Here is a 51,659-nt window from a genome sequence, read left to right as displayed (position 1 = left end):
CGGCTCGATCGTGGATGCGCCCACCCCGCGCGCGTGGCACAGGATGTCGGTCACCGCGTCGACCTGGTCGCCGTTGTAGCGCGGGTTGTTCCCGGCGGCCGCGTGCGGGCCGCCGGGGAAGAAGAGGTTGGGGAACCCGTGGGTCTGCAGGCCGAGGAAGGTGGTGGGGCCGTCCTTCCAGTGGTCCGCCAGCGCCAGGCCGCCGCGCCCCACGATGCCCATCCGCAGCATGGCGCCGGTGCCGAAGTCGAAGCCGGTGGCCCACACGATGATGTCGAAGTCCCGCGTGCGGTCGGTGGTCTCGATGCCGGTCGGGGTCACGCGCACGATCGGGGTCTCGCGCAGGTCGACCAGCTCGACCTCGGGATCGTTGAACGCCTCGAAGTAGCCCTGGACGAACGGCGGTCGCTTGGCGCCGAAAGGATGGTCCTTGGGCACCAGGCGCTCGGCGACGGCCGGGTCGCGCACCGTGCCGCGGATCTTGGCGGCGATGAAGTCGCACCACTCGGCGTTCGCCGCGTCGTTGAACAACATGTCGGCGTAGTTGCTCGTGAGCTTCATGAAGCCCGGGCTGTTCCACAGCTGCTCGTAGACCGCTCGGCGCTCCGCCGCGCTGTCGTCGAACGCCATCCGTTCGTTGACGGGGTGCGCAAAGCCGCTGATCGACGTGTTGAGCACGCGGCACAGCTCGTCGAACCCGGCGCGCAGCTCTGCTTGTTCCGCGGCGGTGATCGGGCGGTTGTTGAGCGGGGTGCACCAGTTGGCGCTGCGCTGGAAGACCGAGAGCTGGGCGACGTCGCCGGCGATCGACGACACGACTTGCACGCCGCTCGAGGACGTGCCGACCACGGCGACCCGCTTGCCGGCGAAGTCGACCGGTTCGCCCGGCCAGCGGCCGGTGTGGTGGGCCACGCCACCGAACGACTCCCGCCCCGGGATGTCGGGCACGTACGGCACCGACAAGACGCCGGTCGCGGCGATGACGAAACGGGCCCGGATGGTGTCACCGCCACCGAGCGTGACCAGCCACGTGCCGGACCGCACGTCGTAGTGGGCCGAGGTCACCGGCACGTCGAACCGCATGTGGCGGCGGAGGTCGAAGCGGTCGACGACGTGGTTGAAGTAGCGCTCGGTCTCGGGCTGCGCCGCGAAGTGCTCCTGCCACTCCCACTCGTCGAACAGGTCACGCGAGAACAAGTAGCCGTACGTGTAGCTCTCGGAGTCGAAGCGGGCGCCGGGGTAGCGGTTCCAGTACCAGGTACCACCCACCCCGCTGCCGGCTTCGACGAGTTGGACGGAGAAGCCCGCTTCGCGAGCTCGGTAGAGCGCGTAGATGCCCGTGACGCCTGCCCCGACGACCAGCACCTCGACGTCGACGGCGCCGGTCGAAGCGTTCGAGTTGGGCATCGCACCTCTGGTCGCGTCGCGTGGCTGCGCCCGCCGCGGGCGTCGCCGGAGCTCGGTGTACCGACCGGTTAGTATACAGTCCCCCTCGTGGACGGATCGCCCCCGGGTCCTCGTGTCCCGCACGCCATGCAAGTGCCCGACCGCGTCCCCAAAGGTCGCTACTACGACCCCGAGTACTTCCAGCTCGAAGTCGACCAGCTCTGGTCGCGCGTGTGGCAGATGGCCTGCCGCCTCGAGGAGATCCCCGAGCCGCACGACTACGTCGAGTACCGCCTGCTCGACCAGTCGGTGATCATGGTGCGCGACGCCGACGGTGGCGTCCGCGCGCTGCGCAACACCTGCCGCCACCGCGGCGTCCGGTTGGTCGAGGGAACGGGCAGCTGCCGCTCGTTCGTCTGCCCGTTCCACGGCTGGTGCTACGGCCTCGACGGGGTCAACACGTTCGTCCCCCGAGCGCGAACGTTCTCGCCGGAGAACCTCGAAGCGGGCGACATCGACCTGACCCCGGTCCGCTGCGAGACCTGGGGCGGATGTGCGTGGATCAACTTCGACGCCGACGCACCGCCGCTGCGCGAGTGCATCGAACCGTTCGCCACCGTGCAAGACGCGTGGGACGTCGATGCGTACCGCGTCGAGTGGTGGCGGGCGATCCGCCTCCCCGTGAACTGGAAGCTGGCCGAGGCTGCGTTCGTCGAGCAGTACCACGTGCTGCAGAGCCACCCGCAGCTGCGGATCCCGGGTCGGATGCCCCCTCGCGACGAGACCGCGTTCGACCCGCAGGAGTTCCTCGACGCGGAGCTGCACTACTTGCGCACGATGAACGAGGGCATGGCCGGCATGGTCCACGCCTCGGACCTCCAAGTTGCCGAGCGGCTGCGCGACGAGGTCGAGCTGCCCGCCGACTACCCGCTCGCGTACGCCACTTGGAACCGCACGCTCAACGACGAAGTCGTGCGCTGGCACCGCGACCAAGGTCACCGCATGCCCGATCTCAACGAGCTCGAGGCCTCCGGGCTCAACCAGCCGATGGGCTACTGCTTCCCGCACTACTTCTTGTTGCCCATGTACAGCAGCGCGTCGTCCTACCGCTTCCGGCCGCTGGGTCCCGAGTCGACGTTGATGGAGATCTGGTCGCTCACCCGCTACCCCGAAAGCGAAGCCCGCCCCCGGCCCGAGCCGCCGGAAGTGTGGGAAGTCGACGACCCACGAGTGCCGCCGATCCCCACCCAGGACTTCTCGAACCTCCCCAAGCAACAGCAAGGTCTGCACAACGGCGGCTTCGACTACTTGCGACTGTCGGCGGGGATCGAGGGCGGCGTCGGCAACTTCGAACAGACCGTCGACGGGTTCCTGGCCGGCCTGCCGTACAAGTCGCTGCTGCCCGCGCTCCACACGATCAACGTCAACCCGCTCGACACCCCCACCGTCGACTTGGGCCTGACGGAGTGACCGACCTGACGTACGCCGACGTGGTCGAAGGGGTCCGGGCGGCCATCAGCCGCTACACGTTGGCCCTCGACGACGGCCGCACCGGCGACGTCGTCGCCACGTTCTGCGCAGACGGCACATGCACGATCCCGGGCCTCGGCACCCACACCGGCCGCGACGCGCTGCACGCCGCGTTCACGAGCTGGGAACCGCGCGGGCCGCAACGCCACTTGGTGCTGAACACCTTGGTGACCGACTGGAGCTCGACCGAAGCGCGCGCCACCAGCGACGTGATCTTCATCTCGCTGGGCAGGTCGGGGTGGGCGATCCGCCTCGTCGGACGCTACGACGACGTGTTGCGCCGCGAAGGAGACGAGTGGCGTTTCCACCGGCGCGCCGCCACGTTCGTCGAACCACCCGCGTGACCCGCGTGCGATGACCCGCTCGGCGCGGCCCGGCTTCGTGGAACCGATGCTGGCCACGCTCGCCGAGCTGCCGCTCGAGGGCGACGACTGGACCTACGAGCGCAAGTTCGACGGCATCCGGATCCTCGCCGTGCGCGACGGTGACACCGTGCGCTTGTGGACCCGCAACCACCTCGATCGCAGCCGCTCGTATCCGGCGCTGGTCGAGGCGCTGCTCGACCAACCCGTCGACCGGTTCGTGCTCGACGGCGAAGTGGTCGGCGCCGACGGCGACATCGGCAGCTTCGCCGCGTTGCAGCAGCGTTCCGGCGCCGTCGTCTACGAGGTCTTCGACGCGCTCCACCTGGCGGGCGTCGACATCACCGACCAGTCGCTCCGCGACCGCCGCGAGCTGCTCGCCGCAGCGCTCGACGTCACCGACCCCGTGCGGCGCTCCGAACCGCTGCCCGGTGACCCCGCCGAGTTGCTGGAGAAGGCCTGCGTCGCGGGGTGGGAGGGGCTCGTGGCCAAACGGTCGTCGAGCACGTACCGGAGCGGCCGCAGCCGTGATTGGCTGAAGCTCAAGTGCGTCGCCGACCAGGAGCTCGTGATCGGAGGTTGGACCGACCCCCACGGCAGCCGCGTCGGTCTCGGGGCGTTGCTCGTCGGCTACTACGACGGCAACCGGCTGCGCTACGCCGGGAAGGTCGGCACCGGGTTCGACGCGGCGACCCTGGCTGATCTGGCTCGCCGGCTCGGTGTGCTCGAACGCGCGACCAGCCCGTTCGACGGCGCCGACCCGATCCGCAAAGGTGCGCACTGGGCGGAACCCCGCCTGGTCTGCCAAGTGGGGTTCGCCGAGTGGACGGGCGCAGGCCGCTTGCGCCACCCCCGGTTCCTCGGCCTGCGCGAGGACAAGGACCCCCGATCGGTGGTCCGCGAGCGCCCCGGCTGACCGTCGAGGCCGGGCCCTCGCTACCCTCTCTGCCGGCCATCGCTACGGCAGGGGGAGACATGGTGATCGGCGGATCCAAGTTGGCCCGGCTCGCACTTGCGACGTTCCTGTTGTGTTGCGCGGTGGGGGCCGCCCCTGCCCTGGCCGCGCCGGTCCGGTCGAACACGACGGCCCGGCCTGAGGCCGCCCGTTCGACCACGGCCGCACCGACCGGCGTGACGAAGTCGGGCTACATCACCATGACCGACGGCGTGAAGCTCCGTTACACGGTGGTGTTGCCCAAGGCGCGGGGCCGCTTCCCCGTGGCGCTCAAGTACGACGGCTACTGCGAGGGCACGTCGCCCATGACGTGCAACGAGGGCCACGACGCCGAGGCGTTGCTCGCCGCCGGCTACGCGGTGCTCGGCGTCAACTTGCGCGGCACGGGCTGCTCGCAGGGCACGTTCGACTTTCGCAGCCCACAAGAGACCACCGACGGGGTGGCCGTGGTGGGGTGGGCCGCGCAGCAGCCGTGGTCGACAGGACACGTCGGGATGTTCGGCGACTCCTTTCCCGGTCTGACCCAGCCCGCCATCGCGGCTCGGCACCCCAAGGGCCTCGACGCGATCGCGCCGTGGCAGATCGTCGACGACTTGTACCGCGACGTCGCCTACCCGGGCGGCATCCCGAACGGCGAGTTCGCGATCTTGTGGGCGTTGGCCGACCAGCCCCCTGCCGCTACCAGCAGCGCGATGAGCGGCATCCAGGCCCGTGACCTCCAATGTGCCACGAGCCTCGCCGGCCAAGTGCCGGTCAACCCCACCGACAACATCATGGTGTCCGGCCTGCTGCACTCGTACATGAGCGGGTTCTGGACGTCGAAGGCAGTGGGAGCATCCGCGAGCAACATCACCGTGCCGGCGTTCGGGTGTGAATCGTGGCAGGACGACGAAGTCGGGAGCCGCAGCTTGTGGACCCTCTTCCCGCGCTTGCGTGCCGACCGCACCTGGATGCTCGTCACGAACGGCTTCCACGGCATGTGCACGTACTCGACGCCGATCACGAACGAGCTGGTGCGCTTCTTCGACCGCTTCGTGAAGGGCCGACACAACGGCTTCGAGTCGACCCCGCACGTCCAGCTGTGGCACGAGACCACGAACGCGACCAACCCGAAGCCGCGGTGGGTCACGACGGCTCGGAGCTGGCCGCCGGCGACAACCACCGAGCACCTCTTCCTCGGGCGCGGCGGCGCGCTGACCACCTCTGCGCCATCGGGTACGCAACCCGCCGACAGCTATCTCTCGCCGACCGTGTCGCCTGGGACGGAGGACGGGATCATCTTCGGGCAGCAGAACCTGTTCTGGAAGCTGCCGGGCGAGCCGGCGGGCGCGGTCGCGTACACCACCCCGAAACTCGGCCGCGACACCGAACTGCTCGGCCCGATCAGCGTCGACCTCTGGCTGAGATCGACCGCGACCGACACTGACCTGCAGGCCACGATCACCGAAGTGCGACCCGACGGGCAGGAGCTGTACGTCGGTCGCGGCTGGTTGCGTGCCTCGATGCGCAAGCTCGACGCCAAGGCGAGCACGCCCACCATGCCGGTGTACACCGACCTGGCCTCCGACGTGCAGCCCCTGGTCCTGGGCAGAGCGACGGCGGTGCGGATCGCGGTGCTCCCCTTGGACCATGTGTTCCGGGCCGGTTCCCGCATCCGGGTGGTGATCGACACCGCCAGCCAGACAGGAGGCTGGAACTTCGAACCGCTGGTGAACGCAGGGCTCGTCTCGGTGCTGCACGACACGGCCCACCCGTCCCAGGTCGTGTTCGGGACGGTCCGAGGCGCGAGCGCGCCTCGGTCCTATCCGGCGTGCGACACGTTGCTCAACCAGCCCTGCCGCCCCGACGCCTTCCCCTCCTCGAGGCCCTCCGGTCGTCTCGGCTGAACGTCGTGCACACCAAGATGGGTCGAAAGACCCTGCCCGCCGTCGGGCTGGGGGTCGACCATGGCAGGCGTGGCCGCCATGCAACGAACCCGCCGCACGCCTCGCCGTTGGTCGATCCCGGTGCTGCGCGTGGGCGGGATCACCGTCAGGCTGCACGTCACCTTCATCGCGCTGGTCGCCCTCGTCGCGTTCGCGGCCGCTTCCGCTGGTGAGTCCGCGGTCGGCGCCGTGGGTTGGCTCGCGGCGCTGTTCGCCTGCGTGATCGTCCACGAGCTCGCGCACAGCCTGGTCGCTCGGCGCAAGGGGGTCGCGGTCCACGAGATCGACCTCTTGCCGATCGGCGGTGTGTCCCGCCTCGAACGGATACCGGAGAACTGGCGCGACGAGACGGTGATCGCCGCTGCAGGCCCGGCTGCCAGCGTCGTCGTGGCACTGGTGGCCTTCGGGGCGGCCGCCCTCGCCGGGACGGCGCTTTGGCCACCGACGGTCTTCGGTCGGTCGGTGCTGGTCCGACTCGGTTGGGTCAACCTGCTGCTGGCGGCCTTCAACCTCGTGCCGGCCTTTCCGCTCGACGGCGGGCGGGTGTTCCGCGCGCTCCTGGAGCGCGGGCGGTCGAGAGGGGAGGCCACGAGGATCGCCGCCCGGATCAGCCGGGCCTTCGCCGTCGCGATGATCGCGATCGGGTTCCTCTACAACCTCTGGCTCATCGTGATCGGGTTGTTCGTCATCGTGGCGGGTCGAGCCGAGGAGGCAGCGGTGCTGGTCCACGAAGCGATCGCACCGCTACCCGCGGAAGTCGCCGCGCTCCCCTGCCTGGTGAAACTCCCCGTCGGGGCGTCGGCACAGGAGGCGCGCCGGGTCGCCGAGACCCACCCTCAACCCGCGTATGCGGTCGTCGACGGTGACGGCCACGTCGTCGGATCCGTCGCGATCGCCACCGTCTACGGCCTGTCACCGGAACGGCCCCTCGAGGCGGTCATGTCCACCTCATCGGTGGAGTGCGGGACCTCGCTGGAAGACGTCCTGCCGCTGGTCTCTGACGGCCCTGTGATCGTGCAGCGTGGCGCCGAAGTCGTCGGCATCATCACCGCTGCCACGCTCGACGCGCAGTTGCAGGACCGACTGCGCGCCGTCACCAACTGAGGTCGGCACGCCGCGAGCACCAGGCAGGGCGTCCGTCGGTGCAGAACTCGGGACCAACGGCCCTGTTTGGTGGGTCGGCAGTGCACGACACTCATCTCGAAAGGCCATCGCCACCCGCAGGACAGGCGGCGACAAGGTGAGGAGCACTCATGGAGATTCTCGTTGCATTCGGCTCCAAACGAGGCGGTACGGAAGGGCTCGCCGGCATGATCGCCGACGGTCTGAACGCCGAGGGCTTGACGGCCGTGGCACGCGATGCGGCCGGCGTGCAGTCGATCGAGGGGTACGACGCGGCGGTGGTGGCGGGCGCGCTGTACGCCAACCGCTGGTATCGCGACGCTCGCCGGTTCGTGCGTTCGCACACCGCGGAGCTGCGGTCGATGCCCGTGTGGTTCGTGAGCAGCGGCCCGCTCGGCGACCAGGCCGCCGAAGGCGACAAACCGCCCACCGCGGGCGTCCGGAAGCTCATGGAGAGGGTCGGCGCACGCGGCCACATCACGTTCGGCGGCTGCCTGGACCCGCACGCCAGCGGGTTCGTGGCGTCCCTCATGGCCAGGAGCCTCGCCGGCGACTGGCGTGATCCCGCCCAGGTCCGGGCCTGGGCGGCGTCCATCGCCGCGGAGCTCCGGGCCACGGAGGCGGCCACGGAGATCACGGGCGGGACAGGGGCCGAGCCGCCGGTCTCGCACCACGAGGTCAAGGCGTCATGAGCCAAGTGGTCGGACGTGTCCTCGACACGGCCGGCGGCATCGAGATGATCGGGTGCCTCGTCGAGCACGCGCAGCGCTTGGCGCGTCACCCCGCGGAAATGGATCAGGGGATCGGGATCCTCGTGGCCGAAGCCGCGAATGACCCGGAGCTGCTGTACGCGGCGCACCAGCAGCTCATCGACGACCTCCTCGCCGGGCGTGGCACGAGCCAGGCAAAGATCGGTGCCTTCTTGTTGCGGGTCGCCGCGCTGCGAGCCTCCATGCCGCCACTGCGACCCTGAGCGGAGACAGGGACCGGAGGTCGTGAGCCCAAGCGTGGGTCGCCCCGTTGCGAGCCTCGATTCCGCCGCGGCGACCGTGAGCCGACACTGCGAGCTGCGACCGTGCGCCTGCTCGGGCCTCGACCAGCCGTCGCGGGTGCACCCACCTCGTCGACGCGTCGAACTTCACCGATGTGAGAACGTCGACCAAGCAGTGATGGCCGCCGATGCGGGTCAGCGGAGGTGCCGGGTGGCGTCCAGCTCCGTCGGCGGATCGGCAAGGCGGATGCGTGCGTCGACCACCCACAACCGGTGCTGCCCGACGAGCACGGGGTTGAGGTCGAGCTCGGCGATCTCCGGGGCGTCGACGACCAGCTGACCGACCTGGACCAGCAGGTCGCGCAGCTGCGGGACGTCGAGCGGCGCGGCGCCTCGCCAACCCGCCAGCACCTGGTGCACTCGGGTGGCGGCGATCATGTCGGCGGCGTCGTCGGCGCTCAGGGGCGCCAAGCGGAAGGCCTGGTCGGCGAGGAGTTCGGTTCGCGTCCCCCCTGCGCCGAACAACACCAGCACACCGAAGGCCGGATCCCTCACCGCGCCGATGATCACTTCCTCGCCCGGGCCCGCCATGGGCTGCACCAGCGCAGCCTCCATCGTCGGCCCGAGGCGCTCCACGAGCTGTTGGTAGCCACGGGCTGCCTCGAGCGGCGTCTCCGCACCGAGCACGACGCCTCCAGCATCGGTCTTGTGGAGGAGGCCGGGCGCGATCGCCTTCACCGCAACCGGCACGGCGAGCCGTGCGGCGGCTTCATGGGCCTCGGCGCCCGACGTCACGACCTCGCCGAGGTCGTACTCCACACCGCCGGCGGCCAGCAGCGCGGCGCAGTCCACCGGCGCCAGCCAACCCGGCCCGCTGCGGTCGAACAGTCGAGCGGAAGTCGTCGCCACCGAGACGCCGTCCGAGTCCGGCTGGCGGTCCGCGACGTGTCGGGGAACGTCGCGCCACTGGCGGTAGGACCAGGCTCGCGACAACGCCTTCGCGGCGCGCTCGACGGTTCCGATACGAGCGATCCGCGGCGCGTCGTGCGCCGCCACCGCCGAGCCGGCCAGGAACACGCCGACGACCGGTTTGGTCGGTTGTTCGATCGTGGTCCCGATCGCCCGCTCCAACGCCGAGGCCACGTCGCCGGAGACGGCGAGCGCGGTGGGCACGAACGCCACGATCAGGGCGTCGACCCGGTCGTCGTCCACCAAGGTGGCCACTGCTTGCTCGAAGGCCGTCGCATCCGCGTCGCCGCGGAGATCGACGGGGTTCGCCCGTCCGATGTCCGCGACGGCGAGCCCTGCGTCGGCAAGCGCGTCGGCGGCGAGGATCCCCGCGCCACCCGAGTTGGTCACGACCGCCACCCTCGGCCCCGCGGGGAGGGGCTGGGTGCTGAGCAACCCCAGCGTGTCGAACAGCTCCTCGAAGCTCGGGACCCGGATCACGCCGGTGTCGCCGAACAAGGCATCGACCATGCGATCGTTGCTCGCAACGGCAGCCGTGTGCGACGCGGCGGCGCGCGACCCGGCCGGGCTACGCCCGGCCTTGAGGGCCACGATCGGTTTGCGCGCCGACAGGCGCCGCGCGAGGCGGCGGAACTTGATCGGGTTGCCGAACGACTCGAGGTAGAGGCCGACGACCCGGGTGGCCGCATCGTCCTCCCACCACTGCAGCAGGTCGTTGCCGCTCACATCGGCCTTGTTGCCGACGGACACGAACGACGAGAGGCCGAGGCCACCCGACTCGGCCGCCGCGAGCGCTTCGATGCCCACCGCGCCGGACTGCGTGTAGAAGCCGATCTGACCCGGTGGTGGGTGGATCCCGGCGAAGGTCGCGTGGAGGCGCACCCCAGGGTCGTTGTTGATGATGCCAAGGCAGTTCGGCCCCACGATCCTCATGCCCCACGATCTGGCGACATCGAGCATCTGGCGTTCCCGCTGCGCACCGTCCGGGCCGGTCTCGGCGAACCCGGCGGAGAGCACGACGACGCCCGCCGCGCCGATCTCGCCGGCCGCGTCGACCACCTCGATCACTTCCTCGGCGGGTACGGCCACGACCACCAGGTCCACCGGCCCTTTCACGTCGCGGAGGTCGGGGGTGGCCCGCAGGCCCAGCACCACGCCACCGTCGCGGTTCACCGCGTGCACGTCGCCGGTGAAGCCGCGCTCGAGCAGCGCTCGCAGGACCTCGTGGCCGACTTTGCCCGACTGGGCGCTGGCACCGACGACGGCGACGCCTCGCGGTCGCAGGACCCGCGCCAGCGAGGAGACCTCGGCCCGGTGCTCGCGCCGTGCCATCGCCTCGACCGCTCCCGCCGTGGTCGCCAGCGGGAGCCGGACATCGACGATGCCCTCATCGAGGCGGGTTTCGGAGTCGAACCCCGCGTCGTGGAACACACGCAACATCTTGGAGTTGTCGGGGGCGACGACCGCGACGAACCGTTTGATGCCGGCATGGCGTGCCCGGTCCGCGAGGTGCTCGAGGAGCAACGTCCCCACGCCCCTGCCCTGGAAACGGTCCGCGACCGTCACGGCCACTTCCGCGTCGGCCGCGTCGCCAACCCGGTCGCAGCGCGCCACACCCACCAACTCGCCGCCTGATGTCGCGACGAGCGCGAGGCGATCGTGGCCGTCGACGTGGGTGAAGAGCTCGATCTCCGCGGGAGTCAGATGTGGATGCATCGCCAGGAAGCGGAAGCGCTGCGACTCCGGCGACAGGCCCTCGTGGAACCGCACCAGCTCCGACGCGTCGGCAGGGGTGATGGGTCGCAGTCGCACTGCCGTGCCGTCGGCCAACAGCGCGTCGACACGGCCGTCGGCGGGAACCGAGGTCGGCCTCATGAGGCCATGGGAGCACTTCGGTTCGTCGGTGCACAGGGCCGAAGGTCCCGAGCCAGGCGCACGCGCCGAGGTGGCCTGCTCCTGGTCAGCCGTAGGGCCAGGCCCAGCGAGCGATGTCAGGGGGATCCTCGCCGAACGTCGTGGCGTGGACACGACAGCGGAGTCGTTCGTCGATCATGCGCTGGCGAAGCTCGGCGGCACGCGAGCCCAGACGGGCGACACGATCGATGACGTCGATGACCAGATGGAAGCGGTCGAGATCGTTGCGCATGACCATGTCGAACGGAGTGGTGGTGGTCCCCTCCTCCTTGTAGCCACGGACATGAAGGTGGTCGTGGTTCGGCCGTCGATACGCGAGACGGTGGATCAGCCACGGGTAGGCATGGAACGCGAAGATCGTCGGGCAGTCCGGCGGGAAGAGGCTGTCGTACTCCAGGTTGTCGAGGCCGTGCGGGTGCTCGGTCGGTGGCTCCAGCCGCATGAGGTCGACGACGTTGACGACCCGAACCCGCAAGTCGGGCAGCTCGCGGCGCAGGAGGTCGACCGCCGCGAGGATCTCGAGGGTCGGCACGTCGCCGGCGCACGCGAGCACGACCTCGGGCTCGCCGCCGTCGTTGGAGGCCCACTCCCACTCCCCCAACCCGCGCGCGCAGTGGGCGACCGCCTCGTCAGGACCAAGCCACACCGGTGCCTCCTGCTTGCCGGCCACGATCACGTTCACGTGATCGACGCTCCGCAGGCAATGGTCGGCGACGCTGAGCAGGGAGTTCGCGTCGGGGGGCAGGTACACGCGGACCACGCTCGCCTTCTTGTTGGCGACGACGTCGAGGAAGCCCGGGTCCTGGTGGCTGAACCCGTTGTGGTCCTGGCGCCACACATGGCTCGTCAGCAGGTAGTTGAGCGAGCTGACGGGCGCCCGCCAGGGGACTTCCGCGCTCATCTTCAACCACTTGGCGTGCTGGTTGAACATCGAATCGACGATGTGCACGAACGCCTCGTAGCAGTTGAACAGCCCGTGCCGACCCGTCAGCAGGTATCCCTCGAGCCAGCCTTGGCACTGGTGCTCGGACAACACCTCCATGACCCGACCGTCTCGAGCCAGGTGATCGTCGGTGTCTTGCCGGCCCGCCACCCAGGTCCGGTCGGTCACGTCGAACAGCGCGGTGAGGCGGTTCGACGCGGTCTCGTCAGGGCCGAAGACACGGAAGTCGGCGTCGCCCTCGTTCGCGCGCATGACGTCGGCGAGCCAGCGGCCGAGCACCCCGGTTGCGCTGGTCTCGCCTGCCCCGTGCGTCTCGACGGCGACGGCGCGGTCGGTGATCGGGGGCAGGCGCAGGTCGTGTCGCAGCACGCCACCGTTGGAGTGCGGCGTCGCGCTCATCCGGCGGTCGCCTTGCGGCGCGTTGGAGCGGACGAGCTCGACCGGCGCGCCGACGGCGTCGAACAGCGCGTCGGGTGCGTAGCTCTGCAACCAGTTCTCGAGCTGGGCGAGGTGGTCGGGTCGCTCGCGCACTTGGGCCAAGGGCACCTGGTGGGCGCGCCACGTCCCGGCGACCGGCAGACCGTCGACCACTTTGGGTCCCGTCCAACCCTTCGGGGTGCGCAACACGATCATCGGCCAGCCCGGACGCGCGGTCGACGCGGTGGTACGGGCGGCGCCGGCGCGGGCGTCGGCCCAGATGGCCGCGATGCGATCGAAGGCGGCGTCGAGCGCGGCGGCGAGCGCCTGGTGGACCTCGACCGGATCGTCGCCCGCCACCACCACGGGATCCCAGCCGTAGCCGCGCAGCAGCGACAACAGTTCCGGTTCGGGGATGCGCGCCAACACGGTCGGCCCCGCGATCTTGTAGCCGTTGAGGTGCAGGACGGGAAGGACCGCACCGTCGCGCTCGGGATCGAGGAACTTGTTGCCGTGCCAACCCGTGGCGGCGGGGCCGGTCTCGGCTTCCCCGTCGCCGACCACGCAGCACACCACCAGTTCGGGGTTGTCGAACGCCGCGCCGAACGCGTGGGCCAGGGAGTAACCGAGCTCACCGCCCTCGTGGATCGAGCCCGGCGTCTGGGGCGCGGCGTGGCTCGGTACGCCGCCAGGGAACGAGAACTGCCGGAACAGCTCGGCCAGACCTCGTTCGTCGACGCTGACGTGCGAATGGCGCTCGGAGTACGTGCCTTCGAGCCAGGCGTTCGCGAGCATCGCGGGTCCGCCGTGACCCGGGCCGCACACGTACAGCACGGCTTGATCGCGTGCCCGGATGACCCGGTTGAGGTGGGCCCACAACAAGTTGAGGCCCGGCACGGTGCCGAAGTGGCCGAGCAGCCGGGGTTTGATGTGTTCGACCCGCAGTGGCTCGCGCAGCAGCGGGTTCGCCATGAGGTACACCTGACCGACCGACAGGTAGTTGGCGGCCACCCACCACGCGTGGACCGGCGCCAGCTCGTCGGGGAGCCCGTCCGGCACGACAGCGGGCCGTCCTGCGGGCCCGGAACGCTCGACCGAGTTCGAAGCGGGGCGATCACCCACAAGAGAACCCTACGGCGTCAGGGCGACAGCACCTCGTCGCGCAGCGCCCGCTTGAGGACCTTGCCGGCCGGGTTGCGAGGAAGGTCGTCGTGGCGGAACCAGATGTGCGCGGGCACCTTGAACGCAGCCAACCGCTCGGCAACGTGCGACCGGATCTCGTCGCTCGTGACGACCCGCCCGGGCTTTGGTTGGATGACCGCGCCCACTTCCTCGCCGAGCACCTGGTCGGGCACGCCGATCACCGAAGCGTCGAGAACGGCGGGATGCTCGAAGATCGCGGCTTCGACCTCCGAGCAGTACACGTTCTCGCCGCCGCGGATGATCATGTCCTTGGCTCGGTCGACGATGTAGACAAAGCCCTCGTCGTCGACGCGGGCGACGTCGCCGGTGTGCAGCCAGCCGTCGGTGAACGTGGCCGCGGTCGCGTCGGGCTTGCCCCAGTAGCCGCGCACCACGTTCGGACCTTTGATCCACAGTTCGCCCGTCTCACGTTCGGGCAGGTCGTTGCCGACTTCGTCGACGACCTTCACGTCGCAGACGGCCACTGGCGCGCCGACGCTGTCGGGCTTGGCCAGGTAGTCGGCGCCACCGTTGCCGGTGGTCATGCTCGACGTCTCGGTGAGGCCGTAGCCGTTCGACGGCGTGCGACCCGGGAACATCTCGTCGATCTTGTGGACCAGCTCGGGAGGCGCGGGCGCGCCGCCGTAGCCAATGCTCTGCACGCTGGATATGTCGCGCTGGTCGAACTCGGGCGACTGGAGCACTTGCCACACCATCGACGGCACCCCGCCGAACGTCGTGATGCGCTCGCGCTCGATGAGCTCCAGCGCACGTTCGGGGTTCCACTTGTGCATCAACACGAGCTTCGCTCCCGACACGATCGCGCCTTGGAGGATCGAGTGGCAGCCCGTGGCGTGGAAGAACGGCACCGACAGCAGGCTGGCGGACTGGTTCGGCGCGCTGGGCACCGCACGCTCGGCCGATGGCTTCGGGGCGGCGGCGCTGCGCATCGCCGTGCGGGCGCCCGAGTACGCCAGCGACATGAGGTTGGTGGTGAAGTTGCGGTGGGTGCCGAGCGCGCCTTTCGGGTGCCCTGTGGTGCCGGAGGTGTAAAAGATCGTGGCGTCGTCGTCCGGCTCGATGTCGACGGCGGGCAGTTCGGGCGGCCTCGCGGCGTCGGGCTCCCCCACCACGTCGGTCCATGCCACGCACCCGTCGGGTACGTCGCCGCGCACGACGATCGTCGACAGGCCGGGCAAGGTGGGCAAGTCGACGGCGAGGCGCTCCATCCGCTCGCCGTCGGCGATCAACACCTTCGTGCCGGAGTCGGCGAGGCCGTACCCGAGCTCGGCGCCCGTCCACCACGCGTTCAGGGGCACCACGATCGCCCCGGCCGCGGCAGCGCCGAAGAACGCCGCCGACCACTCCGGGAAGTTCCGCATGGCGATCGCCACCCGGTCGCCCTTGCCGACACCGAAGTCCGACACCAGCGCGGCCGCGAACGCAGCGGCTTGCGCGTAGTGCTCGGCGAACGTGGTTCGCTCGTCCTCGTAGACGATGAACGACGCGTCACCGTGCGCCCGGCTCGCCTCGAGCACCGTGCGGATCGAGGCCATGGCGTTCTTCCACGTCTTGGTGGGCCGACCGTCGACGTCGACCACCTCCACCTCGAACGGCGCCCCCGGCGCCGTGAGCTGCGCGTGCACGTCGGACATCGAGATGGGCGCGGGGCCCGAGGATCCACTGCTCATGGCGGGGACCATATGCCGCAGCCGACGAGATCGCGTGGGCGGCGCACCGCGGCGGGCCCTGGGCGGCGGGGACTCCAACCATGTCGGAAGTGATCCACCCCGGCCGCTCATCTTCAACCCGTTCAGCATGGCGATCCGGTGGCTGTTAGCGTCCGCGCACATGGCGGAGCGCAGCGTCGCGCAAGCGCTCTGGACGTTCCACAACGACCCCGAGGCTGCGCACTTCCTCACCGAGTTCATCGCGCTCGCCAACCACCGCAAGTCGATCCGCACCGAGCTCGCCAACCATGCCGAGCGGTGCCGGGCCATCGAGATCGAAGCCATCGAGCGGGCAGACGCACAGGGACGCATCGACTTGCGCGGCGTGTCGCCGGCCGCCGTCCACGTGTTGTCGGCCATCTGTTCGCGGGGCCTCGTGAACGAGGCGACGATAGGCATGCACACTGGTCACGAGGAGTTCGCCGACTTGGTCGACCAACTCCTCACGTACGCCGAGGAGGCCCCGAGCTCATGAGCGATGACGAGAAGGTCAAGCTGCTGGCCGCACGCGGCATCGTCGACGTGGACACCGGCGACGTCGTCGAGCACGGCTACCTGCGGGTGGAAGGCAACCAGATCGCCGCGATCGGGACCGACCGCAGCGTCGGGTCAGATGCCGACGAGACGATCGAACTGCCCGACCTCACGCTCATCCCCGGGATGATGGACATGGAGGTCGACCTCGTCCTCGGCGGCCCCGGCGCGGGCCTCACCGACCCGGTCGTCACCGACCCGGTGAAGATGGCGCTGCGCGCCACCGCGAACGCCGCCCGCACGCTCCGGGCCGGCTTCACGACCGTGCGAAACCTCGGACTGTTCGTGAAGACCGGCGGCTACCTGCTCGACGTGGCCCTGAGCGAGGCCATCGAAGCCGGGTGGGCCGTCGGCCCCCGCGTCGTGCCGGCTGGTCACGCCATTTGCCCGACCGGCGGGCACCTCGACCCCAGCGCGCAGAGCGGCCTCGCACCGCACCTGATGCCCCTGTCGGTCGAGGAAGGCATCGCCGACGGCGTCCCCGAGGTCCGCAAGGCCGTGCGCTACCAGATCAAGCATGGCGCGCAGCTCATCAAGTGCTGCGCCTCGGGCGGCGTCATCTCGTCGCTCGGCCCGCCCGGTGCCCAGCAGTACTCCGACGAGGAGCTCGCCGCCATCGCCGACGAGGCCCATCGCCGCGGTCTGCGCGTCGCGGCACACTGCCATGGCGACACGGCCGTCAACGCATGCATCGACGCGGGCATCGACTGCATCGAGCACGGGTTCATGATCACCGACGACACCGTCCAACGGCTCGTCGACACGGGCACGTTCCTCGTCTCCACCAACGCGCTCACGGAGAACTGGGACGTCTCCCGCCACCCACCGGCCATGCAGGCCAAGGCCGCCCGGGTGTTCCCTGAGGCCCGGGCATCGCTCTCGCGGGCCATCGAGGCGGGCGTGAAGATCGCCACGGGCAGCGACGCACCCGCCGTGTGGCACGGCCGCAACGCCGAAGAGCTCGTGGTCCTCGTGCAGCGAGGCATGACACCCCTCGGCGCCATCCGCGCCGCCACAGTCGTGGGCGCGGACCTCATCGAGCGCCCCGACCTCGGTCGGCTTGCGCCGGGCATGCTGGCCGACGTCGTCGGCGTGCGGGGCAACCCCCTCGACGACATCACTGCGGTCCAGCGCGTGGCCTTTGTGATGAAAGACGGCATCGTCCACAAGGCATCCAGCGCCACCTAGTGGTGCGTCCGGCAAGTGGCGGGGCGGTCCTCCTCACCCACCAGACACACCACTGGTGGCGCCACGATCGGGACGCCTCAGCCCGGCTGACCGCCCGACTGCGGCCCGTCGCTGTCGATGACCTCGCTTGCTGCTCGGTGGATGTCCTTGCGCTCGCTGCGCGCGCGATCACGCAGCGACTCGAAAGCTGCATCGACGCCAACACCGAGGCGTTCGGACAGCACGCCTTTCGCCTGCTCGATCACGACTCTGCTGTCCAGCGCGTGGTTGAGCTGTTCGATCCGTTCCCGTTCGGTCCGCACGGTTCGAGCGCTCTCCAAGCTGAGGCTTGTGACGTCGGCCATGGCCTGCGCCAGCTCGAGCACTCCCTGGTCGAGCTTCGCGGGCCCTTCACCGTCGAACGACACGAACAGGCAGAGCGCGCCGAGCACGTGCGACGGGACCTGCATCGGGAGGACGTGCAAGCCTTCAGACCCAGCCGCCGGGCGCTGCGTGGCGATGCACTCCCGGATCGGACCGTCACCAGCACGGACGTCCCTGACCACTCGGGCGCGCACGGCCTCGTCGGACGCGACGATCGCAGCCCGTTGCCGTTGCGACGGTGCGAGCGCGACCGCTGTCCCGATGACCTCCGGCAGCGCCGAGCAATGCGCGATGAGCTTGCGCACGTGCGGTTCCGGCTCGGTGGTCGGCACTTGTGCCAAGTCGACCAATGCCTGAAATGACCACAAAGGTCGGAAATGCCCCAGCCCACTCATGTTCGTCATCCTCGGTAGCGATGTAACTAGCTTTGGACGAGCCGGGTGGGCTTTGCCTCGCCATGAATTACCGCCCTACAAGCAGGAGAGTCTTCCACGGCTCGACGCGGAAGAAAAGCCTCCTATGCGCTACGTCACGTTGTGCAAACGGGACGAATGAGCGTCAGTTGCTCAACCCGCGTCGGTGTCGCAGCGCGTCACTCCGCAGTGAGGCCCGCGCCGGGTGGCGCCGGGGTCGGCGGCTGACCGGCTCGATCAGTCGACGCGCGCAGCAAGCCTTGGCGACTCGCAGCGATGACGGCCTCGAGCTGGCTGTGAGCGCCGAGCTTCTCGAGGATCGTCTGGATGTGCCCACGGGTCGTGTACAGCGAGATGCCAAGGAGGCGGGCGATCGCCTTGGGCTCCGTCGCCTCGCCGAGCAGGGCGAGCACTTCGGCTTCACGCGGGGTCAGATGCGCGCCGTCGCGTGGCACGGCATCGGGATCGGGAGCCACCGCGTCGATCACCGCGCGCAGCGTCTCGGCATCGACGAACACGGATCTCTCGTCTCCTCGCGCGGCAGCCAACACCTCGGCGAGGCTGGCGGACTTCAGCACGAACCCGGCGGCACCCCTGCGGGCTGCCTCGGTGAGGAGGGTCAGGTCGACCTGGCCGGTCAGCACGATCACCCGCACTCCCGGCGCCGCGTTTCGGAACGCCCCGATCGCGCCGACGCCTTGTGCCCCGGGCAGGTTCTGGTCGAGCAACACGACGTCTGGTGAGGTTGCGGCGGCCATGTGCAGGCCGGCATCGACGTTGCTGGCGATGCCAACCGAGACCAAGTCGTCCTGCGCGGCGATCGCGATGCTCAACGTCTCAGCGAATGAGGTGTGGTCGTCGACGACGAGCACCGACCGGCGGCCATTCACGGGGGGGGGGGCGGGCTCACGGGAGGCATTCACGAGGGCGCAGCCGCTGCGTCGCCCGATGACCCCTCGCCGGTCCAGACGGGCAACACGACGTGGAACGACGCGCCCCCGCCGGCACGGTCCTCCACCCGCACGTGCCCTCCCTGCAGTTCCGTGAACCGCCGGACGAGGGCAAGTCCGACCCCCAGCCCGCTCGGTTGCCCGACGCTCCTCCCGCGGAAGAACAGGTCGAACGCATGCGTCTTGTCCTCGTCGGACATGCCCGGCCCGTCGTCTTCGACCACGACGAGCACGCCGTCGGGCTCGGTGCGGCAACGCAGCCAGACCGTCGTCGCCTCCGGCGTGTGGCTCACCACGTTCTTGATGAGGTTCGTGAGCACTCGCCGCAGGAGTCCTGGATCGGCGAGCGCCACGGCATCGTCCACATCGACGTCGACTTCACGGCCATCGAGGTCGACCTCCGCGAGCGCGGCCTCGACGAGCTTCGCAATCGGCACCTCGGACGCCTGCACCACGACACCACCTTGTGCCAGGCGCTGGATGTCGAGCAGGTCGTTCAGCACGTCGGTCAGTTCGGTGGCGCTCGAACGGATGTGACGCAGGGCCCGCTGCGCCTCGCCGGTGTCGAGGTGGCCACCTCGTTCGATCAACACGTCGGCCAGACCGGCGACCGCAGCGATCGGCGCGCGCAGGTCGTGCGAAACCGCGAGCAAGAACGCCGTGCGGGTCGCGTCGAGCTCGGCGTACTGCGCGGCGACCTCCTCCTGGCGGGCTATCGCACGATTCGCCTGCTCCTCCAAGCGAACGCTGGAGGAGATGTCCTCGATCGCCCAAGCGATGGTTTCTTCGATCGCTTGGGCCCGGAGCAGGCCGTAGAAGGTCGTTCCACCCCGAGCGCGCAGCTGCAGGCGGGTCGTGGTGCGTGAGCGCCCGCCCTCGAGCTCGCGCAGCACCCGATCGAAAACGATGCGGTCGCGGGGCTCGACGTGAAGGAGAAGCGTGCGGCCCACCCTGGTGCTCCCGGTGTCGGAGGCCAGGAGCTCGATGGCACGGCGATTCGCCTCGCGGATCACACCAGCCCGGTCGGTGATCACGAGGGCCACGGGCGCCAGGTGAAATCGGGCCGCGTCGATGCTGTGGCGTGCTTGGCGACGCCGCTGCTCGTCGTGCGCGGCGCGGAGTTGGGCCTGCAGCCGCTCGATGGCCCGAACGGCCCCGTCGAGCGTGCCGAGCACCGTACCCGTCCCCTCCAGGCGACCCTCTCCGCCTTCGAGCACCGCTTTGCGCAAAGCAAGGAGTCGGTCGACCGGCTCGACGGCGTCGACGTCCTCCGGCTCGGTCATCGATCGAGCACGTCCATCAACAGCACCACACCGACCTCGCGCCCGCCGAGCGGCGACACGGTCACCCGGCAACGAACGGCGTGGCCGCGACGGTCGGTGGCGGCCATCTCCGTGATGGTGCGGTCGCTCGACCCGTCGAGGCACGCCCGCACCGGGTCGCGCAGCTGGCTGATCGGCGCGAGGAGGTCGAGGCCGAAGAACGGCCGACCCTCCACCTCATTGAAGCTCCTGCCCCACAGGTCGGCAGCCGCTGGGTTCCACGCTCGAACATCGAGGCGGGAATCGAGCACGACCACCGCGACGTGGAGGCCGGTGAGGACACCACCGAGGAAGCTGTTGGTCTCGTCGAGCTCCGCAGTGCGCACGCGTAGCTCCTCGTTCATCGTCTCGAGCTCCTCGTTGCTCGACTGCAGCTCCTCGTTGGTGGTCTCGAGCTCCTCGTTGGTCGACTGCAGCTCCTCGTTGGTGGTCTCGAGCTCCTCGTTGCTCGACTGCAGCTCCTCGTTGGTGGTCTCGAGCTCCTCGTTGGTCGACTGCAGCTCCTCGTTCGCGGTCTCGAGCTCGCCGTGGACGCGCCGTACCTCACGCTGCAAGCCGATGAACGCGCTGACGTCGGTGAAGGTGATGCCGGTGCCGATCAACATGCCGTCGTCACCGATCACGGGCGACACCTGCACGTCGAGGTATTGCGCCTCGTCCGCGTTGAAGCGACGTTCGATGCCGTTCGCGCGGACCGGCCGGCGTTCCGACAGCGCCTGCTCGACCAACGACCGCAGCTCGATCGGCCGATAAGAGACCTCATGGTCGCGCAAGGGCCTGCCGATGTCGCGCGAGTGGATGGCGAACATGGCCCGCGCCTGGTTGTTGGCCATCACCAGGTTGCCGTCGAGATCGATGGCGATCTGTGCGGTCGGGCCACCTTCGAGGACCATCTCCCGCAACTGGCGTCCCTTCGCCAGGTCACCGATCGGGTGCGCGTGCGGCAAGGGCACCGTGTCACGTGGGAGATACGTCGGGCCGGGTGCACGCACGAACAGCCGATGCGGCATGCTGAGCGCGACGAAGCGGTCACCGTCGGAGAGCAGCATCTCGGCCTTCCCCAGAAACAGGTATCCACCTTCCCGCAGTGCGAAGTGGAAGCGCGAGAGAATGTGGCCCTGCGCCTCGGCGTTGAAGTACATCAGCGTGTTGCGGCAGGCGAGCAGGTCGAGCCGGGAGATCGGCGCATCCTGGGTGATGTCATGCCGTCCGAAGATCACCCGCCGCCGCAGGTCGGTGCGAAACTGGAAGTCGTTGCCACTGGGCTCGAAGTAGCGACCGCGCCACTCGTCGTTGACACCATCGAGCTTCTTCGGGGTGTAGATCCCGAGCCGCGCCGCATGCAGCGCGCCCTCATCGACATCGGTCGCATAGATCTTCACGCGGTCGCGAAAGCCGTCCTCGCCCAGCACCTCACAGAACACGATCGCTAGCGAGTACGCCTCCTCGCCGGACGAGCAGCCGGCGCTCCACACGCGGATCTCCCCACCGTCGGCTCGCTCCTCGACGAGGCTGCTCACCACCTCGCGCTGCAGGTAGCGCCACGTGTCGACGTCGCGGAAGAACTTGGTGACGTTGATGAGGATGGTGTCGAAGAGGATGCCGAACTCGTCGACGTGCACCTCGAGGTAGTCGCGGTACTCGGCAAAGCTGTCGATCCCGACGTCGCCCATCCGCTTGCGGATCCGGCGTTCGAGCGACGAGCGCTTGTAACCCGTGAAGTCGAAACCGCGCCGGTCGCGCATGTCTTGGACCAGGCCTTCGAAATCCGGATCGGGCGACGCGCTCACGCAACACCTCCTGAGGTGACGAGCGCATGCAAGGCGCTCGGGATCTCCTCGAGCCCGAGCACGAAGTCAACAGCACCGGTGGCGAGCGCGGCTTGGGGCATCCCGCTGAACTCCGCCGACTCAGGGTCTTGCACGATGACGGTCCCACCTCGCTCTTTCACGGCTTCCACGCCCATGGCCCCGTCCGTCCCGCTCCCCGTGAGGATGACGCCCACCACACGCTCGGCGTAGGCCGCGGCGACCGACTCGAACAACAAGTCGACCGACGGGCGAACGAAGTGCACCATCTCGGCGTCCGACAACATCAGCGTACGGTTTGCGCCCACGAGCAGGTGGCGGTTGGGTGGCGCGATGTACACCGTGCCGGGTGAGGTCGTCTCGCCCTCGGCGGCCAACTGCACGTGGAGCGAGGTGCGTTTGGCGAGGATCTCCGCGATCACGGTCTCGTGACGGGGGTCGAGGTGTTGGACCACGAGGATCGGCGCCGGAAAGGTCGCCGGCAGATCCTTCACCACGCGGGTGAGCGCGACGACCCCACCGGCCGAGCTGCCGATGGCAACGACCTCGAAGGACGATGAGTGCCCTGGTGGCGCGGGATCCACCCTGACACGCTATTCACCGGCGCATGCCGCGTCGACCAATGCGCCGGGCGACTCGGGTGTGAAGTCATCGGGCGAGCGAGGGGTTAGTCGGACACCACGATGGGGCGCAGCGAGCGTCGACGAACGAACGCGATCGACTCGTCGAGCAGCGCCAGGTTCTCCGCAAGGATCGCCGACAGGCTGCGGTCGTCGTTGGCGGCGGCGACGCGCTGCAACCTGAACGCGATCGCGAAGAGCCGGTTGACGACCGCGTCGGCGAAGTCATGTGCTTCGCTCGGCGCGGCCGCCACCGGTCCGCCGTCCGCTGCAACACCCAGCCCGCGCGGCTTGGCCCCACCCGAGACCGACCGCGATGAGTTGTCCATAGATGGCCACCTCAGTTGAGTGCAGTAGCGTTCCTTGCGATAGAAGCAAACCGGCGAGGGCGCACACCACCCCCAATCTTGGGGAGGTGGACCGGCACTCGAGCCGTCGTCTGCGCGGTGACGGGACGGGTCATGACCGATCCGTTCGGTCGCCTCCGCACGGCGACATGCCTCAGCCCGGCTCGCCGGGTCGACCGGTCCCGATGCGGCTGACGCAGGACCTGCCTCGTACGGCAGCGGCGCGTTGGCCACCACAGCTACCGTGGGCCCAGGGCCGGAACGTCGGAATCGGGACCAAAGTCCCTGTTGCCCGACGCGAAGGGCAGCTACAACACACGGGAGGCCGTTGCCGGCACGCGCGGCGTTCGCGGTGCAGCAACGGCCGGCACTCAAAGCAGGGAAGGGATCGCTCGCCAGTGAAGGTCGACCGCAACAGCCTGGAGATCCTCGATCGCGACGTGTCCTTGGACTTGCTGTCGACCGTTCCGTTCGGTCGGGTCGCCATCACCGCAGCCGCCATGCCGGTGATCCTGCCCGTGTCGTTCAGACTGCTGGATTCGCGCATCGTGTTCGCCACCGGCGCAGGCACCAAGCTTGCGGCGGCCACCGCGGGCAAGGTGCTGGCCTTCGAGGCAGACCACATCGATGCCTCGTCCGGAGTCGCTTGGAGCGTGTGTGTCACCGCCATCGGCGAGGTGGTCACCGACCCGGCGACGCTCGAGCGAGCGCGCGGCTTGCCGCTGCAGCCGTTGGTCGCCATCGATGAACCGGCCTACGTGCAACTCGCGACCGACGTGATCAGCGGCCGCCGCGGCGTGCTGGCCGCGCTGGCGCCCCCGATCCCCAGCGGGGATGCCTGACCGTCGCCACCGCGCGGCGGACGTTGGTCCCCGCCCCAGATCTTGACTGCCGCTCCACCGGAGATGGTGCCCGCCATCTCCGGTGCGTGTCCGTTCAGCGGCCCTCTCGTGGCACTGAGCCCAAGGGTGATGAATGGGCTCCCCGCTCCCGCCCGAGTCACGAACATCAACCGGCGATGCGCAACAGGCTTTCCACCGAGCGACACGCGAGAACCAGTCAATATTCACCATGTGGCGTCGCACGAATATGACAAATGAATGCCAATGGCCCGGCCCGCCGTTGACATCCAACAGGCTCGATGCTGCTATGAAAATGTCAACAACGTGAGGCCCGGACCCTGCCTCTCTCTGCGGGCGATCCCGCGAATCGCGCGAAGGAGAAGGGGCAACCATGACCGACGCGGCTCTCACCACCCCGTGCTCAACCGCGACCGACGGTGACCGTGACCCGGGGCGAGAGGTGGCGACCCTCGTGCAGTGCGCTGCGAGCGGCGACCCCTCCTCCTGGAGCGATCTGGTCGACCGCTTCAACCAGATGCTCATGGCGGTGTGCAGGAGCACGGGCCTTCAGGCGGCAGACGTCGCCGATGTCTGCCAGACGACTTGGTCGCGCTTGCTGCAGAACCTCGATCGGATCGAACACCCAGAACGGGTGGGCGCGTGGCTCGCAACGACCGCACGCCGAGAGTCGATCCGGGTGAGAGAGCGCGCGAAGCGAGCGGTACCGCACGACGAGGTCGGCCTCACCGCCTTGCCGGGAACGTTCGACTTGGTCCCGCCCGACACCACGGACGACAAGCGGGATCGCCTGGTCCGTCAGCTGTACGCCGACCTCCCAGAACAGGCACGGACGCTGCTCTCACTCCTGCTCTTCGACCCTCCCTTGTCCTACAAGGAGTTGAGCGAGGCGCTCGACATGCCGATCGGCAGCATCGGGCCGACCAGACGCCGGATCCTCGCCAAGCTCCGCCGCCAACTCGAACAACGAGGTGTGACCGCCCTCGACGCACTGGGGTGATTCGACGCGACCCCTGTCGGCTCTGCTAGGAGTGCGGTCGACGCACCGAGCCACTGGCCGCCTCCTGATGGAACTGCCCCGTGAACACTGAGAGCCCGCCATCTGATCATGACGAGGAGGAGTGGATCATGCACTTGCTCCGCGAGGCTGAGGCCTCGAAGACTCCGCCGGCAGGTCTGGTCGAGCAGCTGAACGAGGCGTTCCGCCGGCGGAGCTCTGACACCACGCTCGCCGCGCAGACCTTCGACTCCTGGGACGCCCCCGACGAACACGATCACGGTCAGTATCCGCGCCACTTGCGCTTCGCTACGCTGCGCGCGACCGTCACGATCGATCTACGCGTCAACGCGCCCGATCCGAACGGGGCTTTGGAGCTGATCGGCCACATCTCCGATGCGAGATGCCGGGAAGTGCACATCGTGCAGCCACACGAGATACGCGAGATCATTGCGAGCGACGAGGGAGAATTCGTTTGTTCTGACATCGAGCCGGGGCCGACCCACATAGAGCTCGTGGGTGTGGACCCAGCGCGAGAGACGATCGAGTGCGAGTGGGTCACGCTCTGACCATCTGCTGACCAGATGTATCAACCTGCGGACACCGTGCTCTTCCGATCATGGGCTCACGACACGGTTCTGCACGATGAAGGTCGCGGTGGTCGGCCTTGGATATGTCGGCTCGGTGACCGCAGCCTGCCTGGCCAGCAGGGGCCACGACGTGATCGGGATCGACCGGGAGCTCGGGAAGGTGAACGCGGTCCGCGAGCACCGAAGCCCTGTGGTGGAGCCGGGCCTCGATGCGCTGGTCGCCGAAGCACGGGCCAGTGGTCGGCTCGAGGCCACGACCTCCGATGCCGCGGCGGCGGGCTGCGACGTGGTGATCCTGTGCGTGGCGACGCCGAGCAACCGCAGCGGGCGCGTGGATCTGTCGGCGCTCGAGACGGCCACCCGCCAGGTCGGCCACGCGCTGGCCGGACAGCGTGGCCATCCGGTGGTGCTCGTCCGCAGCACGGTGCCACCGGGAACGACCGAAGCGCACCTGATCCCGTTGCTGGAAGGCGCGAGCGGACGCTCCGCCGGCAGCGCGCTCGGCGTGGGCAGCTGCCCGGAGTTCCTGAGGGAGTCGACGGCGATCGAGGACTTCCTTCATCCACCGTTCGTGGTGGTGGGCACCTCGGACCCCGTCACCGTGGCGACCTCCCGAGAGCTGTTCGGGTTCGTCGACGCGCCGTTCCGCCAGGTGCAACCCACCGAGGCGGAGACGCTGAAGCTGGCGTGCAACACCTTCCACGCCCTGAAAGTCGTCTTCGCCAACGAGATCGGTCAGGTGTGCCGCGCCGCGGGAACGGACGGCCGCAAGGTGATGCAGCTGTTCTGCGAGGACCGCCAGCTCAACATCTCCGATCGGTACCTCCGCCCCGGCTTCAGCTATGGCGGGTCGTGCTTGACGAAGGACCTGCGCGCCCTCCTCCACTTCGGCCGCGCACGCGACCTCGACCTCCCGGTCATCGGCAACATCGGGATCAGCAACGACCGCCAGCGAGCCGACGTGTTGGAAGAGGTGCTCGACACGGGCGCCGACCGGGTCGCAGTGCTGGGCCTCAGCTTCAAGGCAGGCACCGACGACCTCCGCGAGAGCCCGTACGTCGATCTGGTCGAGTCGTTGGTCGGCAAGGGCATCGACGTGCGCATCTACGACACCCACATCAACCCCGCCCGCTTGTTCGGCGCCAACCTCGACTACGTGTCCACTCGTCTCCCGCACTTCAGCGCCTTGTTGCGCGAGAGCGCGGCTGAGGCGCTCGAAGGCGTCGACTGCGCCGTCGTGAGCACTTGCGACGAGGCCGTGGCGACGGCGCTGCGGGTCGATCCGCCCATGCACCTCGTCGACGTCTGCGGCGACCTGCCTGCCGACCTGGAGTCGATCGTCGGTTACCGGGGCAGCGCGTGGTGAAGTGGCGCCGCACCGACCACCTGCGCGTGCTGATCATCGTGCAGAACCTGTCGGTGCCGTTCGACCGGAGAGTCTGGCTCGAGTGCAGGAGCTTGACCGCCGCGGGCCACGAGGTCGACGTGATCTGCCCACAGGCCCCCGGCGAGGCGTCCCACGAAGTGCTCGATCGTGTGCGCATCCACCGCTACCGCCCCCCACCGGCCGCCACCGGGCCCGCCGGGTTCGCGTACGAGTTCGCTTACTGCTGGCTGCGGACGGCCGCGCTGGCCGCCAAGGTGTCCCTACGCAGCGGGATCGACGTGATCCAGGCCTGCAACCCGCCCGACACCTACTTCGTGCTCGGCGCGGCGGCGAAGGCACTCGGCCGCAAGTTCGTCTTCGACCACCATGATCTGTGCCCGGAGCTGTACCGCGCCCGGTTCACCAACGACAGGACCAGCGGTTCCGCCCTGAAGCTGCTGCACGCGCTGGAGCGGGCCACGTTCGCCACCGCCGACCACGTGATCTCCACCAACGAGTCGTACCGGACGGTCGCGATGCAGCGCGGCCGGCTCCGGCCGCACGAGGTCACCGTGGTGCGCACCGGACCGGACCTCGAGCACCTCACGCCGCAGCCGGTCCGGCCCGAGCTCCGATCGGGGCGCGACAAGCTGTGTTGCTACCTCGGGGTGATGGGCCCGCAGGACGGCGTTGACCTCGCGCTGCGAGCCATCGACCTGCTCGTGCACCAGCGGGGCCGCACCGACTGCCATTTCACGTTCCTCGGTGGCGGCGACTGCTTCGACGAGTTGGTGGGGCTGGCCGCGGAGCTCGGGATCGAGGAGTGGACGACCTTCACAGGCCGCGTCCCCGACACCGTGGTCTTCGACCACCTCTCCAGCGCCGACATCGGGCTGTGCCCCGACCCCAAGAACGCCCTCAACGACGTCTGCACGATGAACAAGACGTTGGAGTACATGGCCTTCGGGCTGCCGATCGTGGCGTTCGACCTGACCGAGACGCGGGTCAGCGCCGGGCAGGCGGCCCGCTACGCGCGGCCCAACGAGATCGCGGACTTCGCCGCCGTGCTCGACGGGCTGCTCGACGACCCTGACGCACGGCAGCGAATGGGCCGCATCGGGCGGCGCCGCGTCGAGGAGGACCTTTCGTGGGCTTGCCAGCGCGACGGCTACCTGGCGGTGTACGAGGGCCTTCAGCGCTGCGGGTAGCCGGCCAGCCAGGTGGACCGCGCCTGCCAGACCTCTGACCAGCGGGACCGGTGCGCTCCGACCGGCAGCAGCCGGGCGGCAACGGCTCGGTTGGCAACGCCGATGGCCGTGAGGGCAACGCCCAACTTCACCCGCCACGGCCTCCAGTGCGAGCGGATCAAGGTGACTTTGGCACGCAGCTGCAGCACGGTCTTGTCGGCGGCATGGATGGGTGACGCTCCCCCGATGTGCGTGACCGCCGCGGCGGGCGTCACCACCGGGCGATGTCCGAGCTGGCCGGCTCGGAGGCACAGGTCGGCGTCCTCGCCGTACATGAAGTAGCGCTCGTCGAACCCACCGAGTCGCTCCCAGAGCTGCCGGTCGACCAGCAACAGGCAGCCCGTGACCAGGCCGACCTCGCGCACTGAGTCGCGCGGCCAGCGACCGAGCGATTCGGGGTCCAGCAGCCGCGACCCGCGAAACGCAGCGTCAGCCAACGAGGCCCAACACGTGAGGCTCCACAGGCTGGGCAGGCCCCAACACGAGCGCGGGTCCACCTCCCCCGCCGGGTCCACGGTGCGGCCTCCGTAGATGCCGTGGCCGGGATGCGCCTCAGCGAACGCGACCAGCCGGTCGATCGAGCCAGGCTCGGCGACCGTGTCCGGGTTCAGCAACAGCAGCCACCTGCCCGCCGTGGTCGAGGCGGCGAGGTTCACGGCGCGGGCGAAGCCGAGGTTCTCGTCGCTCGCGATGACCGCCACGCCGGGATGGTGTGTTCGCAGCTGCGGCACCGAGCCGTCGGTCGATGCATTGTCGACGACGATGGTCTCTGCCACGCGATCGCGAACGGCGCCCGGCACCGCCGCCAGGCACTGCGTGGTCAGCGACGCGGTGTTGAACGACACCACCACGATCGACACGTCGACCGCGCCTCCGAGCGTGGCCGTCACCGGGCCCTCGGCATGGGCGTCGGCGTCGTGTCAGGGCGATCGTGACGCACGGGCGAGCGCCACGCGATCGGTCGCCCGCGACGGGCCAGACGTCGCGCGTGCAGCTTCGCGACCGCGGTGATGGCCACGTACACCGGCACGTCCTTGACCATGCGGGGAGCGCGAAGCACGACCCGCCACCACCGGTCGCCGCCGGGCGCGGAGTCCGGAGCCGGAGCGACGGCGAGCGCCTGCTCGAGCTGCAGATTCCCGGCAAACACCCGCACCTTCCGGGCGAACAGCTCCCGCACATCGGCAGGTGCGGCATACGCGACGGCCGCCGCGTCGACGACAACCCGCTCCTCCCGACCGAAGCGCTGCTCGACGAACAGGTCATCGGCGACGATGTCGGGGAACCGGCCGAAGCGGGCTCGCCCCTCGCACGAGATGGCGTACGCGCCTGATCCGGCGAGACCCCCGGCGACCGATCCCAGTCGCAGCCAGATCCGGTAGTACGAGCGCACGATCCACGAGGAGTGGCGGTCGTCGACCACCACGCGCGGCGACGCCGCGAGCACACGGGCATCGAGTGCCGCCAAGAGCTCGGCCATGCCGCCGGGTTCGAGCACGACGTCGGCATCGAGATAGACGCGAGGGAACACCGAGGTGGCGCCATCGCCCGCGTTCAGCGCGGCAGCCTTGCCGGCCGCCCGCAGCTGCACGACCGTGGCACCTCCGACGGCTCGGGCGACGCGCGCCGTGTCGTCGGCGCACCCGTTGCACACGACGACCACTTCGAGCGGCAAGCCGTCGGCCTGCAGCGACTGCAAGCACCGGCCGATGACCGCGCGCTCGTTGTGCGCAGCGATGACCACGCTGGCCACGGGATCGGTCACGGTGCCGTAGCCGCCGCGGTCGCGCCGTCGATGCGCCACAGCGCGCCAGCGCACCCGACGACCAGCATCGTGACACCGTTGGCCATTGCGAACCCGAAGGCGTCGAACGTGATGTAGGTGACCAACGGAACCGCGGCCGCCGCGGCCAGGGCCCAGCCGAGGCTCCGACGTTCCTCAGTGGCGCCGACACAGGCGACGTGGTGACCGACGCCGAACGCAGTGCAAAACAGCGCCACGAACGCAAGCAGCCCGACCACCCCTGTCTCGACGAGCAGGCCGAGGTACTGGTTGTCGAGCAGGACGTAGCGACTCGGCAGGAAGGTCCCGAAACCCCGACCGAACCACGGTCGCTGCCCGATGTAGGCGTAGGCCTCCGACGCGTGCTGCGTGCGGGCGACGTAGCTGCTGTCGGACTGCAAGCCGGTGAACATGTTGCGGATCGTTCCCATCAGGCCGGGGACCACCAGCCGCATGCCGGCGACGAACGCCACCGCGGCGACCGCGGCCTGCGCCCGCCGCCTCCAGGTCCAGCCCGCGGCCATGACCAGGCCAGCGGCGAGCACGCCGAGCATCGCCGAGCGCGACACCGACATCGGCAGCGCGACGGCGATCAGCGCGACCCGGACGCGGGCCCGGTTGCGTCGCTCCGGCGTGGCGTACATGGCCTGGTGGATGGCGATCGGGAAGACGGTGGCGAGCACGACGCCGAACTCGATGGGGTGCGCAGCGGTCCCGGCGACCCGGTTGAAGCCATCGCGCAGTTGGATGTAGTCGGTCGACTCGTTGAGCGAGAGGCCCGGGACGTGGATGTGCGCGGCGATGTCGAACCGGGTGAAGAACTGCACGATGCCGAGTGACGCGAGGGCAGCGCCGGCGGTGGTCAGGCGACCCAGCAGGACGTCGAGTCGCTCGATGTGGCTGACACCGTCGGCAGTCAACAAGACCACACCGAGCCCACCGACGATGAGCACGATGGCGGACTGCGCAGCGTGGATCTCGAGCCCGTCGATGGGCCGGAGGTACGCCACCACATCGCTGGCCAACACCGCCGCCAGGCACGCCGACGCAGCGATCCGCAGGGGCTGCCGTCCGGCGCTCGCACCGAGCGACGGGACGAGCCGCCCGGCGAGCCACCACAGGAACAGCGCACCTGCGAGCAGCCCTGCCGGCGTCCCGCTCGACCCCACGGGCTTGAACACGAGCGCCGATGGCACGGCGAACAGCAAGACGACGTAGACCGTCAGCACCGACACCGCGTCGCGGCGCATCGGCGCGGCTGACCGCGGCGCAGTGCGTCGCGCGGTCGCGGGTGCGGTCACGGCGCGTCCGGCTCCGAATGGTCGCTGTGGTTCGATCCCGTCAACACCGGGTCGCTCGCGGGCGCGGGCGGGCCGATCGCCGGGGCTGGCGGGGCCGTCACCCGTCGCGTCTCAGCCGGTGCGGGTCGCGTCGTCCGGATGGGCCGGCGCGGGTCGGCCGATCCGCGCCGCGCCGCCGGGGGACCGATCACCGGCCGCCGCCGACCGGCCGTGTCGTTCGACATCCTTCGCCCTCGCCTGCCCTCCACGAGGCTGTCGGCGATGACAACGAGCCCGACCGTGGCAGCCAAGCCCAAGGTGACGATGGCGGCGAGCGCCCGGTTCCGCGTCTTGGTGAGCAAGGTCGCCCCGTGCGGAACGACGACGTCGGATGCGGAGATGAGCGTGTTGTCCGGTGCTCCCGCGGCCGCCTGACGGTGGGCCAACTCGATGCGGAACTCAGCAACGACGAGTCGTGACGTGTGCAGCGCCTTGCCCGCGCTCGATGCCCGTCCGCTGATGGTCACGGTCGGACCACCGGTGGCATCGGAATCGACGGCGAAGTCACCGCTCGCACCCTGGCGCCGCAGCGCAGCGACGACCTCGGGCTGCTTCATCACCTCGCTCATCACCTGCGCAGTGGTGGTGATGCTGCCGTCGAACGTGCGATAGGGGTTCACCGCCCCGGCGACCAGCGGCTTGCCGGTGTCGACGGTGGGGGTGTCGGCGGGCGGCCTCGACGGCCCGAGCAGCACGATCACCGACTTGGCCTCGTACACGGGCGGCGTGCTCGCCAACGTCACCGCGGCGACGATCACCGTCAGGCCGACGCCGAGCGCGGTCAGGTACCAACGGCGACGCAACGTTCGCCCGACGCGCCACAGGTCCATATCGTCTGCTCCCTCGTGTTCCGCCACCACCGGCATGGGCACCAGTGGGCCAACAGAGACAAGAGCGACCACCGGCGGTGTTGATACGTGCCGGCTGCGACGTATCAACCCGCCCGGGTGCGGCTCATACGTGCTGTGAACCCAGTGCCGGCAGCAATGACCGATGTACCGCTCGTCGACGTCGTCGCCCAGCACCGCGACGTCGAGCGCGAGGTGTGGGCAGGCCTGTCGCGGTTGTTCGAGACCGGTGCCTATGTGCGCGGGCCCGATGTCGCCGCGTTCGAGGCGTCGTACGCCAACTTCGCAGGACGGTCTCATTGCGTGGGTGTCGCGAACGGAACGGACGCGATCGAGCTGGCGTTGCGAGCCCTCGACCTGCGACAAGGCGACGAGGTGATCGTGCCGGCGAGCACCTTCATCGCCACCGTCGAGGCGGTGCTGCACGTGGGTGGTCGGCCCGTGATCGTCGACGTCGACCCCGCGACGCTGCTCATGGACCCGAGGGCGGTGGCGGCTGCCGCGAGTCGCCGGACGCGGGCCATCGTGCCGGTCCACCTGCACGGGCAGATGGCGCCCGTCGAGCAGCTGGCCCCGATCGCCGAGGCGTGCGGCGCGGCGATCGTCGAGGACGCAGCGCAGGCACACGGCGCAACCCGGTACGGCGCCACGCCGGGCAGCCTCACCGCGGCGGCCACCACCAGCTTCTATCCGGGCAAGAACCTCGGCGCCTACGGCGACGCCGGTGCCCTGCTGACCGATTCATCTGACCTCGCCGATAAGGTCCGGCGGCTCGCGGACCACAATGTCGCCGGCCCCGACATCCGGCCACGCCCGGGTCGCAACTCCCGTCTCGACGCCATCCAGGCGCTCGTGCTGACCGCCAAGCTCCCCCACCTCGACGGGTGGAACCGGGCCCGCCGCACCTGCGCGGCCCGCTACCACGCCCTCCTCGTCGACTTCGACCTCACCCTCCCGTCCACCCTGACCGGCAACGAACACGTGTGGCATGTCTACGCGGTGCGGGTCGCCGCGGGTGTGCGCGACCGGGTGCTCGAAGCCCTCCGCGCCCGCGGCATCGGCGCCGGGATCCACTACCGCCTGCCCGTCCACCTCGACCCGGCGGTCGCCCACCTCGGCTACCGACAGGGCGACATGCCGAACGCCGAGCGGGCCGCGGCCGAGATGCTCTCGCTGCCCATCCACCCCCACCTGAGCGAGTCAGATCAAGTGCGGGTCGTCGAGGTCCTGGGAGCGGCGCTGTGAACAGAACAGATGTGGGGATCACCATCCACCCGTCGGCGTTGTGCGAGTCCGCATCGATCGGGGCCGGCACGCGCATCTGGGCATTCGCTCACGTGATGCCGGGTGCCGTGATCGGGCGGGCGTGCAACATCGGTGACCACTGCTTCGTCGAGGGTGGAGCGCGGCTCGGCGACCGGGTGACGGTGAAGAACGGGGTGAGCGTGTGGGAGGGCGTGATGCTGTCCGACGACGTCTTCGTCGGACCGAACGTCGCGTTCACGAACGACCCGTTGCCCCGCGCGATTCCCCACCGGACCCAGGCCGACGACCTGTTGCCCACGGTGGTGCGCCAGAGCGCGACCCTCGGCGCCAACTCCACCATCATGTGCGGCCACGTCATCGGCCGGCATGCGTTCGTCGCCGCAGGCAGCGTGGTCACGCGCGATGTCCCTGCCCATGTGCTCGTGATGGGCGCGCCCGCCCGACCGGCTGGCTGGATCTGCCAGTGCGGCCAGCAGCTGGACACGTTGGCGTGCGACCGTTGCGGCACCCGCTTCACGCGCCAGACCGACGACGGGCTCAGGATCGAAACCACGCGGTAGGTCTCGGCGACCCCGTCGAGACCAGCTCGCTCAAGGTGACGCTCGACAACCCGAGAGCGGTCAAGCCGTCCAGCGTGGCTCGCACGGCCCTGGCCCGATCCAGGCCCCACACCGGGTGGTCCAAAGGAGGCGGTGGCATGAGCCCGTCGTGCAGCAAGACGATCGAACCGGGCCTCGCCTGGCCGACGACCTGCGCAGCCACATCCTGCCAGGCCGCATGCTCCCAGTCCGTACCGTGCGGGCCCCACACCACCACGTCGAGGCCGATCCGCCGCGCCGCCCGATAGGAGTGCAACGTCTGCGCCCCGTACGGCGGGCGGAACCAGTGCACGGCCTCGCCCACCAGCCGCTCGAGGCGCTGCTTGCCCTGCCCGAGATGCTCTTCGACCGGGTAGCGCGGGTCGGACAGGCGCCCGTGGGTCATGCCGTGGAGCCCGACATCGTGCCCCTCGGCAACCATGCGTGCGACCAGGTCCGCGTTGCGCTCCGCCGCCGGCACGAGCAAGAAGAACGACGCGTGCATCCCCCGGCCCGCCAGCTCGTCGAGCACCCGCGGGGTCCACCGCCGATCTGGACCGTCGTCGAACGTGAGCGAGAGGACGGGCTCGGACGTGTGCACTCCGGCCAGCGAGCCGACGACCGAGCCCGCGACGCCATCGACCACCCGGCGAGCGACACGCCGGCCGGTGGGGCCGAGCCCCTCGCGGACCTGCTCTCGCAGCCTCATGGCGACAGACCCATCGCCTCGGCCACGCGAGCGGCGACGACCGGCCAGGTGTGGCGGGCGACGGCTCGCTGGCGCGCCGCTTCGCCCATGGCCAGGACGTCGGCGGGCGACGACAGGAACCGCACCACGGCCGCCGCGAGCGCGTCCGTGCTCCGATCGGCCACCAAGATGCCCGTGACACCGTCCTCGATGACCTCCGCGCGGCTCTGCTCGTCGAAGCCCACGGCCGGCACGCCCATCAGGGCCGCCTCGAGCAGGACGTTCGGATAGGCGTCGAAGTCAGATGTCATCACCAGACACGACGCGCGCGAGTAGAGGTCGAGGAGACGACCGCGCTCGGCCGCGATGTTTGGCTCGAGCCGACCCACCACCTCGACGCCGTCGCCTCGCAGGTCGGGGCTGCAACCGACCACCACCAGGCGAGCTCCCGGCACCGCCGCGCGGATCCGGGGCCAGACGCTGCCGAGCACGGGTCCGCCCTTGAGCGCCCAGTCGGTGCCGACGAACAACGCGATCGGACGGGCCGGGTCGACGGCGCGACGGCGCTCACCGGTGATGTTGGCGCCGGCGCCCACGACCTGCACCCGTTGGGGTGGAACCCGGTAGTCCTCGACCACGCTGGCGGCCGCCCACTCGGACAGCGTGAAGACCGCCTCGCTGCTCGCGAACACCTTGGCCTGCCACTCGACGGCCTCGCGCAGCACCCGTCCGTTCGCATGGCTCACCGAGAACTCACCGGCCGCGACGGCCTGGGGCACGGTGCAGTCCGTGACGCAGAACCGCCGCACGCCGGGTGCGTCGACGACGACGTGCGTGCCCACCTGCAACACGTGGGTCGCGCCACCCCGGGCCGCGAGGCGTCGGCTCACGAGACGGGAACAGCGCTCTGCGCTCGACCGTGACCAGTACCAGGCCGGGTTGACGATCGGCACGCGACGACCAGCGGACCGCAAGCGGGGCAGCGCCGACAGCCGCACCGCACCCCGTGCCAGATCGATCGGCCCGATGTGGCGCGAGGAGAGCGGAACGAGCGGGACACCTCGATCGGCGAGCGCGCCGAACAGTCCGGCGCTGTAGCCGCTGAAAGTGCGGCGATCGAGCGGATCGGTGGTGGCTACCGCAGCGAGGCGCACGATCGTTCCTCGCCACCGGCGACTTCGGGCCGTGCGCAGGCGTGGAGCAGCGCCGACTCGACCTGCGCCCCAGCGTCCTCCCAGCGGAGGTGGCTGACGCTGGCCGAGGCCTGCTCGGCGCGCGAGACCGAAGCTCGGTCCGACTCCTCGGCGAGCGCCGCGGCCAGCAGATCCGGGGTTGGCGCCACGTACCGCAGGTAGGGGTTGTCGAAGACCTCCCGGTTGTTCGGGCCGTCGTTCACGACGGGGATGCAGCCCGCCGCGAGGAGCTCGAGGGGCAGCAACGACAGGTTCGTCAGCGACAACACCAGCCCGGCGGCGCAACGATTGAGGAGCTCGTTGATCGCCGCTGGCGTCAGCACACCATGACAGGTGGCAGCGAAGGGCACGGAACGTCGACCGAGGTCCTCGCCGAACAGGTGGATGTCGATGTCGGGCCGGTCAGCCGCCAAGCGCTGCAGCGCGAGCATGCCGAGCTCGTAACCCCGACGTGGCGTCAGCGGCCGGGCGTAGAACACGATCCCCGACCGCGGCGACCGCGCTCGAACCCGGTAGGAGTCCGCGTCGACACCGAAGTCGAACGGGTCGCACGACATGCCGTAGTCGCGGCGCAGCTTGGCAGCCAACCAACGTCCGGCAGTGATCCCGTGGAGGCCGAACGTGTACGTGGCCTCGGCCAAGGCCGCGTCGGAGCCCGCCGGGTGGAACGACGGCTCGAAGTCCTGCACCAGGTAGCAGCGTGCCGCTGACGTGGCGGCGCGGCGCAAGACATACGCGGTGGGCCACGACGTGGCGATCAGCGCGTCGAGCGCGGGGACCTGAGCTCCAGGAGGCTCGACGAGCTCTGCCGCGTCGGCGACGACGGCTCCCATGCGGGGGAAGTGGGCCCGCAACACCGCCACCGTCGACGCCACATCGCCGGGACAGTGGCGGTCGTAGACGTAGATGCGGTTCTCGTGACCACGGCGCTCGAGGTCGCGGACGAAGCGGAGCAAGGTGGTGTGGCCACCGGAGCCCGCCGAGGGCGGTTCGATGATCCAGCCGATCCGCAAGCCCGCGGTGGAGGTCACGGCACGACCTCGGAGGGTTGCCCCGACGGGCGCGAGCACCTCTTGGATGGCCACGCCCGGCCCGTCGTCAGGAACCAGGAGGCGCTCCCCGACCTTCGTGGCTGCCCGGGCGATCAGCGGGCGCATGCCGCCGGCTCGCAGGCCTGCGCCGAGCTGCCGGATCCGCCGCCTCACGAGAGCGGTCCGCTCGTCACGCTGCATCAGACACCGCCGTGTCGATGAGCGTGCGCGCTCGGCGAGGGACCAGCGGCCACACGACGAGCAGATGGACGGCAAGCCCGGCGAGCCCCGCGGCCGCAAGGCTCGCCACGAGCCCCGGAACCGCTCGCTGGACGCAGACCGCCACCGCCGCAGCGGCGACCGCACCGCCGACCGGCCGCACCAACGATGCGCCCACCTGCCGTCGGGGTATGCCGCGGCGAGCGAGCACCCCCAGGTAGATCGGCGTGATCACCCCACCGGCGACGGCGATCTGGCCGAGACCGACGCCGCCGATCCCGCCCAGGTGCGCACCAGCGGCCAGGACCGGCACGAGCAGCGCCAACCAGGTGAGCTGCACCCACAACACGATGCGCGACAGGCCCAGCGCGACGAGGTAGTCGTACGTCAGCTCGAAGGCGACCCGCAAGCCGCCGAGCACCGCCAGCCAGCGCAGGGCGTCAGCCGCCGGGTCCCACCGCGACCCGTACACCAACCGGATCGCCGGAAGCGCCAGCGCTCCCAGCAGCGCGCAGACCGGCAGGGCCACCGCCATCAGCTGACCCAGCGAGCGGGTGAATCCCGATCGCAGCGCCTCGGGCTCGGCCAGCAGCCGGGCGAAGCCCGGGAGCGACACGGCCCGGACACTGGTCGAAAACAGGTTCACCGGCCAGCTCGCCAAGTTGAACGCCAGCACATAGCAACCGAGCGCCGTCGCGCCGAGCAGTCGACCGACCACGACGTAATCGACGTTCAAGATGGCGAAGACCAGCAGACTGGACGCGGCGAGGGGAAGGCCGAACCTGAGGAGCCGGCGAGCCTCGTCCGGATCGAATCCGGGGATGTGACGCGAAGGCGACTTCCACACCAGGACCAGGCCCGACGCCGCGTTGCTGGCAACCCATGCCCAGGCAAGGCTCGACGGCCCGAAGCCCGCGGCGGCAAGCGGCACGGCCAAGCCGATCGACACCACCAAGCTGGTGACGTCGGCCGCCATGCGGACATCCTGGCGAAACTGCTGCTGCACCAGTGCGGACGGCACCGCAGTGGCACCGGCCACGACGATGGCCAAGCTCAGGATCCGCAGCGATCCGACCGCGCCCGGCGTGCGCATCACATCGGCGACCGTGGGCGCCGAGAGAAAGCACCCGACGGCGAGCACCGATGCCGACACCACTGCGATGGTCGTCACCGTCGGTGCGATCGCGTCGGTGTGGTCGGGCTCGCGCACCAGCGCCACCGAGACCCCCATCTCGCTCACGTTCACCACGAGGCTGAACGCCACGAGCGCGACCGTGAACACCCCGAAGACCTCCGGGGCCAACAGGTGGGCCAAGACGATCCCCGTCACGAGCTGCCCGGCCCGACCGGCGGCGTTGTTGCACAGGCTCCACACCAGACCGGCGCGCACCTCGCGTCGCAGATCGCCCGATCGCCGCCAGTCGACATCGGACCCGCGGCGCCTGGCGCGGACGCCGATCACGACGGCCAGGCGGACCGCACGACCGCCGCGACGCGATCGAGGTCGTCGAGGGTGAGGCCATGGTGGAGCGGCAGGACCAGTGACCGCTTGGTCAGTTCCTCGGTGACCGGCAGCGCAAGAGCCGCCGCCCCGGCGTGGACGGGCTCGAGGTGGGCGGCCATGAAGCCTCGGCGGGCCGAGATGCCCTCGACGAGGAGCTGCCGGAGCAGTTCGTCGCGCCGGCCTGCGCACCCCTCCGGAAGCGTGATCCAAAACGACTGGAAGTTCGCACGGCCCCACGGCGGGTCCGCGACGCAGGTGATGCCGGGGAGGTCGCCGAGCGCGCGGCGGTAGTGGGCGGCCAGCTCCCGTCGCCGGCTCACGAGCTCATCGAGCCGTCCGAGCTGGACGAGACCGACCGCTGCCTGGATGTCGGTCATGCGGTAGTTGAACCCCCGCTCCACGTAGTGCTCAGGCGACGTGGAGCGGGCGCGGTGGCGCTCGGAGGCGTTCACGTCCACGCCGTGATCACGAAGTCGGCGCAACCGCGTGGCGTCGCCTGACCGGCGAGCCATCACCATGCCGCCTTCGCCGGTGGTGAGGATCTTGCGGGCGTGGAAGGAGAACACGACCAGGTCGGAGTGCGACCCGATCGGCCGGCCGTCGTACGTGGAGCCGATCGCACACGCCGCGTCTTCGACCACTGTGACCCCCAACGGATCGCACATCGCGTGCATCCCGGCGACGTCGGCGGGAGTCCCCCCTTGGTGCACCAGCAGCACCGCCCGGGTGCGCGGTGTGAGCGCGGCAGCCACCGACGCGGGGGTGAGGTTCTGGGTCGCGGCATCGACATCGGCGAAGACCGGAGTGGCCCCGACGTACGTCGGCGCGTTCGCCGACGCGATGAACGACAGCGACGGGACCACCACCTCGTCGCCCTGGCCGACCCCGGCCACGGCCAGGGCGAGGTGGAGGCCGGCGGTGGCCGATGACAGCGCAACGCCGTGCTCAGCTCCCACGACGTCGGCGACCGCCCGCTCAAACGCCTCGACGCGCGGCCCTTGCGCCACCCAACCTGAAGCGATCGCGTCGGCCGCGGCCATCTGCTCTGCCTCGCTGAACCAGGGCTTCGCGACCTCGATCACGTCACACCCAACTTCGATCGGGGACGGCCGCAGCGAGCGCCGCGACCTCAGGGCCCCCCAGCCCGGCCAACCGCCCGGCCAGGTCGGCCAGCCCATCCCGCAGCGCGATGCGGGGGCGGTGATCCAGCAGCTCGCGGGCCAGCGTCGAGTCGGCCACCAGGCGTGACACATCGCCGGGTCGCGCGTCGGAGTACATCACCGTGACCCGCTGCCCGGTCGCCGAGGCGACCGCGTCGAGCAGCTCGTTGACGCTCGTCTCCACCCCCGACCCGACGTTCACGACCTCGCCGCCGAGTCCGGGGGTCACTCCGGCGCGGGCGATCGTCAGCGCGCTGTCGTACACATGCGTGAAGTCTCGGGTCTGGTTGCCGTCGCCGTACACGACGAGCGGGTCGCCGCTCATCGCCCGCACCAGGAACCGGGGGATCACCTCGCCGCTGTCGCCTTCGTGGTGCGAGCGGGGTCCGTAGCTGTTGAAGGGGCGCACGACCACGACGTCGAGGTCATGGCAACGGTGGTAGGCCCGTGCGTAGCACTCCCCCGCGAGCTTGCTGGCGCCGTACACGGTGTGCGGGCTGGTCGGGTGGGCTTCGGTCATCGGCGCCCACTGGGCCGTCCCGTACACCTCTGACGACGACACATGCACGACGCGGCCGATGTTCCGGGCACGCGCCGCCTCGAGGACCCTGAGCGTCCCACCTGCGTTGACCTCATGGTTCTCGCGTGGGAAGAGCAACGAGTGGCGAACGCCGAGACACGCGAGGTGGAACACGATGTCGATGCCAGCCATGGCGTGGGAGAGGCCCCGCCCGTCGCGCACGTCGCCGGTCACCAGCACCGGAGCTGCGCCCACCTCCCCCGCGCAGCCAAGGAGGTTCTCGAAGCGGCCGGTCGCCTCGTTGTCGAACACGGTGACCTCGGCCCCGCTGGCGAGCAGGACCCGGGACAGACTCGAGCCGATGAACCCGGCGCCGCCGGTGACGAGGACGCGGCGACCGGCCAGCCCGGCCGCGGTGAAGTCCTGGATCTCCTCCATCACAGGTCACCCGTCCTCGACCAGCGCCAAGTGGTGACGACGTCGCGCACGCGACCCGCTGCAGCCACGCCGGCGAGCGGGGGCATCCAGCGGCTGACCCGCGGCCCGAGGCGACGGCGGAGGCGCAGGCCGGCTGCTTCCGGAAGCGACTGAGCTGCTTCGTAAGTGGACTCCGCGAACTCCACGAGACGGGCCACGGTCCGGTCCGAGACCCGGTCGTGGTCGTATGCCCGTGACGCTTTGTGCAGCGCCTCGCGGGCGAGGGCCCGGCGGTAGTCGTCCTCGAGCACGTCCGCGTCGACGACGAACAGCCGCTGGTAAGTGAAGAAGAGCTCGAACGCGGCGCGACGGTGGCACAGGTCGATCAGCGGATCGGCCAGGCGAGCGCGGAACATGCTGTTGGCGTGGCGCCGGTAGTAGGCCTGATCGGTGCCCCGCAGGTAGCCCACGTCTGCGTGGGCCGCACAACGAAGCCACAGCTCGAGGTCGCCGGTCATCGGCAACTCGTCGCGGTACGCGCCGATCCGACGGAGGAGGCTGGTCCGTACGACAGCCTCGGGTGAGCTGATGCAGTTCGTGCCGGCACGGCAGCGCGCCGCGATCCAGTCATTCCCGGCGCGGACCCGTCGGTGGCCGCCGCCGTGGCGAGCAAGCGGGAGCGCGCCATGCTCGAAGAACACCGTGCGTCCGTACACGAGCCCGACCGTGGGCTCGTCGTCGAGAAAGCGAGCGGCACGACCGAGAGCTCCCGGCACGACGGCGTCGTCGGCCGACAGCACCAGGGCGTAGTCGCCCGTGGCGCGAGCCAGCCCTTCGTTGTAGGTGGCGACGTGACCGAGTCGCTCGTCGTGCCGGGTGAACGTGATCCGGGAGTCGGTCGCCGCAAGGGCGGCCCCGATCGTGGGCGTGTCGTCGGTCGACGCGTCGTCGATGACGAGCACCTCGAGGTCGACGCCCGGGCGGTCGATGACGCTGTTGACGCACTGGCCGAGGTACGTGCCGTAGTCGTGGCACGGCACGACCACCGTCATCGTCCCCCGGGTCATCGCGCCACCCCGACCGGTGCCGGCATCGGGGCGGGGGCGATCGGCACCGCGGCACCGCCGCGCTCGAGGCTCGCCGGGATCGCTTCGAGGATCCGAAGCACGCGCGCGCCGCTCTCACCGTCGGTCAACGGGCGACGGTGAGACCGCACCGAGCCCACGAACTCGGCGACGACGCCCTGCAATGCTTCGCCGTCGCCGAGGGCCGGCGCGCGCATGTCGCCGAGCCGGTACGACACCAAGGCTTCGCGGCGACGTTCGTCATCGATGGGTTCGGCCATGGCGACACCGCGGTCGAAGACGCTGAGCCGCTGCGACGGGTTGAGGTCGTCCCAGACCATCATCTGGCGGCTCCCGCCGATGATCATCGTGCGGACCTTCGTCGGGCTCAGCCAGTTGACGTGTACGTGGGCCAAGGCACCGTTGCCGAGGAACAACGTGAGGTAGCCGACACAGGTTCGCCCCGCTCCGACCGGGTCGGAACCTTGCGCGGCGACGGCGATCGGGCGGAGCTCGGGCTCGACGATGAAGTCGATGATCGACAGGTCGTGCGGCGCGAGGTCCCAGAACACGTCGACGTCGGTCTGGACGAGGCCGAGGTTGATGCGCACGGAGTCGAGGTACTGGACCTCCCCCGCCACGTCCGAGTGGATGAGCTCACGCAGGTGCCGGACCACGGGCGAGTAGCAGTACGTGTGGTCGCACATGAGCACCAACCCGGCCGCCGACGCCTTGGCGATCAGGTCGTCTGCGTCGGCCGAGTCACACGCGATCGGCTTCTCGACGAGCACGTGTCGCCCGCTGTCGAGGCAGGCTCTGGCGAGCGACGCGTGCGTGGCCGCCGGCGTGGCGATCACCACCGCGTCGACCGCCGGGTCGGAAAGGACGTCGTCGAGCCGGTCGGTGGTGCGGGTCAGGGCGTACCGGCCGACCACGCGGCCAGTGCGCTCCGGGTCGAGGTCGCACACCCAGCGCAGGTCGACGTCGGGATGACCACGCAGGTTGCGGACCAAGTTCGGTCCCCAGTAGCCCGCGCCGATCACCGCTACTCCAGTGGTGTTCACGGTGCACTCCGTGCGTAGGTGGCTGTGTACGTCCCGCCCGCCGCGTTGAACACCGCGTACTGGATGCCCTTGATCGTCTGGAGCGTGAACGGAACGGCGGTGCCGTTCACCGTCAGCGACGTGATCGCTCCGGGCGACGTCGCGGAGAACGGCGCGGCCAGCGAAGTCGCCGGCAACATCCCCTGCAGGCCGGTGGCGCCAGGATCGGCCGACACGGTGAAGGTCAGATGCCCGTTGCTCCAGCTCGAGTTGCCGAACGACGACTTGGCCTTGGCGTCGAGCCAGGTGAGCATCTGCTTCGCCGAGACGACGGGCACCCCTCGGGCCTGAGCGCTGGCCACCACCGCGTCCGCCACCGGCGAGTCGCCGCTGTCGGTGTGGGCGTTGATCGTGAAGGCGCCGTAGTAGCCGAGCGGGCCGAGGGCGTCGTCGAGCAGCAAGTTGATCGTGCTCGGCTCGGGCTGGCCCGACTCGTCGGTGACCTGGGTGGCGAGCTGGTACACGTCGATCAGCGAGCCGTCGTCGTCGGCGAAGCGCATCGGCATGCCCGAGCCCGTGAAGAGACCGGGGTGGGTGGCCGCGGCCTGCACGGGCCACCAGTAGTAGTTGGCGTCGAGCCGCACGCCATGGGCGAGCTCGACCTTCGGCTGGCTCGCCCAGTCGCTCCACACGACGCAGTGCGTGCGGTTGTTCGACGGCGCGGGGATGCTCGGCAGTTGGGCGGCGAGCGCCGCGAGCTCCTCGGTCACGATCGAGTCGAGCGACGACTCGGTGAAGTCGTTGCAGTCGGTGTTGACGTGGGCGTCGAGGTCGAAGCCGGCAGCCTCATACAGCTGTGCCTGCGCGTCGCTGATCGGTGTGCCCGGGAAGATGTACGACGTCGACCGGAGGCAGGTCCACTGGGCGACCGAGCAACCGGGGGCGCTCTCGGCCAGGTCCTGGTCGAAGCGGCCGACGGTGCCGCCGTGCGCGTGGTCGTCGCCGGTCATGACCACGACGGCCTTGTAGCCCTTGGGGAAGTAGTTGAACCGAGGGAGCGGCCGTTTGGCCGCGTCCATCGTGATCATGAGGTTCGCCAACAGCCGCTGTTGTTCGTCGGCCTGCGGGATCGCCACCTTCGACAAGTCGAGCCAGTTCGTCTCCGGGTCGCTCGCCGAGGGGCCGTAGAAGAGGTCGTACGAACGGATCGGCGACGTGCCCATGCGGTGCTGCCCCGCCCACGCGATGTTCCCTTGCCGGGTCTCGACGATCGAGCGGGCGAGGTCGAAGGCGAACATGGCGACGTGCCCGGTGCCGTACGTCCGCATGGCCACGGCGGGTGACGTGGTCGCGGTGGTGGCGTCGCGGTAGAGGGAGGCGACGCTGGTGGCGCCGTTGAGCGTGTAGCGGTCGGCGGTGCCGTGGAACTGGATGGTCTGGTCGGTGATGCCGACGCCCGGGCCCGAGGCGGTCTGCACCTTCAGGTAGCCCTCGGCCAACGTGGTACCCGACGAGCGGAGGCCGAACAGCGAGGCGAGCGAGGTCGACGGCCGCATCGCGATCAGGTTCCCGCCGCCTTGCACCCACGACGACAACATCGACTTCTGCGCGTTCGTGACCGTCCGCGGGGTGAGGATCACCAGGTCATAGTTGGCGAGTGTCGACGCAGTGACCGAGGCGATGGGCTTGGTGGCGAACTCGTTGAGCCCCTCGGTGCGGAGGATCTCGCCGTAGTAGTCGCTGAAGCCGTTGCTCGGATCGGTGATCACGAGCACCGGCCCGCCGGTGCCGGACAGGGGCACCGCTGTCTGGGTCGAGAACGACCAGGTCGCCGGCGTAGCCATGGCGTTCCCGGCCAGGTCGCCAGCACCGCTGACTTTCACCGTGTAGGTGGTCCCGGCCGACAGCGCCGACGACGGGGAGAAGGTCGCGACCCGCGACGGGGCGTCGTACGACGTGGAGCCGGCCACGGCATGTCCGCTCGCGTCGGTGACCGTCATCGAGATCGACGACGACCTCACCGGTTCGCTGAACCCGGCGGTGATCAGCGACTCCGGTGGCACCGGGTCACCTGACAGGGGCGCGTGCGTGAGCACGGTCGGCGGCGTGGTGTCGGTGGCGGTGGTGGTGAAGACCACGTCGACCCAGTAGTTCGCCGACCCGTACGTCAGCGTCGGGAACGCGCTGGCACCGTCGGCGAAGACGCCGTTCGGGCCGCCGTCGCCGTCCTGGAACGCGTGGAGCGGACCGTTGTCGGCCCCGTGGTCGGCGAAGTACCCCGGATCGGCGGAGTAGTGCCCCGAGTCGGTGTGGTACGAGGCCACGTACGTGCCCCCGGCGCTGATCGGTACCGGCTGGGGGAACAGCACCTGTTGCCACCCCGATGCGGTCTCGTTCGTGAACGTGGCGGTGCCGAGGAGCTTGCCGCCAACGCTCCACAGATCAGCGAGGTGGGTGCCCGTGTTGGCCGCGCTCTTGTAGAAGCGGAGACCGGTGACGTAGCCGTTGGTCGAGGACGTGAAGCGCATGCCGAGCTCGAGCGGGCCGCTGTTGACGGCGTCGACGACCTGCGGTGTAGGGGTGCCCCACAACGATGCGGTGCCGCTCGGCGTGAACGACCACACGTAGGGCGCAGCGAGCGCGTTGCCCGCGGTGTCCTTGGCAGCCTGCACCGTCGCCGTGTACGTGGCCGAGCGATCGAGCGCCGCCGAGGGCTGGAACGTCGACGTGAGCGTGTCGGCGTCATAAGTCGTCGTGCCGGTCAGCTGATGACCAACGCTGTCCTGCAGCCGGATCACGACGCTCGACGGTTGGACCGGCTCGCTGAACGTCGCGCTGATCGGTGCGTTCACCGGCACCCCGCTCGCGCCCGACGGGGGCTTGACCGAGGCAACCGTCGGTGGAGTCGTGTCGGCGGCGGAGGTCGCGAAGACCACGTCGACCCAGTAGTTGATCGAGGCCCACGAGTCGGCCGGGAACGCGCTCGAACCGATGTGGTACACGCCGTTCTTGGTGCCGTTGCGGTCCGGCATGGCATGGAGCGGCGGCGAGTCGACACCGTTGAGCAGCGCGCCGCCGTCCGCTTCGTAGTGGCCGTTGGGGGCGAAGTAGGAGGCGACGTAGACGTTGCCGGGCGCCACCGCTACCGGGTTCGTGAAGGTTGCGGTCTGCCACCCGCTCGCCGACTCGTTCGTGAACGTCGCGGTGCCGAGCAGCGTGCCGGATGCCGTCCAGACGTGACCGAGGTGGGTCCCGGTGTTGCCGTCGGCCTTGTAGAACCGCACGCCGGTGATGTAGCCGGGCGTGTCGGTCGAGAACTGCACGCCGAGCTCGACGGCGGTCGAGTCGGTCACCGCCGGGTTCGCGGGGGTGGCGGTGGCGGGCCAGATCGAGCACGGGCAGGCGCGCGTCCCCACGCTGAACGACCAGCTGTAGGGCGCCGCCATGGCATTGCCAGCGAGGTCCTTCACACCAGCGACCGTCGCGGTGTACGTGCCGTCCGCCAGCGAGGACGTCGGCGTCAGCGTCACCGTCGACGAGGCGGCGTCGTACGCGACCGATGACGGCACCGTCGCACCGCTCGTGCCTTTCAGGGTGAAGTTCACCGTCGAGGGTTGCACCGGCTCGCTGAAGGTCGCCGACGGCGTGCTTGCGCTGGGCACCGCGGTCGCGTTCGAGGCCGGTTGCTGCGCCACGACGGTGGGCGGCGTCGTGTCGGTCGCCTGGGTGACGAAGGTGAGATCGACCCAGTAGTTGGCCGAGCGATACGAGCTCGACGGGAAGCCCGTCGCCCCGGTCTTGTACACGCCGTTCCCGTCGCTGCCATCGGCTGGGGCGACCAGCGGCGGGTTGCTGACCGGCGTGGCGAAGTAGCCGAAGTCAGCGGCGTAGTGCCCGGCGTCGGTGTGGTACGACGCGATGTACGTGCCGCCGGCGGCGACGGGCACCGGCTGGGAGAACGTCGCCTGCTGCCAGCCCGATGCCGTCTCGCTCGTGAACACGACGGTCGCCAGCAGGGCACCCGACGTGGTCCACAAGTTGCCGATGTGCGTCCCGGTGTTCGCCGCTGACTTGTAGAAGCGGACCCCGGTCACATAGCCGGCCGTGGTCGGGGTGAAGCGCACGCCGACCTCGACGGCGCTCGCGTCACCGGCATCCGGCGTCACCGGCGTGTCGGTCGGCGCGAAGAGGCTGCACGGACACGTTGCGTCGGCACTTGCGCTCGTCGCTGATGGCACGGCACCTGCGCCCCGAGTCGACGGCGCCGCCGCCGCCATCGAGGCGCCCGGGGCGGTCGCCGTCACCGTCCACATCAGGGCGACCACTGCGCCGATGACGAAGGCTCGCCGCGGCACGCCGGTTGCGATCCGGTTCCAGGTCATTGCCGGTACGAGCCGCCACCGCGGCTCTTGATACCGGCTAACAACGCGTATCAGGCCGCCGACGGCGCGGCTCTGCTCCCAACATGAGGACGTCGTCGCCATTGCACTTGTCGCAGGCGATCGCCGATCTGTTCGTGGTGGGCGCGACCTGGGTGGCCGTGTTGATGGTCGCGGGACCGGGCCAGGGCCAGCTCGATCCTCGACCTGGCCTCCTCCTCGCCGCTGCCGCCTCGCTCGCCTGCGTGACGGGCCTGGCGATGGCGGGCGCGTACGCGAGGGCCGCATCGGGACTGCGCGCCCTTGCGCTGGCTCGCCTGGTCCGGGGCGTCCCGATCCCCGCGGTCACCGTGCTCGTCCTGGTCACACCCCTGCGCGTCACCGTGTCGTTGAGCCGTGTCGTGGCGGGCGCGACGTGGACGCTCGTCGCCCTGGCGGTCACGCACTCCGCGTTCGACCGATGGCTGGCACGTCGGCGCCGGCAAGGCCGGTTCTTGCAGCCGATGCTGCTGGTCGGCAACAGCCGAGCCGCCCACGACCTGTACCAGCACCTGGCGACCCGCCCCGACACCGGCTACCGGCTGGTCGGCTTCGTCGCCGACTTCGGCACACCCCACGAGCCTCCGCTGACCCTGGACGACCTCGGATCGACGGCGGACGCGGTCAAGATCGCACGGTCGCGCGGCGCGTGCGGGCTGCTCATCGAACAAGGGGCGCTCCCCCGCGCCCAGTTGGCGCGACTGGTACGGGCCGCGTTCGGCGCTGGGTTGAGCATCCAGATCTTCGGTGGGATCGCCAACCTGGACCATCGCCGGGTGCATCCCGTTCCCGTCGCGCACGAGCCGCTGTTGCACATCGAGCCGCCCCACCACGGCCCGATCCAACTCGTCGCCAAGCGGACGGTGGACGTCGCGATCGGCGCCACCGCGCTGATTCTCGCCGCGCCGGTGCTCCTGGCTGCTGCGGCCGCGATCCGACTCGGCGATCGGGGTCCAGCGTTGTTCCGGCAACAACGAGTGGGACGCGACGGCCACCTGTTCACGGTCCTCAAGTTCCGCACCATGACGACGGATGCAGATTCACGCAAGGCCCAGCTGCGCGCCGCGAACGAGCGCGACGACGGGCCGCTGTTCAAGCTCCGCGACGACCCTCGGGTGACGACCATTGGCCGGATCCTGCGACGCACCAGCATCGACGAGCTCCCACAGCTGTTCAACGTGCTGGCCGGCCACATGAGCCTCGTGGGCCCGCGGCCTGCCCTGCCCGAGGAAGTGGCCACGTTCGACGAGGAGCTCCGGGGCCGCGCCCGTGTCCGACCCGGCATCACCGGGTTGTGGCAGATCGAGGCCCGGGACAACCCCGCCTTCCACCCCTACCGACAGCTCGACCTCTTCTACGCCGACAACTGGACCCCCACGCTCGACCTCGCCATCTTGCTGGCCACAGTGCCGAGCGTGATCCGCCATGCCTGGAAGGGCGCGATGTCGCGGCGAGGGCCCAGCCAGCATCACCGCGGTGGGAGCGTGCAGATCGAGGTGGCATCGTGAAGATCGGGCTGTTGTCCGACGCCCACGGCGACCGGGGCGCGTTCGAGACCGGCGTGAGGGCGGTCGAAGGGCGCGGCGTCGACCGCATCTACTTCCTCGGCGACTCGGTGGGCTACACGCCCGGCGCCGCGGTGGTCGACGCGATCGACGAGCTGTGCATCCCCGCCATCGCCGGCAACCACGAGGCCATGGTGCTGGCCACCAAGCCCGGCGCGCCCGACGACCGCTACCACCTGGCGCAGACGAGGGCCGACCTCGGCGAGGAGCGCCTCGCCCGGATCGCGGCCTGGCCCCAGGCTCGGATCATCGGTGGCCGTGCCCTCCTCGTCCATGGCAGCCCGCGGGACTTCACGTACGAGTACGTGTATCCGGACTCGTCGCTCGCGCCGTTCGTGCCCTGTCCGTGGTCGGTGGTGTGCATGGGCCACACGCACCGCCCCTTCGTCCGCCGGGCAGGGCACACCACCTTCGTCAACGTGGGCAGCTGCGCGCTCCCGCGCGACGCCGACAGACGCGGCGCGGCGGCGATCGTCGACACCGACACCGCCGCCGCGGAGATCATCCGCTTCGACATCGACCGATCGGCACCCGTCGCCGTTTCGACAGGAGGCTTTGAGCAGTGAGACGCCGCCCCATCGTCATGATCACCGCCATCGGCGGCATCGGGGTCGGCGAGCAGATCCTCAAGGCGCTGCTCCTCGGCGGTGACTACCAGTTGATCGGCGCGGACATCGACCCCACGTGCCCGCAGTTCGCGCTCGCCGACACGTGCCTCGTCCTCCCGCCCGCATCCGACCCGACGTACCTCGACGAGCTGCTGGCGACGTGCCTGCGCCACCACGTGGAGGCGCTCTTCGTGGGCTCCGAAGCCGAGCTGCGGGTGCTCAGCCCCAACCGGCAACGCTTCGTCGACGCCGGGATCGTCGTCATGCTCGCGCCCGACGAGGTCATCACGACCTGCATGGACAAGCCCGCAACCGCGGCGTTCCTGGAGCTCCACGGCTTCGCCACCCCGCTCACCTGGTCCGCTGACGGCGCCGAACAGATCGACCGCTTTCCCGTAGTGGTGAAGCCGGCCCGCAACGGCGGCGGCTCGAGCGACTGCTACATCGCCCAGTCCTCGGACGAATTGCAGGTGCTGCTGTCGTACCTGGCGAGACGAGGCGCCGACATCATGGTGCAGGAGTACGTCGGCGACCCACAGAGCGAGTACACAGTCGGCGTCCTGCACGACCTCGACGGCCGCTTCGTCAACTCCATCGCCGTACACCGCAAGCTCACCAACCCCCTGTCCGTGCGCCAGGCTGTCCCCAACCTCACCGACCGATGGGACCTCGGCCCGAAGCTCGTCGTCAGCTCCGGCGTGAGCCAGGGCGACGTCGGCCCGTTCCCCGAGGTCACGGCAACCTGTGAGCGCATCGCCGCGGAGCTCGGCGCGCGTGGGCCCATCAACGTGCAGTGCCGGCTGGTCAACGACGAGGTCGTCGTGTTCGAGATCAACCCCCGCTTCTCGGGCACGACCTCCCTGCGCGCGATGGTCGGCTACAACGAACCTGACCTGCTGTTGCGCCAGCACCTGCTGGGTCAGCGCATCCCGCTGCGCTTCCCGTACGACTCCGCGACCGTTCTGCGATCGCTGCGCGAGTGGCACGTCCCGCGTGACCGGGGCCGTGGCGAGCCCAGCGGCCAGGCGACGTCGCTCGACGCTGCGCGGCCCGCAAGCGTCGCGCCCGTAGGGGACCGTGGCGCTGCAGGCGGCAGGTGAGTGCCCGCACGATCGAAGCCCACCGTCGCGGCAGCACCACGGCGGAACCGGATGAGACGCACCATCGAGTCGGCCATCGCAGTCGCCGTGACGGCCGGCTGCCTCAGCGCGTGCAGCACCCGCCCGAGCTCCCCGGGCCGGTCGTCGGCCTCCCCGGAGCCGTCGTCACCCTCCCGCGGCCCCTCCTCGCCACGTTCGTTGCACGGCTTGGAACCACTCTCGGGCACGCCCGACCCGCACACGCACTACGTCCGACCCGAGGCGTCGAACACAGGAGCGGCACCCGCACGCACCCTGACGGCCCTCGCCGGGCCCATCACCACGACCACCAACGGCCAGGTGATCGAGAACCGCGACATCACCGGTGGACGCATCAACGTCGCGAACGACGACGTCACCATCCGCAACGTGCGCCTCACCACCTCCGACTACTGGGGCATCTACCAGACCCCCGGCACCCGCAACCTCCGAATCGAGCACGTCACCTTGATCGGGAAGACCACCTGCGCGGGCTCCGCGATGAACGCCGGAGCCCAGGTCGATGACGGCTACATCGCCTACAGCGACATCTCCGGCTGGCCCGATGGACTCCGGATGGGCTCACACGACACGCTCGCGTACCAGAACTGGATCCACGGTCTCGCGACCTGCCTCACCGGCGATCCCGCCACCGAGACCCACAACGACGGGATCCAGCTGTCGGCCAACGCCACCGGTACCCATGCCACCGTGGTCGGCAACGCCGTGGATCCACACCGCCCGAACAACTCCGGACTCAACTCCAGCCTCTACGAGGACGGGACCTGGGGCGCGGTCGACAACAACGTGATCATCGGCAACTGGTTCGGTACGGGCGACTACCGACTCCGCCTCGACGGAAGCCACACCGTCGTGGCAGACAACGAGTTCGAGGCAGGCGCATCGTTCGGCGACGTTGCGGCTTCCCCCACCGCGACGCTCGAGCGGTGGGTGGGGAACGTGCGCAACACCGGCGCCCCGGTCACGTCACCCCGCTGAAGGTTAGAGAGCCACCCAGCCGCCCGGAAGTGGCGGCCTCGCGATCCGATCGCCACCGGCCTGCGGCGGAGCGGGAAACCGGTGGGCATGAGAGATTCGAACCCCTGACCCCCTGCGCGTCATCCGCTTCGGACGTCTGCCGACGTGTACCGGAGTCTTCGCAATCCCTTGCGCAACAACCGTCTGCTCCACCGACGCCCCCCGTCGTCCAGGCTCGACCACCGATGCATGGCTCCCTCAATGGCTCGCCAGGCAGCTGCCGACAC

The 51,659-nt window shown here is 69.9% G+C and carries 43 protein-coding genes; 20 read left to right on the top strand and 23 right to left on the bottom strand.

What is annotated here, in order from left to right; translation table 11 throughout:
- A partial coding sequence (locus tag VHA73_16095; protein HVX19544.1) for an NAD(P)/FAD-dependent oxidoreductase occupies positions 1–1,407 on the bottom strand: 1,407 nt, incomplete at its 3' end.
- 87 nt (positions 1,408–1,494) lie between these two features.
- Between VHA73_16095 and VHA73_16090 the strand changes: the two genes are divergently transcribed.
- From VHA73_16090 to VHA73_16060, 7 genes are all read left to right on the top strand, one after another.
- Positions 1,495–2,856: an aromatic ring-hydroxylating dioxygenase subunit alpha gene (locus VHA73_16090; GenBank protein HVX19543.1), complete on the top strand. Its 1,362-nt coding sequence runs from the start codon at positions 1,495–1,497 to the stop codon at positions 2,854–2,856.
- Positions 2,853–3,260, top strand: coding sequence for a nuclear transport factor 2 family protein (locus tag VHA73_16085; protein ID HVX19542.1), 408 nt, complete (start codon positions 2,853–2,855; stop codon positions 3,258–3,260). The genes VHA73_16090 and VHA73_16085 overlap by 4 nt, the downstream gene beginning before the upstream one ends.
- A gap of 10 nt (positions 3,261–3,270) precedes the next feature.
- Complete coding sequence (ligD, locus tag VHA73_16080) at positions 3,271–4,194, top strand: non-homologous end-joining DNA ligase (protein ID HVX19541.1); 924 nt, start codon at positions 3,271–3,273, stop codon at positions 4,192–4,194.
- Positions 4,195–4,256: 62 nt separating this feature from the next.
- Positions 4,257–6,119, top strand: coding sequence for a CocE/NonD family hydrolase (locus VHA73_16075; GenBank protein HVX19540.1), 1,863 nt, complete (start codon positions 4,257–4,259; stop codon positions 6,117–6,119).
- Positions 6,120–6,197: 78 nt separating this feature from the next.
- Positions 6,198–7,262 carry a site-2 protease family protein gene (locus VHA73_16070; GenBank protein ID HVX19539.1) on the top strand — a complete coding sequence of 355 codons (1,065 nt, stop codon included), beginning with the start codon at positions 6,198–6,200 and terminating at the stop codon, positions 7,260–7,262.
- A gap of 149 nt (positions 7,263–7,411) precedes the next feature.
- A complete protein-coding gene (locus VHA73_16065; GenBank protein ID HVX19538.1) occupies positions 7,412–7,972 on the top strand; it encodes a flavodoxin domain-containing protein in 561 nt (186 codons plus the stop codon).
- Positions 7,969–8,253, top strand: coding sequence for a hypothetical protein (locus tag VHA73_16060; protein HVX19537.1), 285 nt, complete (start codon positions 7,969–7,971; stop codon positions 8,251–8,253). Before VHA73_16065 ends, VHA73_16060 begins: the two co-directional genes overlap by 4 nt.
- Before the next feature lie 213 nt (positions 8,254–8,466).
- Here the strand turns inward: VHA73_16060 and VHA73_16055 are convergent, their stop codons facing one another.
- From VHA73_16055 to VHA73_16045, 3 genes are all read right to left on the bottom strand, one after another.
- Complete coding sequence (locus tag VHA73_16055) at positions 8,467–11,115, bottom strand: GNAT family N-acetyltransferase (GenBank protein HVX19536.1); 2,649 nt, start codon at positions 11,113–11,115, stop codon at positions 8,467–8,469.
- An 85-nt stretch (positions 11,116–11,200) separates the two neighbouring features.
- Positions 11,201–13,636, bottom strand: coding sequence for a phosphoketolase family protein (locus tag VHA73_16050; GenBank protein ID HVX19535.1), 2,436 nt, complete (start codon positions 13,634–13,636; stop codon positions 11,201–11,203).
- Positions 13,637–13,653: 17 nt separating this feature from the next.
- The gene (locus VHA73_16045; GenBank protein ID HVX19534.1) at positions 13,654–15,387 is read right to left on the bottom strand and encodes an AMP-binding protein; all 1,734 of its coding nucleotides are present in this window, start codon (positions 15,385–15,387) and stop codon (positions 13,654–13,656) included.
- 160 nt (positions 15,388–15,547) lie between these two features.
- Between VHA73_16045 and VHA73_16040 the strand changes: the two genes are divergently transcribed.
- Positions 15,548–15,901: a hypothetical protein gene (locus VHA73_16040; protein HVX19533.1), complete on the top strand. Its 354-nt coding sequence runs from the start codon at positions 15,548–15,550 to the stop codon at positions 15,899–15,901.
- Positions 15,898–17,148 (top strand): amidohydrolase family protein, encoded by a 1,251-nt coding sequence (locus VHA73_16035; GenBank protein ID HVX19532.1) that lies wholly within the window; start codon positions 15,898–15,900, stop codon positions 17,146–17,148. The genes VHA73_16040 and VHA73_16035 overlap by 4 nt, the downstream gene beginning before the upstream one ends.
- A gap of 77 nt (positions 17,149–17,225) precedes the next feature.
- Here VHA73_16035 and VHA73_16030 read toward each other — a convergent pair whose 3' ends face one another.
- The 6 genes from VHA73_16030 to VHA73_16005 all read right to left on the bottom strand — a co-directional run bounded on the left by VHA73_16030 (position 17,226) and on the right by VHA73_16005 (position 22,953).
- Positions 17,226–17,843, bottom strand: coding sequence for an ANTAR domain-containing protein (locus VHA73_16030; protein ID HVX19531.1), 618 nt, complete (start codon positions 17,841–17,843; stop codon positions 17,226–17,228).
- A gap of 260 nt (positions 17,844–18,103) precedes the next feature.
- Positions 18,104–18,796, bottom strand: a complete 693-nt coding sequence (locus tag VHA73_16025; protein HVX19530.1) for a response regulator transcription factor — start codon at positions 18,794–18,796, stop codon at positions 18,104–18,106.
- Between the two features lie 47 nt (positions 18,797–18,843).
- A complete protein-coding gene (locus VHA73_16020) occupies positions 18,844–20,157 on the bottom strand; it encodes an ATP-binding protein (GenBank protein HVX19529.1) in 1,314 nt (437 codons plus the stop codon).
- A complete protein-coding gene (locus VHA73_16015) occupies positions 20,154–21,986 on the bottom strand; it encodes a CheR family methyltransferase (protein HVX19528.1) in 1,833 nt (610 codons plus the stop codon). Before VHA73_16015 ends, VHA73_16020 begins: the two co-directional genes overlap by 4 nt.
- Positions 21,983–22,588 (bottom strand): chemotaxis protein CheB, encoded by a 606-nt coding sequence (locus tag VHA73_16010; GenBank protein ID HVX19527.1) that lies wholly within the window; start codon positions 22,586–22,588, stop codon positions 21,983–21,985. Before VHA73_16010 ends, VHA73_16015 begins: the two co-directional genes overlap by 4 nt.
- Positions 22,589–22,671: 83 nt before the next feature.
- A complete protein-coding gene (locus VHA73_16005; GenBank protein HVX19526.1) occupies positions 22,672–22,953 on the bottom strand; it encodes a hypothetical protein in 282 nt (93 codons plus the stop codon).
- Between the two features lie 416 nt (positions 22,954–23,369).
- Here VHA73_16005 and VHA73_16000 point away from each other — a divergent pair, with 416 nt between their 5' ends.
- From VHA73_16000 to VHA73_15980, 5 genes are all read left to right on the top strand, one after another.
- On the top strand, positions 23,370–23,813 hold the full coding sequence (locus VHA73_16000) for a pyridoxamine 5'-phosphate oxidase family protein (GenBank protein ID HVX19525.1): 444 nt from the start codon (positions 23,370–23,372) through the stop codon (positions 23,811–23,813).
- A gap of 391 nt (positions 23,814–24,204) precedes the next feature.
- Positions 24,205–24,831, top strand: coding sequence for a sigma-70 family RNA polymerase sigma factor (locus VHA73_15995; protein ID HVX19524.1), 627 nt, complete (start codon positions 24,205–24,207; stop codon positions 24,829–24,831).
- 128 nt (positions 24,832–24,959) lie between these two features.
- On the top strand, positions 24,960–25,397 hold the full coding sequence (locus VHA73_15990) for a hypothetical protein (protein ID HVX19523.1): 438 nt from the start codon (positions 24,960–24,962) through the stop codon (positions 25,395–25,397).
- 76 nt (positions 25,398–25,473) lie between these two features.
- Positions 25,474–26,784 carry a nucleotide sugar dehydrogenase gene (locus VHA73_15985; GenBank protein ID HVX19522.1) on the top strand — a complete coding sequence of 437 codons (1,311 nt, stop codon included), beginning with the start codon at positions 25,474–25,476 and terminating at the stop codon, positions 26,782–26,784.
- Positions 26,781–27,992: a glycosyltransferase family 4 protein gene (locus VHA73_15980; GenBank protein HVX19521.1), complete on the top strand. Its 1,212-nt coding sequence runs from the start codon at positions 26,781–26,783 to the stop codon at positions 27,990–27,992. Before VHA73_15985 ends, VHA73_15980 begins: the two co-directional genes overlap by 4 nt.
- Here VHA73_15980 and VHA73_15975 read toward each other — a convergent pair.
- From VHA73_15975 to VHA73_15960, 4 genes are read right to left on the bottom strand one after another with little or no spacing between them, the layout of a single operon-like run.
- Positions 27,977–28,921, bottom strand: coding sequence for a glycosyltransferase family 2 protein (locus tag VHA73_15975; protein ID HVX19520.1), 945 nt, complete (start codon positions 28,919–28,921; stop codon positions 27,977–27,979). The two genes, VHA73_15980 and VHA73_15975, sit on opposite strands and share 16 nt — an antisense overlap.
- A complete protein-coding gene (locus VHA73_15970) occupies positions 28,918–29,796 on the bottom strand; it encodes a glycosyltransferase (protein HVX19519.1) in 879 nt (292 codons plus the stop codon). The genes VHA73_15975 and VHA73_15970 overlap by 4 nt, the downstream gene beginning before the upstream one ends.
- Complete coding sequence (locus VHA73_15965) at positions 29,793–31,115, bottom strand: O-antigen ligase family protein (GenBank protein HVX19518.1); 1,323 nt, start codon at positions 31,113–31,115, stop codon at positions 29,793–29,795. Before VHA73_15965 ends, VHA73_15970 begins: the two co-directional genes overlap by 4 nt.
- Positions 31,112–31,984 carry a hypothetical protein gene (locus tag VHA73_15960; GenBank protein ID HVX19517.1) on the bottom strand — a complete coding sequence of 291 codons (873 nt, stop codon included), beginning with the start codon at positions 31,982–31,984 and terminating at the stop codon, positions 31,112–31,114. Before VHA73_15960 ends, VHA73_15965 begins: the two co-directional genes overlap by 4 nt.
- Positions 31,985–32,140: 156 nt before the next feature.
- Between VHA73_15960 and VHA73_15955 the strand changes: the two genes are divergently transcribed.
- Together VHA73_15955 and VHA73_15950 are read left to right on the top strand one after the other, a co-directional pair.
- Positions 32,141–33,247 (top strand): DegT/DnrJ/EryC1/StrS family aminotransferase, encoded by a 1,107-nt coding sequence (locus VHA73_15955; protein HVX19516.1) that lies wholly within the window; start codon positions 32,141–32,143, stop codon positions 33,245–33,247.
- Positions 33,244–33,828, top strand: coding sequence for an acyltransferase (locus tag VHA73_15950; protein HVX19515.1), 585 nt, complete (start codon positions 33,244–33,246; stop codon positions 33,826–33,828). The genes VHA73_15955 and VHA73_15950 overlap by 4 nt, the downstream gene beginning before the upstream one ends.
- Here the strand turns inward: VHA73_15950 and VHA73_15945 are convergent.
- The 9 genes from VHA73_15945 to VHA73_15905 are packed head-to-tail and all read right to left on the bottom strand — an operon-like array spanning position 33,806 to position 46,851.
- Complete coding sequence (locus VHA73_15945) at positions 33,806–34,555, bottom strand: polysaccharide deacetylase family protein (GenBank protein HVX19514.1); 750 nt, start codon at positions 34,553–34,555, stop codon at positions 33,806–33,808. The two genes, VHA73_15950 and VHA73_15945, sit on opposite strands and share 23 nt — an antisense overlap.
- On the bottom strand, positions 34,552–35,688 hold the full coding sequence (locus tag VHA73_15940) for a glycosyltransferase family 4 protein (GenBank protein HVX19513.1): 1,137 nt from the start codon (positions 35,686–35,688) through the stop codon (positions 34,552–34,554). The genes VHA73_15945 and VHA73_15940 overlap by 4 nt, the downstream gene beginning before the upstream one ends.
- Complete coding sequence (locus VHA73_15935) at positions 35,670–36,932, bottom strand: hypothetical protein (protein ID HVX19512.1); 1,263 nt, start codon at positions 36,930–36,932, stop codon at positions 35,670–35,672. Before VHA73_15935 ends, VHA73_15940 begins: the two co-directional genes overlap by 19 nt.
- Positions 36,933–36,948: 16 nt before the next feature.
- On the bottom strand, positions 36,949–38,439 hold the full coding sequence (locus tag VHA73_15930) for a lipopolysaccharide biosynthesis protein (protein ID HVX19511.1): 1,491 nt from the start codon (positions 38,437–38,439) through the stop codon (positions 36,949–36,951).
- A complete protein-coding gene (locus VHA73_15925) occupies positions 38,436–39,563 on the bottom strand; it encodes a DegT/DnrJ/EryC1/StrS family aminotransferase (protein ID HVX19510.1) in 1,128 nt (375 codons plus the stop codon). Before VHA73_15925 ends, VHA73_15930 begins: the two co-directional genes overlap by 4 nt.
- 1 nt (position 39,564) lies before the next feature.
- On the bottom strand, positions 39,565–40,599 hold the full coding sequence (locus VHA73_15920) for a GDP-mannose 4,6-dehydratase (protein ID HVX19509.1): 1,035 nt from the start codon (positions 40,597–40,599) through the stop codon (positions 39,565–39,567).
- The gene (locus VHA73_15915) at positions 40,599–41,645 is read right to left on the bottom strand and encodes a glycosyltransferase (GenBank protein ID HVX19508.1); all 1,047 of its coding nucleotides are present in this window, start codon (positions 41,643–41,645) and stop codon (positions 40,599–40,601) included. The genes VHA73_15920 and VHA73_15915 overlap by 1 nt, the downstream gene beginning before the upstream one ends.
- Positions 41,642–42,706, bottom strand: coding sequence for a Gfo/Idh/MocA family oxidoreductase (locus tag VHA73_15910; GenBank protein ID HVX19507.1), 1,065 nt, complete (start codon positions 42,704–42,706; stop codon positions 41,642–41,644). The genes VHA73_15915 and VHA73_15910 overlap by 4 nt, the downstream gene beginning before the upstream one ends.
- Entirely contained in the window at positions 42,703–46,851 is a 4,149-nt protein-coding gene (locus VHA73_15905) for a DUF4082 domain-containing protein (GenBank protein HVX19506.1), read from the bottom strand. The genes VHA73_15910 and VHA73_15905 overlap by 4 nt, the downstream gene beginning before the upstream one ends.
- 299 nt (positions 46,852–47,150) lie before the next feature.
- On the opposite strand from VHA73_15905, the gene VHA73_15900 reads away from it, so the two are divergent.
- From VHA73_15900 to VHA73_15885, 4 genes are all read left to right on the top strand, one after another.
- Positions 47,151–48,611: an exopolysaccharide biosynthesis polyprenyl glycosylphosphotransferase gene (locus VHA73_15900; protein HVX19505.1), complete on the top strand. Its 1,461-nt coding sequence runs from the start codon at positions 47,151–47,153 to the stop codon at positions 48,609–48,611.
- Positions 48,608–49,234 (top strand): metallophosphoesterase family protein, encoded by a 627-nt coding sequence (locus VHA73_15895; protein ID HVX19504.1) that lies wholly within the window; start codon positions 48,608–48,610, stop codon positions 49,232–49,234. The genes VHA73_15900 and VHA73_15895 overlap by 4 nt, the downstream gene beginning before the upstream one ends.
- Positions 49,231–50,376, top strand: a complete 1,146-nt coding sequence (locus tag VHA73_15890; protein ID HVX19503.1) for an ATP-grasp domain-containing protein — start codon at positions 49,231–49,233, stop codon at positions 50,374–50,376. The genes VHA73_15895 and VHA73_15890 overlap by 4 nt, the downstream gene beginning before the upstream one ends.
- Positions 50,377–50,583: 207 nt before the next feature.
- Entirely contained in the window at positions 50,584–51,393 is an 810-nt protein-coding gene (locus VHA73_15885; protein ID HVX19502.1) for a hypothetical protein, read from the top strand.
- Positions 51,394–51,659: the final 266 nt, after the last annotated feature.

This window comes from Acidimicrobiales bacterium (genome assembly GCA_035547835.1).
Lineage (GTDB): Bacteria > Actinomycetota > Acidimicrobiia > Acidimicrobiales > Iamiaceae > DASZTW01.
This window is presented reverse-complemented; position numbering and strand designations above follow the sequence as displayed.

Excerpts from the sequence above, each read along its gene's own strand:
- VHA73_16035 (HVX19532.1), top strand. The coding sequence starts at position 15,898 with ATGAGCGATGACGAGAAGGTCAAGCTGCTGGCCGCACGCGGCATCGTC.
- VHA73_15920 (HVX19509.1), bottom strand. The coding sequence starts at position 40,599 with ATGGAGGAGATCCAGGACTTCACCGCGGCCGGGCTGGCCGGTCGCCGC.
- VHA73_16055 (HVX19536.1), bottom strand. The coding sequence starts at position 11,115 with ATGAGGCCGACCTCGGTTCCCGCCGACGGCCGTGTCGACGCGCTGTTG.
- VHA73_15945 (HVX19514.1), bottom strand. The coding sequence starts at position 34,555 with ATGAGGCTGCGAGAGCAGGTCCGCGAGGGGCTCGGCCCCACCGGCCGG.
- VHA73_15995 (HVX19524.1), top strand. The coding sequence starts at position 24,205 with ATGACCGACGCGGCTCTCACCACCCCGTGCTCAACCGCGACCGACGGT.
- VHA73_16060 (HVX19537.1), top strand. The coding sequence starts at position 7,969 with ATGAGCCAAGTGGTCGGACGTGTCCTCGACACGGCCGGCGGCATCGAG.
- VHA73_15960 (HVX19517.1), bottom strand. The coding sequence starts at position 31,984 with ATGGACCTGTGGCGCGTCGGGCGAACGTTGCGTCGCCGTTGGTACCTG.
- VHA73_15985 (HVX19522.1), top strand. The coding sequence starts at position 25,474 with ATGAAGGTCGCGGTGGTCGGCCTTGGATATGTCGGCTCGGTGACCGCA.
- VHA73_16045 (HVX19534.1), bottom strand. The coding sequence starts at position 15,387 with ATGAGCAGTGGATCCTCGGGCCCCGCGCCCATCTCGATGTCCGACGTG.
- ligD (HVX19541.1), top strand. The coding sequence starts at position 3,271 with ATGACCCGCTCGGCGCGGCCCGGCTTCGTGGAACCGATGCTGGCCACG.
- VHA73_15955 (HVX19516.1), top strand. The coding sequence starts at position 32,141 with ATGACCGATGTACCGCTCGTCGACGTCGTCGCCCAGCACCGCGACGTC.
- VHA73_16070 (HVX19539.1), top strand. The coding sequence starts at position 6,198 with ATGCAACGAACCCGCCGCACGCCTCGCCGTTGGTCGATCCCGGTGCTG.
- VHA73_15915 (HVX19508.1), bottom strand. The coding sequence starts at position 41,645 with ATGACCCGGGGGACGATGACGGTGGTCGTGCCGTGCCACGACTACGGC.
- VHA73_15900 (HVX19505.1), top strand. The coding sequence starts at position 47,151 with ATGAGGACGTCGTCGCCATTGCACTTGTCGCAGGCGATCGCCGATCTG.
- VHA73_16065 (HVX19538.1), top strand. The coding sequence starts at position 7,412 with ATGGAGATTCTCGTTGCATTCGGCTCCAAACGAGGCGGTACGGAAGGG.
- VHA73_16020 (HVX19529.1), bottom strand. The coding sequence starts at position 20,157 with ATGACCGAGCCGGAGGACGTCGACGCCGTCGAGCCGGTCGACCGACTC.
- VHA73_16005 (HVX19526.1), bottom strand. The coding sequence starts at position 22,953 with ATGGACAACTCATCGCGGTCGGTCTCGGGTGGGGCCAAGCCGCGCGGG.
- VHA73_15990 (HVX19523.1), top strand. The coding sequence starts at position 24,960 with ATGCACTTGCTCCGCGAGGCTGAGGCCTCGAAGACTCCGCCGGCAGGT.
- VHA73_16040 (HVX19533.1), top strand. The coding sequence starts at position 15,548 with ATGGCGGAGCGCAGCGTCGCGCAAGCGCTCTGGACGTTCCACAACGAC.